33 protein-coding genes (2 of these 33 running past the window's edge) are annotated in these 57,671 nt (G+C 33.3%); 9 read left to right on the top strand and 24 right to left on the bottom strand.

Going from position 1 to position 57,671, the window contains the following annotated elements:
• Positions 1-2,518, top strand: the 3' portion of a protein-coding gene (locus NH26_RS20040; protein ID WP_044217807.1) for an alpha-L-rhamnosidase-related protein. Its footprint begins 143 nt before the window's first position; only the last 2,518 of its 2,661 coding nucleotides appear in the window; its start codon lies off the left edge, out of view; its stop codon occupies positions 2,516-2,518.
• A 135-nt stretch (positions 2,519-2,653) separates the two neighbouring features.
• Here the strand turns inward: NH26_RS20040 and NH26_RS20035 are convergent, their stop codons facing one another.
• The 7 genes from NH26_RS20035 to NH26_RS20005 all read right to left on the bottom strand — a co-directional run bounded on the left by NH26_RS20035 (position 2,654) and on the right by NH26_RS20005 (position 21,291).
• Positions 2,654-4,147, bottom strand: a complete 1,494-nt coding sequence (locus NH26_RS20035) for a hypothetical protein (RefSeq protein ID WP_139263206.1) — start codon at positions 4,145-4,147, stop codon at positions 2,654-2,656.
• 16 nt (positions 4,148-4,163) lie between these two features.
• On the bottom strand, positions 4,164-6,095 hold the full coding sequence (locus NH26_RS20030; RefSeq protein ID WP_044217803.1) for an ADP-ribosylglycohydrolase family protein: 1,932 nt from the start codon (positions 6,093-6,095) through the stop codon (positions 4,164-4,166).
• Positions 6,096-6,473: 378 nt separating this feature from the next.
• On the bottom strand, positions 6,474-8,786 hold the full coding sequence (locus NH26_RS20025; protein ID WP_139263205.1) for a beta propeller repeat protein: 2,313 nt from the start codon (positions 8,784-8,786) through the stop codon (positions 6,474-6,476).
• A gap of 560 nt (positions 8,787-9,346) precedes the next feature.
• Complete coding sequence (locus NH26_RS20020) at positions 9,347-11,665, bottom strand: WD40/YVTN/BNR-like repeat-containing protein (protein ID WP_052431750.1); 2,319 nt, start codon at positions 11,663-11,665, stop codon at positions 9,347-9,349.
• A 146-nt stretch (positions 11,666-11,811) separates the two neighbouring features.
• Positions 11,812-14,856, bottom strand: a complete 3,045-nt coding sequence (locus tag NH26_RS20015) for a leucine-rich repeat protein (protein WP_044217801.1) — start codon at positions 14,854-14,856, stop codon at positions 11,812-11,814.
• Positions 14,857-14,871: 15 nt separating this feature from the next.
• Positions 14,872-18,726 carry a leucine-rich repeat protein gene (locus NH26_RS20010; RefSeq protein WP_158021983.1) on the bottom strand — a complete coding sequence of 1,285 codons (3,855 nt, stop codon included), beginning with the start codon at positions 18,724-18,726 and terminating at the stop codon, positions 14,872-14,874.
• A 369-nt stretch (positions 18,727-19,095) separates the two neighbouring features.
• Positions 19,096-21,291, bottom strand: coding sequence for a T9SS type A sorting domain-containing protein (locus NH26_RS20005; protein WP_052431749.1), 2,196 nt, complete (start codon positions 21,289-21,291; stop codon positions 19,096-19,098).
• Positions 21,292-21,863: 572 nt separating this feature from the next.
• Between NH26_RS20005 and NH26_RS20000 the strand changes: the two genes are divergently transcribed.
• The gene (locus NH26_RS20000; RefSeq protein WP_044217795.1) at positions 21,864-24,050 is read left to right on the top strand and encodes a glycoside hydrolase family 3 C-terminal domain-containing protein; all 2,187 of its coding nucleotides are present in this window, start codon (positions 21,864-21,866) and stop codon (positions 24,048-24,050) included.
• A 775-nt stretch (positions 24,051-24,825) separates the two neighbouring features.
• On the opposite strand, the gene NH26_RS19990 is transcribed toward NH26_RS20000, so the two are convergent.
• Complete coding sequence (locus tag NH26_RS19990) at positions 24,826-25,029, bottom strand: hypothetical protein (RefSeq protein WP_044217788.1); 204 nt, start codon at positions 25,027-25,029, stop codon at positions 24,826-24,828.
• Between the two features lie 174 nt (positions 25,030-25,203).
• Between NH26_RS19990 and NH26_RS19985 the strand changes: the two genes are divergently transcribed.
• The 3 genes from NH26_RS19985 to NH26_RS19975 all read left to right on the top strand — a co-directional run bounded on the left by NH26_RS19985 (position 25,204) and on the right by NH26_RS19975 (position 26,912).
• The gene (locus tag NH26_RS19985; protein WP_044217785.1) at positions 25,204-25,653 is read left to right on the top strand and encodes a hypothetical protein; all 450 of its coding nucleotides are present in this window, start codon (positions 25,204-25,206) and stop codon (positions 25,651-25,653) included.
• A gap of 19 nt (positions 25,654-25,672) precedes the next feature.
• Positions 25,673-25,987, top strand: coding sequence for a fibronectin type III-like domain-contianing protein (locus tag NH26_RS25155; RefSeq protein WP_084812293.1), 315 nt, complete (start codon positions 25,673-25,675; stop codon positions 25,985-25,987).
• A 220-nt stretch (positions 25,988-26,207) separates the two neighbouring features.
• On the top strand, positions 26,208-26,912 hold the full coding sequence (locus NH26_RS19975) for a hypothetical protein (RefSeq protein ID WP_139263204.1): 705 nt from the start codon (positions 26,208-26,210) through the stop codon (positions 26,910-26,912).
• A gap of 95 nt (positions 26,913-27,007) precedes the next feature.
• Here NH26_RS19975 and NH26_RS19970 read toward each other — a convergent pair whose 3' ends face one another.
• Positions 27,008-28,549 (bottom strand): T9SS type A sorting domain-containing protein, encoded by a 1,542-nt coding sequence (locus NH26_RS19970; RefSeq protein WP_158021982.1) that lies wholly within the window; start codon positions 28,547-28,549, stop codon positions 27,008-27,010.
• A 271-nt stretch (positions 28,550-28,820) separates the two neighbouring features.
• Positions 28,821-31,616 carry a PQQ-binding-like beta-propeller repeat protein gene (locus NH26_RS19965; protein ID WP_044217779.1) on the bottom strand — a complete coding sequence of 932 codons (2,796 nt, stop codon included), beginning with the start codon at positions 31,614-31,616 and terminating at the stop codon, positions 28,821-28,823.
• A gap of 374 nt (positions 31,617-31,990) precedes the next feature.
• On the opposite strand from NH26_RS19965, the gene NH26_RS19960 reads away from it, so the two are divergent.
• Positions 31,991-32,449, top strand: a complete 459-nt coding sequence (locus NH26_RS19960; protein ID WP_044218134.1) for a TspO/MBR family protein — start codon at positions 31,991-31,993, stop codon at positions 32,447-32,449.
• A gap of 112 nt (positions 32,450-32,561) precedes the next feature.
• Here the strand turns inward: NH26_RS19960 and NH26_RS19955 are convergent, their stop codons facing one another.
• From NH26_RS19955 to NH26_RS19945, 3 genes are all read right to left on the bottom strand, one after another.
• A complete protein-coding gene (locus tag NH26_RS19955; protein WP_044217777.1) occupies positions 32,562-33,563 on the bottom strand; it encodes a S41 family peptidase in 1,002 nt (333 codons plus the stop codon).
• Positions 33,564-33,570: 7 nt separating this feature from the next.
• Complete coding sequence (locus tag NH26_RS19950) at positions 33,571-34,407, bottom strand: hypothetical protein (protein ID WP_044217774.1); 837 nt, start codon at positions 34,405-34,407, stop codon at positions 33,571-33,573.
• 331 nt (positions 34,408-34,738) lie between these two features.
• On the bottom strand, positions 34,739-37,735 hold the full coding sequence (locus NH26_RS19945; RefSeq protein WP_044217772.1) for a CHAT domain-containing protein: 2,997 nt from the start codon (positions 37,733-37,735) through the stop codon (positions 34,739-34,741).
• A 178-nt stretch (positions 37,736-37,913) separates the two neighbouring features.
• Here NH26_RS19945 and NH26_RS19940 point away from each other — a divergent pair, with 178 nt between their 5' ends.
• The gene (locus NH26_RS19940) at positions 37,914-38,312 is read left to right on the top strand and encodes a hypothetical protein (protein ID WP_044217768.1); all 399 of its coding nucleotides are present in this window, start codon (positions 37,914-37,916) and stop codon (positions 38,310-38,312) included.
• A 113-nt stretch (positions 38,313-38,425) separates the two neighbouring features.
• Here NH26_RS19940 and NH26_RS19935 read toward each other — a convergent pair whose 3' ends face one another.
• The 7 genes from NH26_RS19935 to NH26_RS19905 all read right to left on the bottom strand — a co-directional run bounded on the left by NH26_RS19935 (position 38,426) and on the right by NH26_RS19905 (position 46,305).
• Positions 38,426-38,659: a hypothetical protein gene (locus tag NH26_RS19935; protein ID WP_044217766.1), complete on the bottom strand. Its 234-nt coding sequence runs from the start codon at positions 38,657-38,659 to the stop codon at positions 38,426-38,428.
• A gap of 268 nt (positions 38,660-38,927) precedes the next feature.
• On the bottom strand, positions 38,928-39,569 hold the full coding sequence (locus NH26_RS19930) for a bifunctional 4-hydroxy-2-oxoglutarate aldolase/2-dehydro-3-deoxy-phosphogluconate aldolase (RefSeq protein WP_044217763.1): 642 nt from the start codon (positions 39,567-39,569) through the stop codon (positions 38,928-38,930).
• The gene (locus NH26_RS19925; RefSeq protein ID WP_044217761.1) at positions 39,547-40,551 is read right to left on the bottom strand and encodes a 2-dehydro-3-deoxygalactonokinase; all 1,005 of its coding nucleotides are present in this window, start codon (positions 40,549-40,551) and stop codon (positions 39,547-39,549) included. Before NH26_RS19925 ends, NH26_RS19930 begins: the two co-directional genes overlap by 23 nt.
• 1 nt (position 40,552) lies before the next feature.
• Positions 40,553-42,016 carry an aldehyde dehydrogenase family protein gene (locus NH26_RS19920; protein WP_044217760.1) on the bottom strand — a complete coding sequence of 488 codons (1,464 nt, stop codon included), beginning with the start codon at positions 42,014-42,016 and terminating at the stop codon, positions 40,553-40,555.
• Complete coding sequence (locus NH26_RS19915; protein ID WP_242427360.1) at positions 41,985-43,103, bottom strand: mandelate racemase/muconate lactonizing enzyme family protein; 1,119 nt, start codon at positions 43,101-43,103, stop codon at positions 41,985-41,987. The genes NH26_RS19920 and NH26_RS19915 overlap by 32 nt, the downstream gene beginning before the upstream one ends.
• A 48-nt stretch (positions 43,104-43,151) precedes the next feature.
• On the bottom strand, positions 43,152-44,204 hold the full coding sequence (locus NH26_RS19910; protein ID WP_044217755.1) for an L-rhamnose/proton symporter RhaT: 1,053 nt from the start codon (positions 44,202-44,204) through the stop codon (positions 43,152-43,154).
• 70 nt (positions 44,205-44,274) lie between these two features.
• Positions 44,275-46,305 (bottom strand): glycoside hydrolase family 127 protein, encoded by a 2,031-nt coding sequence (locus NH26_RS19905; RefSeq protein WP_044217753.1) that lies wholly within the window; start codon positions 46,303-46,305, stop codon positions 44,275-44,277.
• Between the two features lie 608 nt (positions 46,306-46,913).
• Between NH26_RS19905 and NH26_RS19900 the strand changes: the two genes are divergently transcribed.
• Positions 46,914-48,563, top strand: coding sequence for a sulfatase (locus NH26_RS19900; RefSeq protein ID WP_052431746.1), 1,650 nt, complete (start codon positions 46,914-46,916; stop codon positions 48,561-48,563).
• 12 nt (positions 48,564-48,575) lie between these two features.
• Positions 48,576-50,510 (top strand): FAD-dependent oxidoreductase, encoded by a 1,935-nt coding sequence (locus NH26_RS19895; protein WP_044217749.1) that lies wholly within the window; start codon positions 48,576-48,578, stop codon positions 50,508-50,510.
• Positions 50,511-50,634: 124 nt separating this feature from the next.
• On the opposite strand, the gene NH26_RS19890 is transcribed toward NH26_RS19895, so the two are convergent.
• The 4 genes in view from NH26_RS19890 to NH26_RS19875 are tightly spaced (at most 47 nt apart) and all read right to left on the bottom strand, a layout consistent with a single transcriptional unit that may run on beyond the window.
• Positions 50,635-51,243, bottom strand: a complete 609-nt coding sequence (locus NH26_RS19890; RefSeq protein WP_044217746.1) for a hypothetical protein — start codon at positions 51,241-51,243, stop codon at positions 50,635-50,637.
• Between the two features lie 47 nt (positions 51,244-51,290).
• A complete protein-coding gene (locus NH26_RS19885) occupies positions 51,291-53,369 on the bottom strand; it encodes a hypothetical protein (RefSeq protein WP_044217744.1) in 2,079 nt (692 codons plus the stop codon).
• Between the two features lie 10 nt (positions 53,370-53,379).
• Positions 53,380-55,200 (bottom strand): RagB/SusD family nutrient uptake outer membrane protein, encoded by a 1,821-nt coding sequence (locus NH26_RS19880; RefSeq protein ID WP_044217741.1) that lies wholly within the window; start codon positions 55,198-55,200, stop codon positions 53,380-53,382.
• Between the two features lie 12 nt (positions 55,201-55,212).
• A protein-coding gene (locus tag NH26_RS19875) for a SusC/RagA family TonB-linked outer membrane protein (RefSeq protein WP_052431745.1) crosses the window boundary here: on the bottom strand, positions 55,213-57,671 show its 3' portion. The gene runs 652 nt beyond the window's last position; only the last 2,459 of its 3,111 coding nucleotides appear in the window; the start codon falls outside the window, past its right edge — the gene reads right to left on this strand; the stop codon is at positions 55,213-55,215.

The following is a 57,671-nucleotide window of genomic DNA, read 5'->3' as shown; positions in this document are numbered from 1 at the left end:
CAACACGTTAAAAAGTAATTATATCAGTAAAAAAGACACGCTCTATTCTTCTTTACTTAAATTTAAAATTTCTATTAATGGAAAAGACAATGAGCTATCAAATGGACAATTCCATTACCTTTCAATTGATAGTGATACATCGTCAAACATCATAAAATTAGGACAAGCAGACCAACCACCCACAGGAAAAACTAAAAAGTACATTCCAACAAATTATGATTATACCTTTTATTTGGATGCAAGTCCAATGTTTCAATCCTTTAAAGAAAAAGGATATTATGAAACTGCTAATGGAAATAAAATCGCTGAAAAAGATTTCAAAGCTTTCTATTTGGCAGGCAATGTAGCTCCCCTTTCATGGAATTATTACAACCTAGAGTTTTACGATTTAAAATTTGAACCTACTGAAAGACAACATATTTATCAGTTAAGTTTAACGCTTAATCCGTATAAAAATGAAAGTAGCTACCATAGAACATCTTGGAGTTTAAAAGAAGATATTTCTAAATACCCAGCATACAATTCTGATCAACCAATTGTTGATGCGCTTTATAAAATGACCTTGGAAGAGGCCTCTCTTAATATTGAAAAAGATTCTACATTAAGAACTGGAGCAAAATGGGCAGGTGTATGGACAAGAGACATTAGTTACTCTATCTTTTTGGCTTTTGCCTATTTAGAACCGGAGGTAGCAAAAACCAGTTTACGTAAAAAAGTAAAGAGAGATAGGATTGTGCAAGATACGGGTTCGGGGGGTGCTTGGCCTGTTTCTACAGATCGTATTGTTTGGGCTATGGCTGCTTGGGAAGTTTATCTGGTTACGGGTGATAAGGAATGGTTGAACGAAATTTATCCTATTATTAAAAACACTATCGAAGATGATTATCTCACTGTTTTCAATCACAAAAATGGGTTATTCCAGGGAGAATCTTCTTTTCTTGATTGGCGTTCACAAAGTTACCCTAAATGGATGGACAATAAAGATATTTACATGTCGCAATGTCTAGGGACCAATGCACTCTATTTTAAAGCCTTAGTGATCATAGATCAAATAGAAAAAATCAAATCCATTAATAGTAATGATTATGCTGAAAAAGCTTTGAATTTGAAGCAGGCAATCCAAAAGGAATTGTGGATAAATGATAAAGGTTATTTTGGGCAGTTTACATATGGTGGAGACCACGGAATTACTTCTAAAAGGTTTGAAACGCTAGGTGAGTCCTTATGTATACTTTTTGATATTGCCAATGAAAATCAACGCTCTAGTATAACTAACAACGCACCTCTAACTGCTTTTGGAACTCCTTGTTTTTACCCTGAATCCAATGAGGTTCACCCCTATCATAACAACGGTATTTGGCCTTTTGTACAGTCCTATTGGAATATTGCAGTAGCTAAAGCGGGTAACGAACAGGTCCTTTCGCATGGATTGGGAAGTATTTACCGATCAGCGGCTCTCTTCTTAACCAATTATGAAAATATGGTGGCTTCTACTGGAGACTATCAAGGTACAGAAGTCAATTCTCATCGTATGTTATGGAGTATTGCAGGACAGCTTTCGATGGTCTACAGAGTCTTTTTTGGAATGCAATTTACGGCTGAAGGCTTGCAATTTAATCCTTCTATTCCGAAAGCATACAAAGGTAAAAAGAGTTTGAAAAACTTTCAGTATAGAGCTGGCATTTTTGATATTGCGGTAGTAGGTACAGGAAATAAAATAAAGTCTTTTTCTTTGGATGGGACAAAACAAAACTCTTCTATCATCCCTACGGATTTAAAAGGTAAACATCAAATTGTGATTGAGTTAGATAATGTTCCCTTTGATTCATCAGAAGTAGTTATTTCTGATGTTGTCTTTGCCCCTGATGAAGTGATCGCTTCCATCAAGAAGAAAAAAATATCATGGCAAAGGGTAGAAAATGCTACAGCCTATCATGTCTATAAAAATGGGCAGCTAATTGATACTACTTCTAAATTATACTATCAAATCAGTTCGGAAGAAACAGCTACTTATTTGATTACCGCCATTAATGAAATTGGAGATGAAGGTTTTAGTTGTGCTCCTATTGTTGTTAATGCCGCTGCTGAAATTTTTGAGTTTGAGCCCATAGAAAATACTCTATCAAGTATAAACTATACTGGTAAAGGGTATTTAAAGCTTACAAAAAATAAAAATACAAAGGTATCCCTTGCAATTAACGTCCAGGAAGAAGGAGAGTATTGGATAGATTTTCGATATGCAAACGGAAGTGGTAGATGGAACAGCCATAATAAATGCGGTATTCGAACCTTATATGTTGATCACCAAAATAAAGGGGTATTTATCTTCCCTCAAAGAGGTTGGCACGAATGGTCTGCTTGGGGTTATAGTAACAAAAGGCTTATTCCTTTGACTAAGGGTGAACATCAAATTGATATTATTTTAGAGGAATGGAATAATAATATGAATGTAGATATCAATGATTTTCTTTTAGACCATATGCGTTTGATTAAGGTAAAACCTATTTCATCGATATAAAAAAGGATAAGCAATTTAAAAGGTTGCCCTATATTTAAATGGGGCAACCTTTTATTATTTCCTTTTGAAAAAGGTCTACTATCACCTCTACTTATCATTTCTAATACACTTTCTAGGTAATAATTATTAGAGTTTCTACTCAATAATTGAAATCGAAAACTCAGGTAATACCAATTTCTTTTTCAATTTAGATTTCTTTTCATCTATCGTTTCCCATCCTACTACTTGTGTTTCTAACTCGGCATTATAAGATTTTTGAGTTAACCCTTTCATATTGCTTGGTAGATCATACGTCTGCTTTTCGTATGAATAATTTACAATGATGTAAGTGATTTTCCCTTTTTCATCAGCAAAAGCATAACCATTAACGCCTTTAAATTCTTCATCTTTATCATTGAGCAAAGTAGGAACTTCATCAAATAATAAAGGCATTTTTTTGACTTTATCTGTTGTTGCACGCGCAAATAAAGAAGTTGATATTCCACCAGAAGTTAAAGGATATCTATCCTTAGCGTAATCATTATTTTTTTCATCAATTTGAGCAAAAAGAGAACCGACAACATTATGTACATTGGTTACTTCCACATTTGCTTTCATAAATTCTAAATAATAAATGCTTAAGATAAGAGATTGTGCCCAGCTTCCTAAAACTATAGAGTGGTCGTCTCTCATATTAAATTCTGTCACCCATAAAGGTAGATCTTTCTTCAATTTCATTTTCTTGTAACTCTCTGTATCATGCTGAGTAGTTACCCACATATTGGCTTGTGCTTTGGGGTCTTTTAATAAAGATTTTTCCCAATCTTTATAGGATATTTCTCCACCAGGATATTTACGAGTTGCAGAAGAAGCATCCGTTTGTCCTTCCGTACCAGCTGTAATGTTGACTCTTTCTTGCGCTCCGTTTAAACTTGCAGGACTGTATTTATGATAAGTTACAGCATCTGCATTTGGGCAGGTAGATAAAACTCTGTTCGTCCAATCAATATGTCTTTTACGTCTTTCGATGTACGTACCAACAATAGAACATTTCACCCCTGGAAATTCCTTTTTTAAAGCATCGATCCAAATTCTACAAGTATCACCTAATACTTCTGGAGTAGGATAAACTGCCATAGGAAGTGGTAAATTAAAGTAAAGTTCATTACCCATTTCCACGTATTTGATATCTAATCCTAATGCTTGTGCTTTTTTTAAATTTCGGATAGAGTGTGCCAAATCTTTGCTTAAAAGATTTAGCATGAACACAGGTTCAGCATTGGTTTTCTTCACTAAGGTGGCAAAATCTTCTACAGTATATCTTTGCTTTGAGGTAGTAAGCTTTTGTTCTACCACCCATTTAATCATTTTGTCATCAGGAATACTACTGTCTAGCCAGCCTTTATCCCAATCCCAATAATTTCCAATTGTTCCACCAGGGTAACGAATTGTTTTGGTACTAAGATCCTCTAGAGAACGTACTAATTTTTTATCGTTTTGAGGTTTTTCAATACTGGTTAAATTGGCGTTTACACCAATCATGTCTTTATTGATAGTTTGCTTTTCTCCTAAAGTAAAGGTTTGTGCCCAAGTTACATGAGCACAAACCATACTTAGGATTACACTACATAGGATAGGTAATCGAGTCATGATTTTTAGTTTCTAATTAAACTGTTACTGTTGCTTTATTCATTATTTTTGAAGAGAAATTCAAATCTACCGCCCATTGTGTTTGATGTGGGTGACGTTCATTATGATCTTTCAATCCAATATCAAATACAAAGTCATCGTTGATAAAATCTAATCGGATGACAATTAAATTATCGCCTTCTTCTAAATTCAATTCTGTATAGAAAGTCGATGGCCATCTTCTCATCTGATGATCATTTTTAAAAATCTCCTCACCGTTTAACCAAACAGTCACAAAATTACTTTGTCCAAAACAAAGCCACTTTTTCAAATCAGAGGGAGAACTTACAACTGTTTGTAAGTAAACTGATCTTTCCCCTTTACCATAAAAGTATTTCGATAAGTCCATCGACATACTTTCTGGTGTTATTGTCTGTACTTCAAAAGGCTGTGCATCAAGCGTTTTTTCGTCTAATTGATGGAAAAAATCTTGAGATAAGTACTCTTGAGAGGCTTTTTGTAAATCGTGGTTCATGTATGTAGCAGAAGGCATACTTGGTAAACCATGATCAGGGTATTGCTCATTCATTGGAGCTAAAGACTGATCGTCTTGGATAAATGGTCCAAACATTCTCCACTGACCATAAAAAGGAACACCTTTATTAAAGGTAACTTCCTCCTCACCTTGCTTCACTTTGAGTGTATAATCAAAGGCCATTGCATTAGGAAGTGCTACTGTTGATATAAAGTCCAAAGCCAATACTACAGTTCCTGTTTTACCAGGTTCTACACCATTAATTGAAGCGGTTTGAGCTTCAAAATAGTCAGAAACTAAAGATATGGAATAGTTATTTGATGTAGTTTCAAAGTTTTCTACGACTACTTTAACCACCCCATTTCTTTGATCTTCTAAAGAAGGAAATATTGTTAATTCAGTATGTAATGCCAACTTGTTATGATTCTCCACCTCAAATTTTTCTACCGAAGAGAAATCAACAATTGCTTGTTCTCCTTGGAACATTTGAGCCACTTGACAGGTCTTTTCTGTTAAATCAGAAATACTTTCAGGACAATCAATACCCGTAATTTCTGGGCTAATTACTAGCACATTACCAATTCGTTTTTTCCATAATTCTGGAATCTCGTCTGCCCCACGAATAATACCAATCAAAGCACCTGCAGTAGCTACAATACAATCACTATCATGACCATAATGTAAAGCTTCGATTACATGATCGAAATCTCCTTGTGCTTCTACTAAAGCTAAAATTGTATAAGCAATATTCATCGGTGCAGAAGTAAAGTCTGCATCACCGTATACACTTTTAATTTTACCTGTTACTATATCTTTGTCAAATTTGGTGTGCCAATACATTACTTTATTGACAAGGTCATGCATAAGAGAGTCTGAAGCAATATACGCTAAGGCATCTCTTAAAATCTCATTCGTATCCGATTTTGTAAAGGCGATTGCTGCTGCTGCAGAAAAATAAGCTTCGGCATCATCAGAAAAACCATTATGATCTACTTGAGAGTCTAAACGAGCATAATAAGCCGCTTTTTCTGGATTTCCGGCACATAACATTCCCCATATTTCAGAACGTATAGGAGATCCCATACTCTCGTTCCAATAGTTGTTATTGTGCTTTCCTGTATCTGGATTATCTAACCCAATTTTGATATTTCTAGTGGCAATACCATATTCATTCCAAGGGAAATCAACATGATCATTCCAATGTTTTGTAAAGTCGGAGTGTCTTACTTTAGGACCTTTTTTAGCTACCATATCGAGCCAAAGAATTTGAAGGTCCAAATCATCATTTGGGAAATTCGTTTCAAAGAGTTTATCTGATAGTTCAATATCATTAAAACATTTATAACCTTCGATTGGTGCACCTAAAATTCCACCTGCACACTTTCCTAACCATCCACCTAGGATCTTATTGTAAAATTCTTTATTGTTTAACATATATCTATTTCAAAAAATTGATGACTAGTTTACTTTAGGAATCCATCAAAATAATAGCCCTGTTATCGTTATTTTTCATAATTAAAATTACACCGCTATTTACCCATTGCTACATCTCCAACTCTCAAAAAATGAATCTTAGACAAAACAATGTGACTTTGTAGAATACTTATTCAAATGTGGTAATTAATACATTTAGAATACTTTTGATTCTCAAAAACAAAGAAAGTCTTTATAAATAGCTGCAATGTTTTATGAAATCGAAGTTTTGTAAAAGAAAAAAAGCCACCTATGAGGTGGCTTTTTTATCGTCCATTATCGTATTTTAAATCTAATTTGAATTGAGTTTTCTGTCCAAAGAAATAATTCTATTATTTTTTAAGGTAATTTTCTATACCAAGCACCTGCTCCAGCAGTACTCACATAGAAGTAATTACCATCTGTTTTTCTAACCAATCTACTCGAGGTAAAACCTGGGTAGTGAATGTCATCTGTAATATCTTGCCAATCAATAGTGCCATTTGCAGCTATCGTTCCCATAAATATTCCAAATCCATTTTGTTGTCTGTGGTTGTAATAATTGATAATTATCTTGTTATCAAAACCTACAATTCCTCCTTTACTTGTAAATTTATAAGTGTCTTTGACATAAGGGTACCACGTTTTATTTTTATCTCCTCTCAAGGTTTTTGCCTGACCTGGAGTAAAAATTTCCTTCCACGTTTCTCCATCGTCTTCAGACAACATAATTAAGTAGTCTGAAGTATTAATTTCATCTCTTACAATTGGGCCTTCATAGAGTAAATAGGTTTTATCATTATTTGACCACATACTAATTTCTGCATCCCAATCACCACCATCTAATATCTTTTCCCAAGTCCATTTCCCATTGTCTTTCATTCCTTTATAAATTCCTAATTCTCCTCTTGAAGCAGTTAGATAAATTACATTAGGATTTTTTGGATGAACTTGAATGGTTTTAACACCTTCAATTGTCTTTAATTCGTCACCACTAATTAATTCACCTTTATAATTCTCAGGGTCATCAATTGCTTTTTTCAAATCATCAATAACATATAAACCGTGTTGTGAAGAGAAAGTATATACTCTTGAAGAATCGTGAGGATCTACCATGATTTCTCTGTAAATACCATCAGGCATTCCTAATGCAGCATCAGGGCCACCGGCTAATAAATGCCATTTATCAGAAGGCATATAGTCTTTCAATACTTTAAAATATATACGACCATCTTTAGCATGACCCCCATAACCATTAGTGGCTTGTGCTAATACTACTTGATGATCGCCCGCTTTGGCAATTTCTAAAGACTGTACATCAGAAAGTGCTAAACCAGGTTGTCTATGGTACATATTTGACCAAGAATAACCTCCATCCCAACTTTCCATTAAACCATTATCCGCCTGACCTTGGATCACATAATTATGAGCCACCGCAATATCATAAGTATAGGTACTTTCGGTTCCTCTCCCTGCATAGGTAGGTAATACTTTTCCGAAATGATATACTTTAAATTTATCATTGGGTTTACAGTATTTATTGTTCCACACATACTCCTCTTTATTTTTTGACGCTTGGAAAATAGTCTGATTAGATGTTGACCAAATAGCTCTTTCCCATGATTTAGGAGTATAGTGTACAAATCTAGGATTGGGGTCTGCGTGGTCCCAACCTACATCATAACCTTCTGTTCCATGCCAAATTAAATCATATTGATACGATTTTAATTCATTGTCTTCCCACACAAAAGTACCTTCATAAAGACCATCTCTGTCTCCTTCTAAAGAAAGCAATACTTTATGTTCTTTTGTAGTTGATCTAGTATCTACTTCAGGATACCAAAAACGTCTAGGTTCTAAATGCTTTCCTTCTCCAAGATTTATTTTTTCCCACTTAATTTTATCCACCAAACTATAGTAAGGCAATCCTTTTTTACCGTCTTTCGTGAAAATAGAATAAAGTACTTTTCCGTCTGGAGAAATACTGACACCTCTATGCCCTTGGTGTGCTTTGGGCATTGCTATTTCATCCCAAGTTTGTCCGTAATTTGTCGTTTTAAATATACCGCTGTAAGTAGACATATATATTTCACCTTTTCTTTTAGGGTGAAATACAAAGTCTATGATATTTCTATCTTTTAAATCAAAATTCTTTAATTCTACTGTTTCCCAGTTCTCCCCTGCATTTTTACTAATAAAATACTTTGGTGCTCCACCTTGAACAATATTGATAAACCCTAAAAAGTTATAATCATCTCTCCAACCATAACCAGCAATCATCACATTATTATCATGAGGATCAATTCTAGTTGCTGAAATCGTATTTCCTAAAGAATGTTCTACTAATTGATATGAAACCCCTCCATCATTAGAAGTATGTAATCCATTAAATGTACCGACCACCAGCTTTTTATTATTAGAAGGTGAAACAGCAATAGCATACACTCTATTATGGGCCAAATGCCCTGTCATATGCCATGATTCTCCATTATCAGTTGACTTATATACACCTTCCATATCAGAAGCGAGGTACAAAACATTCTCTTGTGAAGGATCACATACAACATCTTGTACCTGTCCTCCAGCACCGGGATTAATCGATTTCCATTGTCCAAAACTAGAAGTAAAACTTAGTGTACAGATGAAAATCAAAAATGATTTAAATAATTTCATGAGATTTTTTTTCATTCCGCTTTCATAAAAATAATACGCGAGTAAATTCAGTTACCATAAAAGCATTAAGTAAGTCAGTTTGCTTTTTGATGTCAGTTTAATTTGTCAGTCATTTATTTTTTCTTCTAAATAAATATCTGATAATGCTAAAGTAAAAACTCTCTTACTTCAAAACCTTTCGTTTTCATAATACGAAGACATTTATTCTATTTACATAGAAAAAGAAATGAATCAACAACACAACAAACAACTATATATCAATGAATTAAGAAATGTAAATCGAAAAAGTAAATGAATTTATAAAAATCATGATTTTGTAAATTGTCTTCTCTTTTTTGTGTTTTATACTACCAAATACCTACTAAAAAAGTACTGAGAAAGAAAAAATAATTTTCTCCTTTCTATAAGAATATACTTGTAGACTCTCTTATAGAATGTAGGAATGTTCCTCTCTCAAACTTTTGGTTTCAACAGGAAATCTAATCATGGGTTACAGTACAAAAAAAATGACAGAAGATTAAATTCATCTCTTCTGTCATTCTTCTACGAAAGTATTCTTATTAATTGATTAATTCATTCTCAATTTTTCTGTACCAAGCACCAGCACCTGGTGTGCTGATATAAAAGTACAATCCATCTTTTTTCTTTACAATTCTACTATTGGTAAGACCGATATAATGTAAATCATCAGAGATGTCCGTCCAATTTATTTTTCCTTTTGTATTGATTTTACCAAGGAAAATACCCCACCCATTTTGATGTTTATGATTATAATAATTGGCAATAATAATATCATCTACAGCTGCTAGACCTCCTTTACTCTGAAAAACATAATCATCTTTAATATAAGGATACCATTCATCATTCTTATTCCCTCTGATATCTATAGCTTGAGGCTTAGTTAAGATATTCTCCCAAGATTTACCTCCATCTTTTGACAGTGCTACAACATAATCACAACCGGAATTACATGGCTCCCCTTGATACACTAAAAATGTTTGACCATCTCTATCCCAAGCCACTACTTCAGCTTCCCAAGAACCTCCTTTGTAAACTCTAGACCACTTCCAATCATCACCTTTCTTTTCGCCCTTGTATACACCGGTTTGCCCACTTGTTCCAGTAAAGTAAACAATGTTCTCATTATTCAGATCCACTTGAATTGTTTTGGCAGTCAATGCTTTATTCGCGATTCCATTACTTATCTTTTGCGCTTTATAAGACGGATCTTTTATCGCTAATGTCAAGTCATCAATTAAATAAAGACCATGATTGGTACTAAATACATATAATCTTTCAGGATGATTAGGATCTACATTGATCTCTCTAAATACTCCATCAGGAAGGTCAAGTACTTGATGTTTTCCTCCTCCTAAAAAGACCCACTTGTCTTTAGGCGAATAATGTTCTAATATTTTGTAATACAGTTTACCATTCACTGCTCTCCCTCCATAGCCTCCAGTTGCTTGAACAACTACGGCGTCTTTACCATCTATTTTTGCTAAAACACATGCTTGAACATCCGATAAGTTAAGAGTGGTATCTTGTCTATGTTGTAGGTTCGACCAGCTTACTCCTCCATCCCAACTTTCCATCAAACCATTATCTCCTTGAGCTTGTAAAATATAGTTTTTATGTATTAAGAGATCATAGGTATACGTAGACTCGGTTCCTCTACTACTGTAAGTCGGGTATTTCTTGCCATTAAATTCTACTATATTATCAAGGTGTGGTTTAGAATATTTATTCCTCCACAGGTATTTATTTTCATTGGTATAAATACCCTCAAAAAAGTTCTCATTAGTGGTACTCCAGATCGCTCTATTCCATGTAATTGGAGTATAATGTGCAAATCTTGGGTTTGGGTCTGCCATATCCCAACCAAAATCATAGCCTTCAACTCCCTGCCATATTATAGAATGTTTATACGATACCAATTCATCTTTATCCCACTCTAAAGTGGTCTCAAAAAGACCGTCTCTATTTCCTTCTAAAGCAATTAATAAATGATGTTTTTTCGATGAAGAACGAGGGTCTACTTCAGGATACCACCAATTTCTCATTGGCAGTTTCTCTCCATTTCCATTATCTAATCGAATCCAATCTTTTTTAGTTAATGCCATAGCATAAGGATAGCCTTTTTTCTCATCATGGGCATAAGCGGCATACAGTATTTTACCATCAGGAGAAAGTGATACTCCCCTACACTGTATACTTTCTTCTGGAGCTACTAACTTTTGAAATGATTGTAGGTTGTCTTCTGATATATAAATTCCATCAGATGCTCCTATAATACAAATATCTTTATTGGTTGGATGAAAAGTAACAGTAAAAATATTTTTATCATTTACTTCATTGATATTTACTTTTTTACGTGCCCAGCTATCACCTTTGTCATTACTTATAAATAATTCGATAAAACCATTTTTTGTATCACCAAAGAAGTGGCAAAAATCGTAATCATCCCTCCAACCTACTGCAGCAACAATCTGGGAAGTGTTATTCGGATTGACCTTTATTTCACCAAATGACTTTCCTTTAGAGCTCTTAATAAAAGAGTAATTATCTCCACCATTTTTACTGGTTTGAAGTCCATTAAGAGTACCCACATATAGTAAGTTGGGGTCATTATAATTCACGGCAACACTGTAAACTCTATTGTTTACTAATTTTCCCGTCATATGCCAATGTTCTCCATTGTCTGAAGATTTATACACTCCCTCCATATCTGAAGGCACATATAACACTCCAACTGTTGTTGGGTCACAAACCACATCTTGTACTTGCCCTCCTGCCCCAGGGTTAATGGATACCCATTGACTATAGGCAGGAGATATTATAAACAATAAAAAAATTTGTAAGTAGTGACTAGTTTTCATTTTATTTCAATTTATTTCAATTGAAATCTACTATTTTCTATCTCAAAAAGTCTTTGATTTTATAAAACCTATGTTTGAATTAAAAAATATAATCTTTTTACTAACCAAATCAACGATCTAAACTTAGATCTATTAAAAGAACTCAATTATTGTTTTATTACTTTGTATGTAAACTTGTGTTGTCCATCATCAATTACTACTATATAGTTTCCTTTATTAACTTGTAAATCTATTACATTTTCGACCACACCTTCTTTAATAAGTTGACCCTGCGTATTAAATATATAGTATTTTGAATCTGAATTATAATTTTTGAATTTTAAGTAGTCATTAAACAAAGTTGGGTATATCACAGGCGTTAAATTCTCATCATCTAAATCAGTAATAATTCTACTATCATACTCTAAAATGGTAGTATAATAGGTATAAAAATTATTAACAATTGCACCATAAGAAAAATTATTTCCCAACCCATCTTTCCATATTTCATTTATATTATCAAATGGTAATCGAATACCATCAGTGAAATTATTTCTTGCAAATGCTGCATGATCAATAAATTCGATAGTTTGTGGAAGTTCAAATCTAGACTCAAGCTTATTTTCATAGAAAGCCCCTCTTTTTATATTAATCAATCCATCCTTGAAAATAACCTCTGAAAGATTATTACTTTCAAAGGCAAAAGCTCCAATAGTTTCCAAATTTTCTGATAAATATAAATGCTGTATGCCTTTATTAAAAAACACTCCATTTTGAGACTCATTACTAGCAATTTTCTTTATTTCTTGACCTCCTATTTCATTTGGTATGAGGATATTTTTTACATCGAAAGAATATGTGCATTCATTAATAACATTATCAACAATAACAACATCATCTTCAGTAAGCTCATGAACATAATAAGATTTTAGTTCAGAAACTCTAGACAATAATTTTCCAACTTCTACTATTTCAGGTGAACTTGAACTAAGTTCTCCTTGGTACCAAAACCGAAAATCCTTAGATGTATTCTCAGGAACTTTTAAAGCTAAACTATCATGAAAAGGGGTAGCTCCAAGATATTTTAAATTCGTTGGTAAGTTAACTTCTTCTAGTTCATTACTTAAAAATGCAAACCTACCAATAGTATCTAAGTTAGCAGGGAAATTTAGTACTTTTATATTATTATTAGTGAATGCAGCAATTCCTATTGATTTCAAACTAGCAGGTAGTTCTATGTTTTCTAGCTTATTAGAATAAAATACGTGATACTCTATTCTTTCTAGGGATTCAGGAAGTGTTATTTTCTTAATATTGGTATCATTAATGAATGAATTACAGACACCTTGTTTGCCAATTTTTAGAATTGTAATAGAATCTATCTCATTTGGAATAATAAGTTCACCAATATTATCTAGATTTTCTTTAATATTTAAAAGACGCCCAGTATTGTCTATAACAGTATTATTTTCATCTAATATTAAGATGTACATTGCTCGATAAAGACTATTTGGAGTCAAAGTAATAGGAATAGTCAAATTTTCTAATTCATCGCCATTTGATGTGCTCCAGTAAAGAAAATTTTCATCATTAATTTGTGGTAAAGTAATTTCATTTAAGTTATTAAAATGGAATGCACCTTCCCCTAATTCCCTTAAAGTCGATGGGATACTTACGAAGTCTAAATTATTAGAAGAAAATGCATAATTCTCAATTGTATGAACACTTTCAGAGAAATTAATTTCTTTAATTAAATTATTATGAAAAGCATATGAACCAATCTTTTTTAAGCTTAATGGGCAATTAATTTTTTTTATTTTATTCCCTTTAAATACCTCATTACCAATCGATTCTAAACTTTCAGGCATTTGAATAGATCTTATATTTTTATCTTTAAAATTATTTCTATATCTACCATTTTCAATCGCTTTAATAAACTGTCCGTCTAGTTTTTCTGGAATAATTATATCTAAATTTTTAAAATCATAAGTAACATTCCATAAAGTATCATTGATAACTTCAACATCATCATCCTTTAATGTATAGTAGTAATGTGCCCTAAAAGTTTTACTATTGGTTGTGCTTATTTCTGCTCCTGCAGCATATTCTCCCCAATCAATAAAATTTGGATCATTATTATGAGGTAAAACAATTGTATTTAAATTAAGATTATTGCTAAATGCATCAATATCAATTGATCTTAGGGTATTAGGTAGTACTAATTTTTCAATTTCATTTTTAGAGAAACAGCGAGATTCTATTTCTTCTAAGCCATCATTAAAAGATATTTCTCTGATGTTATTTTCAAAAAAAGCATAACTTCTGATCAACTTTACTGAAGAGGGTATTGTAAGACTAGTAATTTTATTATAAATAAATGATTCCATTTCAATTATTTCAATCTTATCTCCTAGCTTTATTTCATTAATCGAATTAGCTTCAAAAGCATTTCTACCTATGTAAGCAACATTACTCAAATCAAGTGTTCTAATTCGATTGTTCCTAAATTCATATTCCCCTATATAACTTATACTTTCACCTAATTGTACAGAACGAAGTCCTAATCTTTGAAAATCTGTTTTTGTTTTAATAGCCGTAATTGTAATGTCTCCTATTTTCCCAGGTATTAAAATATCAGGTGTTACCTCAGAATTAAATTTACAACCTATAATTGTATCCCCTTTTAATTCAAGATCCTCTGCTTTTAAAGTGTATAAATTTCTTGTTCTGTATTCTTTAAAGAAATCTGTTATTGGCTCCCCTTCTAAATATTGTACAAGATCATGACCTTCCCATGATATAAAGGTTTCATCTAAAGATTTATCTGGCAACTTCACATCAATATCAGGATTATTAAAAAATGATAAAATTCCTATAATATTAAGAGAACCAGGTAATTCTACTTTTTTTAAATTGTTATTTTGGAATTCTTGTCTCCCTATAATTTCCAATGTATTTGGAAAGGTGATTTCTTCAATTCCTTTATTCTCAAAATCATGAGGATGAACATCAGTAGCTATACCAATAATCGTTTGTCCATCCAATTCCTCCGGAATAATTATTTTCTTTAATGTGAAGTCATATGAACATCGAGTAATAATTCCATTTTGTACTGTTACTGTACTATTTGTAAGTGTGAAGGTATCTTGAGCTTTAGTAATTAAGGAACACATTACTAATAAACTTGATAAGATTAATCTATATATTTTCATTGTTCTAATCCTTAATTAGTTTTTTATTACTTTAAATGTTTTTGAGTGATGCTCAGTTATCACTTTTAAAATATACACTCCAGGTTGCCCTTCAATATTAAGTTGGTTCTCTGTACTAATTTTCTCATTTTGAAGTAGTTTTCCTTGAGTATTGTATATCTGTATTAGGCAATCCTTCTTAAGGTTTTTTATTTGAAGTTTTCCATTAGTAGGATTCGGGTAAACAATTAGTTGTTCAAGACTTTTATCATAAATACTTGTAGGTTTTTCCAAATTTACATCACCCACATAAACAGCAATGTAACTAGAAATAAAATCTGATACTTGTGCTCCATTAGATAGTTCGTTTCCTCGATCATCTGACCAAAATAAAAAATCAGGGTCATTAATAATGGGAAGATTAAAAGAATCGAAATTATTACCTAGAAAAGCTCCACCTGCAATAAATTCAATACTTTCTGGTAAAAAAATACTATCTAATTCATTATTAGCAAGTGATTCCTCACCTATTATTTTTAAAGTAGATGGTAATTGAATATCAATTAAACCAATACCTTTTAATGCTTTTTTCTCTAACTCTAACAGCCCCTCATCAAAGTAAATACTTCTAACTATTTCAGAGCCGAAAACAGAGTTTCCTAAAACTTTAATCTTAGTATTATAAAATTCATCTGAACAGTAAAGATGATAAATTCCATTTTGATCGTCATGATAAGAAGTTAAAGTGTCATTATTAATAGTCGCATAATCTTGAATCAAATCCTTTCTAAATAAAGCAGTATAAGTCTTATCAAAACGATATATGGTATCCTTTGCTGAATAGAATTTATGCTCATAAAATTCATCATCATACCCATTCCACTCTACAAAATTTTTGGATATTGGTTTAGTTAAAACTATATACTTAATTTTATTATTGTCGAATGCTTTATAACCGACCTTAATGGTATTTTGAGGCAACACAACATGTTCTAATTGATTATTACTAAAGCATCCAGGCTCGAACTCATTAATGGACTCATGAAAATCTACCTCATTAATTAAGTTATCATTAAAACAATTAAAGGGGATATTTTTGATGCTAATTGGAATCTTAACTTTTGTAAGATTATTTTTCTCAAATGCTCTTACTCCAAGAAAAGAGAGGTGCTCTGGTAAATCAATTTCATTTAACTTGTTTGATGAAAAAGCTGAATTCCCAATGGTGTGTATAGTTGATGGTAATTCTACACTTTCTAACCCTAAATATTTAAAAGCATTTTGACCTAACTCTAAAATACCTTCCTCTAAAGTAACACTTTTGACCCATTGGTTTACAAACGGTGAAGCCCAATTATCCGATTTTATTCCAAATATTTCTGTACCTCCAATTGATTTAGGAATATGAATATGAGGTTGATTTATTAGTTTTTTTGTACCTGTAATATAATTATCATTTATTTTAACATCATTAATTGTAACACTATATCTAAAAAAAGCAACTTGATCGTAATCAGTATTAGTATGAATTAGGCTATCGATTGGTATAGATAATTTTCTATTTATATCAATCCACTCCACAAATAATGAGTCTTCTATTAGGGGTAGTTTATACTCTTTAATTGGATTATCATAAAAAGCTTTTGAATTAATTCTTCTCAAATTTTCTGGTAATTGAATTTCAGTCAAATCATTACTCGAGAATGCATAAGAATCAATTGTAGTAATGTGAGGGATATTTAACGTTTTTAAATTATTATTCCGAAAACAAGCATATGGAATCTCTTTAATTGAACGTGGTATCGAGAGTTCTTCAATTTTATTGAAATCAAAAGCATTACTACTTAAACTTGTAATATTTTCCTCTAATGTTAAACTTTGAAGATGATTATGACTAAATGCATTATCCCCTATATGTTGAATTGAACTAGGAAGATTTATGGTTTTAAGTTTATTTGTTCGAAAAACATTTTTTTCAATTTTAGTGAGTTTATCAGTGAGGAACACTACTTCTCTAAGAAGGTTGTTACGAAAAGCACCTTGTTCTATTTTTTCTAAACTTTGAGGTAATACTACTTTTCTTAAGTAATTACCTTCAAAAGCATGTTCTTTAATTTCCTTTATTGTATTAGGAAGACTTATTCCATAAATATTATCCCCCGCAAATACATATGTACCTATACCAATAATTGTTTCTCCATGCAGTTTTTCAGGTATCTTAATACAAAGTTTTTTATTATACCAAGAATTCAAATTAACATACTTTATATAACCATCTTCAACAATAAAATTACTCTCAGGATATTCTTTATTGATTAGAGCAACATAACCTTTGGCTGAAGTACTTATTTCAGTATCAGGATCAAATAGTGTTTCCGTATAACTATCATACCAAATAATAAACTCAGGGTTAATATGTTTGGGTAATTTAAAAGTTTTAACTGGATTATTTAAGAAAACATGATCCATTATAGAATCCATTTCGGATGGTAAATTTATCTCCGAAAGGTTGTTACTATTAAATGCAAAAACATCTAATATTTTCAATTTTTCAGGAAACGTTACTTTCTCTAATCTATTGAATGAAAAACCACTACTTAATACTCTTTTAACAGATTCTGGTAAAATCAATTCTTCAAGTTGATTATGATAAAAACATTCTATACCTATCGTTTCTAATACTTCATTAAAATGAATTTTTGATATTTTATTATAACTAAAAACATCTCTTTCGAGTACTTTTATTTTCGATGGAATTCTAACCTCAGTGAGATCATTTGATGAAAAACAATATTTACCTAAGAATTCAATATTATCTGAATAATTAATATAAGTAAGGTGATTAACCCAAAAAGCTCTTACTCCTATACTTGTTACACTATTTGGTATATCAATTCCTAATAATTGGTTATTTGTAAAAGCATAACGACCAATGGATTCTAATGTTTGAGGCAGTTGAATAAAATTTAATCCTTTAAAGGCAAAGACTCCCTCTTCCAGTGAATATTTATCTGCAATCTTTATAACAGTTTGTCCATTTAAAGTCTCTGGAATGATAATGTGATTATAGATCTCTTCAAAATTTACAGAAGTAATTTCTCCATTCTCTATGACTACGTCGTCATCTAATAACGTATATGATTTAATTGAACGGTATTCTTCGTCTAGAGCATTTAATTGGTCTCCTCCTTGAAAAACTTGCCCAGTTGAATTCACCCAACCTGAAAAGTATGGATCAGTGTTATGAGGTAAAAGTAAAGTTTCTATTGGGTTATTACTAAAAACGCCTTTTTTTAAGTTTTTCAAAGATGCTGGCAAAACAACTTCTCTAATTTTATTACTTGCAAACAAGTACATATTTAAAGTATCTATTCCACTTTCTATGATCAAATTTTCAATTTGATTGTCTGCAAAAGCATAAGGTGCGATAGTATTAACTGTATTTTTTAACTCAAGTGATGTAATCTTGTTCTTCGAAAAAGCAGCATGTCCAATCACTTTGAGTTCGGGATGAATTTCAAAACTTACGATTTCATTATTAGAAAATGCTCCTTCTTGAACTTCCTCTACAGAACTAGGTAGAGATATTTCTATCAAGGAATTATTAGAAAATGCATAACTCCCAATAACCTTCAAAGTTGTGGGTAATGAGATTCCTCTAATACCTTTATTATTAAAAACACCTCTTTCAATTTCATTCGGTTCAATTCCTATCACAGTTTGACCATTAAGTACAGAAGGAATGATAATCTCTTTATTTTCAAAATTATAAGAACAAGACTGAATGTAGCCATTAGCTATGTAAACATCTTTGTCTTTTAAGGTATAAGATTGACTGAATGAGATGGTAGGTAAAATGATAAGTACCAATAATTGAATTAGTTGTTTCACTTTAAATAGTTTGTTTAGCATAGAAATTTTAACAAGTCAAACTTATTTTTAAAATATTTGAATTACAAGTTTTTAGGGTATTTATGTTAAAAAAGGAATACCTTATGAGTATTCCTTTTTATTTTGCTATTGATTCTTTTCACTTTGATGCCCTTGAACCTATTTCAAAGTAGATTTATATCGCATTATTTTTCTTCAAAACCACTTTTTAAAAAACTATTGTTGGGCATTACATCATTCGATATCATCAATTGGTGCATCGCCAAAGAAGAGATACATCCCTCCCATCTTAAGCAGCTACAGTTTGATAGATATTATAAGCATTGATCTTTTTACCGACCAAATCACCTATATAAAATTATTTGACCATTAATTAATCAATAATTTTTTTGTTTGATACACCCCATCAAAATTAAATTGAACTAAGTGCATACCTCTTTTAAATACATTAGAAGGGAGATAGATTTCCTGATTTGGTTGATCTACTTTATATACCAAATTACCGATAATATCAAATACTTTAATCTCAGTAGCTGCCTGAGAAGTATGAATATTGATTCCTTTACCTTGAGAAGGGTTAGGGTAAATCTTTATCGATGTTTTCTTTCCTCCTTGAATTGATGTAGGTGGTTCTGTCTTATCAAAAGATCTTTCGATAGCTCTACTGAAATTGTATACTCTTAAAGAGACACTACTAATATGACCTGATTGATCAGAGAATTCTACACTTACTTCATTGTTGGCCTCCAATAATTCATAAGGAACCGGAACCTCTAAGACACCAAAGAAACGATCTTTATCTTTTTGATCATCCCCTCTATAATTGTTAGGGTAATTCAATTCAGTACCATTGATTTTAATTTTAGGGAAAAGTGATTTTTCATGATCCCTACCAATACCAATTCTTAAAACAGCTTCCCCTTCTTCTTCTACTTCTACATTAGGAATAGAAAAATTTAATGGTGTTCCTGCTGATATTTCCTGATAATAAGTGGTAGCATAATATTTTGATTCTATTGATGTTTGATCAATAGAAACCTCATCTTGGAAAGTATATGCCAAAATAAGTGTTCCTTCACTTCCTACAGTTACCGTTTCAGGAGCTTCTGTCACCTTTCTATTGTCAATTTGAGGAATATCATTTATCGCATATAAATGTCTTATCTCTACAGAAGAAATAGGATGATTTTCTGTGCCTATTATATTAGGTTGAATCGTTTCGTCTTGTTGATTTAAGTTATTAATGATTAGATATAAAACATTACCATCTAAATAAGCATCCGTTTGAATATCAAGGTTATTAGATAAATGATCTACCCTAGTTCCTTGAACATCTTTCCAAAGATCATAGTACTTTATTACTTCACCATATACCCAATGTTTACCTGTTGAACCTTCTAATTCGTCGTTCTGACGTAGTAATCTATGAAGGTAAGGGTATCCCTGACTGTCTCTTCCCCACTCTGCTTTTAGTACCCAAAAAGGTATTATCTTATTAATGGCTTGTGGTCTATCTAAAAAGGACATTGTCTGAGATGACATAGAACGCATCAAATACCAATCTCTTTCTGGAGTCCATGGTTGATGGAAAAAGTCATGTGCTTGACCACCATATTCTGAAATCATCACAGGCTTCACTTCATCGAATTTATTCCATGAGGCGTGTTCCATCATATCCATTGTTGCTTCGAGGTTACTACCCTTTCTTAGCTTTTCTTGTCCTCCGCCTATAGAGCTGAAATCATAAATATGTATCGACCAGAAATCCATTTCCTCCCCACACATATCCATAAAAGTATTCCATCGGTCTTCCCAACGTTTAAAGTTTTGTTCTTCAAAATTCGGGAATGCTGTAGTATATCCTCCTATTTGAATTTTATCACCATTAACTTTTCTAATTTCTCTAGCAACAGTATTATGAAATTCAAATATTTTTTTAATATCTGTGCTACCATAATCTACCAAATGCCAAACAGGTTCGTTAATTACCTCAAAATATTTTGGTGCTTCTTCTTCGTTTTCATCCTTATAAAACTCCTTGATATAATGTGCTATATACTCACCAGTAGCAGTTCCTAAGGGTTCATCTTCAGTGTCTGTGGTAGAAAGCGCCCATCCTTTACTTGTTTTTTGACCGTCAGGCCAAAATGGATGTAATTGTGCTCCTAAAACCCAGCTCTTATTTCTATGACCAAATTTTTTATAATTTGAATATAGACTTCTATAACTGACCGCTTGTTCTGCCAAGTATGTTAAGTCTGCAAATCCAGGTCTATTCTTGTCCTCTTCTGCAACTCCTCTTAAGATCCAAGAAATATGTCCTGTATCTCTGCCTAGATATACATTTTTGTTATTCAATAAATCATTTCGAATATCTGATGGATCTGAAGTTGCATTGTCCCAATCTCCTTCTCTTAATCCGGCATGTATTGTCATGTATTTATCTCTATCCAGACTGTCGAATCCTTGTATTGAATGTTTTACATCAATGTTTACATCAATAATGTTTTGTGCAAATAAAGAAGCTGGAATTAAAAAAATAAGTAGTAAATAAATTCGTTTCATACTGTTATAAATCTTTGAAGTGAAGTTTAAGTTAAAGTCAGACACATTTGTTTATTTGTTTTGTGATCGTAAAATTAGGAAGTAAGAATGAATTATTATAGTATGTTCACTTGATTATTACTATACATTGATAAAAAACAAAAAGAAGATATTTAATCATACCTGATCATCATATATTTGAAATAATAAACTGTATATAAGATAGTTATAATACCAATGTCTAGTTTTATTTTCAATACAACAGCCTAAATCTCTTCTTTTTACAACTGAATTATCTCACGATTTGATTCATTTTTATTTTTTATTAAGCACAATTGTACACCTTGTTATGTTGTTTGGTTTTATATTTTAGTAGCAAAACCTTATGTCATTTAAATATTATCAACCAAACATTGTTCAGCACATATTTCTAAAATATACCATTAATAAAAAATCTACCCACTATTTCTTAAATCTGGAAAAAACTTTTTCAGGCATCATTTTAATTTAAATGAATAATGACTAATTAGAGGACAAATAAAATAGGGGTGTATTTATTACTCGATAAATGTAACTAATTAACAATTAATGAAATGAAAAAAATTACAAGTATTATTTTGGGGTTACTATTAACATCCAACTTACTAGCACAAGAAGAAGAATTTATATGGCTTGATCCATACAGAGATACCGATGAACGTATTGAAGCCCTTCTAAATGCCATGACACTTGAAGAAAAAGCTTCTCAATTGGTTGATGTAAGTGAGGCGATTCCTAGATTACATCTGTCTACGTACAATTGGTGGAATGAAGCTTTGCATGGAGTAGCAAGAAACGGTAGAGCCACTGTTTTTCCTCAAGCTATTGGTATGGCAGCCACATTTGATAAAGAACTATTAGAAGATATTGGTACTGCTATTGGGGCAGAAGCTCGAGCAAAATTTTTAATTGCTCAGCAGATGGATAACCGTAGTAGATATGCAGGATTGACTTTTTGGTCGCCTAACGTTAATATTTTTAGAGATCCACGTTGGGGGCGTGGCCAAGAAACTTATGGTGAAGATCCTTACTTATCAGGACAAATGGGCTTGCACTTTGTAAAAGGTTTACAAGGTAATCATGAAAAATATTTACAAGCTGCTGCTTGTGCAAAGCATTATGCTGTACATTCAGGCCCAGAAGAATTTCGTCATGTTTTTGATGCCTCTCCTTCTCTTAAAGATTTTAGAGAGACCTATTTACCTGCCTTCAAAACATTGGTGGTAGATGGTGATGTAGAAGCAGTTATGGGTGCTTATAATAGAGTTTTTGGTGAACCTGCCTGTGGATCTGAACTTTTACTGGATGATATTCTTAGAAAAGAATGGGGCTTTGATGGACATGTAGTATCTGATTGTGGAGCCATTCATGATTTTTATGCGCATCATAAAACCTCTAAAGATGGTGTAGCAGCTACGGCGGCAGCAATAAAAGCGGGTACTGATTTAAACTGCGGTGATGTTTATAAAGCTAATATCGTAGCAGCTGTAACTAAAGGACTTTTATCAGAAAAAGATATTGATATGAGGTTGACCAACATGTTGCGTACACGTATCAAATTAGGTTTATTAGATCCTGTTGAAATTAACCCTTATAACAATGTTAGTCCTGATACTGTAGGTTGTACCGCTCATAGAAGTATTGCTTATGAAGCTGCACTTAAATCTGCTGTTTTACTTAAAAATGATAATAATGCATTGCCTCTAAACAAAAACATCAGAACGTTATATGTGGTAGGTCCTAATGCTAACAACTCAGAGGTTTTGTTAGGTAATTATTTTGGAATGAGCGGTAACATGACCAACATTCTTGAAGGTATTGTGAGTAAAGTAAGTTTAGGTACAAGTATCAATTATAAACAAGGAATCTTACTTGATCGTCCAAATGTAAATCCTATAGATTGGTCTACAGGCGAGGCTGCTGCTGCCGATGCATGTATTGCTGTCATGGGAATTTCAGGATTATTAGAAGGTGAAGAAGGTGAAGCAATTGCATCTGCTGATAAAGGAGATAGAAACAATATCAAACTTCCTCAGAATCAGATTGATTATTTAAAGAAAATTAAATCTCAATCTAAAAATCCTTTGATCGTGATTATAACAGGAGGTAGTCCAATGAACTTATCAGATATTGTGGATGTTGCTGATGCAATTCTTTTTGCTTGGTACCCCGGACAAGAAGGTGGAGAAGCTGTTGCTGATATAGTATTTGGCAATGAATCACCTTCAGGTAAATTGCCTTTAACTTTCCCTAAATCATTAGATCAACTTCCGGCATATGATGATTATACTATGGAAGGAAGAACTTATCGATACATGAATGTTGATCCTTTGTTTCCATTCGGTTATGGTTTATCCTACACTCAATTTAAATACAGTGATATTCAATTCAACAAAGAAAAAATAAAAGCAAAAGAAGATCTTGTTGCCACTGTTATTATCACTAATAATGGTCAAGTTGAGGCCGAAGAAGTAGTTCAGTTATATCTATCAGATTATGAGGTGAAATTTGATGCACCCAACCATTCTTTAAAAGATTTTCAAAGAATTAGATTGGCTCCCGGAGCATCGAAAGAAATCACTTTTAAGATATCAAAAGACAAGCGAATTATTTTTGATGATAACGGAGAAGAAGTACTTCCGAAAGGAAAACTTACCGTTACTATTGGTGGGGCATCTCCAATGCCTAGAAGTAAAGAACTTGGCGCACAATTGAGTTCAAAAAGTGTGACTATTCAATAATTTAGAACGGTACAAAATCGTTGATAAAAAGGGGCAATCATTGAGGTTGTTCCTTTTTTTATATCTTTCATTTTTTCTACTTTTTATTGGATAAGATAAGGGAGGTTAGATGGTTTGCTTTGGAAGTTTTTTCATGGTTTTATTTTGGTTGTGAGTTCAAAACTTATTTGATGTGAAAGTTCTGAGTGACGCTATCGCTTAACATCAGAACACTGTGAGAAGGCTATGCAACAATAAACATAATCAATGTGAATATTATGTATAAAACTACAACGACACCTCCCTTAAAGCCTTTTTTATATCTTCTCAAAAAATCTCTCCTATTTACAACAAAAAAATAGATAACTAGATTTAATGTAAGCGCAGCTAAACATACATATTCTATTTTAAAAATAGGTACTCTAACACAATACTTTGAAATCAGTGATTGTATAGAAAGTAAGTTAAACCAAATTAATAATGACAAAGGCACAGTACCTAAGAATATTTTATTCGCTAATTTTGGTTGTGGTTGTCTTTGATACTTCTTAATAAATGAATAAATTCTAAACGATATATAATGCATATTATTTTAATAATAAAATGTGGATTTATATAATCTACATATAGTGATCTTTCTCCAATACTAAAAGATTGATGATAATAATTTGCTTTGGAAGTTTTTTCATGGTTTTATTTTGGTTGTGAGGTGAAAACTTAAACAATTAAATAGTTCATAATAACGCTAATATTTGAAATGGTAAATAGTCCGAGATACAGTAAAATATTTATTACCTTATTCATTAACCTCAAACCATGTCCCTACCAATATTACACCTACCATATGACCTACTGTTAACTCCTGTGAAGAGCTTTTAATCAATGGATATAAAAAAAATCTTTTTTCTTCAAAATTCATTGAAGAAAAATCAATATTAAACTTATCTACAATTAATATTAAAAGCTCTTCAGCATCTATACCTATTATATTTAACTTCATGTTAATAGAAGTATTTAGAGTTATCTTTTTATCCCTGTCATTTCTTCGAGAAGGGCTTTAAGTTCTTCGAAAATTTTATCTTTTTTTCTCATTTACCAATATGGGATTTTTTGAGTACTTTGTTAGTATTTCCAATACGTTTACTTTTTAAATAGCCGCAAATTTTGAAATAAAATGAAAAAAGAATTTATCTATCATGATACTGATTCAATCATAAAACCACTAATTTTTTTATTTATAATCCCTCCCCTATTTAGTATTTTTCTATCCATTTATCTAGATCAGATTTTATACAATGTTTTAGGTGGACTACTATTATTTTTTACCCTACTTCCTTTTGCAATAAAAAGAATTATTCATAATCAGGATAAAGAACACTTTAAACTAAATAGTGAAGGTTTATTCTATAAAGGAATTAAAAAATTTGAGGTCAAAGATATACGACACTTTGATTGGGATTATACTATTCCAATGAGAGGTAAATATCAGAAAAAATTTATCATTATCGAAACCGTTAGAGGATATAAATATAACATAGATGTTTCATGCACAGGTATTGATTTAAACGATTTTCAGATAAAAGCTAATCAATTTATCGAACAACTTAATAGTAGTGATAAATAAAATGAAATTCCACTAAAAAATTCACCACACTACAGATAATAATGGTCAAGTTGAGGCCGAAGAAGTAGTTCAGTTATATCTATCAGATTATGAGGTAAAATTTGATGCACCCAACCACTCTTTAAAAGATTTTCAAAGAATTAGATTGGCTCCCGGAGCATCGAAAGAAATCACTTTTAAGATATCAAAAGACAAGCGAAATATTTTTGATGATAACGGAGAAGAAGTACTTCCGAAAGGAAAACTTACCGTTACTATTGGTGGGGCATCTCCAATGCCTAGAAGTAAGGAACTTGGCGCGCAATTGAGTACAAAAAGTATTGATATCAATTAATAAAATATTGTAACACAATAATAATATATTCTGAAAAAGGTGGTCTCATCTAAAATAGGTAACCTTTTCTTATTTACTGAAAATAATAAATCATTTAGAATATGATAAATCCAATTATCAATTCCCATGGCATTATTTTAGTATACTATCAAAAGGTACCAAAAAAGCTGCATTATGATGCACTTATAAGGGTATATATATTATTTGATAAATAACTATGATGAAAAATTTACTAAAATCAAATGCAATCTTCTCATTCATGATTGGCCTGTTAATTATGGCTTGTGGTAAGGATGAAGCTACCAATATTAAAGATGCTAATGCTCTATTTAAAGAAGTAGACGGGAAAATAATTGTCGAAATAGAAACAACTCCAATTGAAGAAGAATGGACTGAAGCAACAAATACAAAAGGTTATACAGGTACTTCTTATTACCAAAATGTGGGTGAAGGACAAATGAACAACCCCGGTGTAGGAATTCTAGAGTATACAGTACAAATCAATACTCCTGGTACTTTCCGTTTTATTTGGCATAATAAAGTGAACGAAGGCGATAACCCTACTGAAGCTAACGATAGCTGGTTAAGACTTATTGATGCTGATGATTTTTTTGGGAAGAAAAACAATACTATTAAATACCCTAAAGGTGGTTTGATGGTACAATCTGATAAAACCACTAAAGGAAGTTCAAAAGATGGGTGGATGAAAGTCTACAGCTCGGGTACATTAGATTGGAACTGGGGAACTAGAACAAGTGATCATGAAGGGCTAAATATCTATGCTACTTTTAATGCAGCTGGAAATTATACGGTACAAATTTCTCCAAGATCAACAGGGCATGCTATCGATCGTTTTGTGATGTATAACGAAGAATTAGTATCAGAAGAAGATGCTCAAGATTTATCTTTGACTGAAACACGATAAATAGAAAAAGGCAGTTTCAAAATTACTTTTATGAAACTGCCTTCTTTTTTCTTTATAAAAAAGAAATAATTGTATTACAAAATATGAAACACACCTTAATTTTTCAATAATTTAATTATCGTTCCATTGATGTTTAAAAAGTAGATACCAATAGGTTGATCTACTAAGTTCACTACCCATCTTGAAGAATAAAATATAGGAGTTACTGCTACAACTCTACCATAAGAATCCGTTACTTGAATCTGATCTGTATCTCTGATATCACCGCGAATTTTAAATTTATCAGAAGATGGATTAGGATATACAAAATACACTGGGTCTGTTGCTGACGGTGGAGTTGTTGTCACATCTCCATTCATTTTACATTCACAATCACATCCATCATTATCAGGAGGTGTTTGATCACAATTTTCAAAGACATCCTCTTCTTTTACTACGTCTTTCTCTTGGTGTTTAAATCCGATAGATTCTGTATTGGAAATGGCAACATCATAATAACCTAAAGCATTATTGTTATTTCCATCTGCTGTATTCAAAATATTACAAACAGCAGGAGCAGCATAACTTTCACCATCAGGGTTATAATCTGATGCAATCCATTGTATCTCTTCGCAGGGCATGTATTTAAAATGCTTTGCTTTTACCTGTGCTGTACAACCATAAGAAGCTTTTACATTCTTCACTATTGATGTACTTGCATAATAACCAGGAGTAATACCCAATGAGTCTTGATATTTTGTAACATACCCTTTACCAATTCGTACAGCAAAACCTGTATTTTTAGCTTCTACACCATCAATTTCTACATGCCCATTTTTTACAGAATGAGGAGAGATCATTAAAGCTGCATTACCGTTTTCACAATAAATATTCTTTCCATAGACATCAAAATTTCCGCCTACTTGTAATTCATTCATTATATTTAGTCCTGTTTCTAAACGCAATGTCACACCACCTTCACCCCAGCAGTTTTTAAAAAAAGTATTTTTAAGTGCTTGCGATTGAATCAGACCATATCCATAATGTGCCTTTAAAATACTACAGTCTCTTACCACTCCATTTTCTGAACTAACATATTCCCCTTTATAAGTTGAATAACCCATAGTAATAGCAGAAAACTTAGTGTTATCATCGATCATATGCATATCAGCAATTAGGAAGTTCTTCACATTAATCAGTTGGAACATTCTAACATTAGGGTTTCTAGCCTTACTAATATCGACAGTATATTGACCATCTACCCCTCTAACACTAATGTTATTTGTTTCCTCATTGTTTTTACCAATGTTCATGATCACATAGTTTTTATCGTTTCCCGGATCTGTTGGATAGATTATAGCCTCGGTATCGATAGTAATATGAACATTAGATTTAAGAAGGATATTAGAGAAATAATAAGTCCCTGCTGGTATATTGATTCTTCCTCCGTTGGCCAAAACGGTCATATCATCAATGGCTTTTTGCAAAGCGGGACTATCGTCTTCATCATCCAAATTGTTGACATCGTAATCATCTACAAGATTTACGGTTTTAGTGACAAAGTTGATTCTATCGTTATAGAAATCACTTTCATTCTGTCCCATCAAAATTGTAAAGTTGAAGCAGAAGCTTAAAAATAGTAAAACGTATTTGTTCATTTCATTCCATTTGTTTAATAAAAAAATCATTTCATACAGGTTGAGGTCTAGCGACCATTTCTAGTGTACCAAATATGAAAAAATCGAAATGAGTGAGTGTGCCGTCGTGTAAAATTAGTGTATGTTAAGGTACTTTTAAATTTAACCCCTATTAGGCTATAAAGACTGTTTTTTGATGTATAACGATAGTATAACAGCAGTTTTTTAGTCTAAAAAAAGACGTGCTGTACGCTCACATACAACACGTCTTTAATAAAAGAAGACTAAACAATTATTTTAATTCTTCTTTTAACTGAATATCAATGAATCTAAAAAGACCACAAGGAACTGTCAGTTTAAGTTTTCCATTGGCTGCTTTTAATGTTTCGTTGGTCACAATATCTTTGATTTCTTCTACTTCAACTTGAAGAAGAATTTCAGCTAAACGATCATCCGGATTAATATACCCGTTATCTATAATAGTTAATCGAATATGTTTAGGAGAAGTTTGAACTGCTACCCAACCTACTTCACCACTTTTTATTTTAACAGGGAGTTTGTCTGATGCTTTTTCAATCGCATTTTGAACTTCTGTATAATATTCTTGTGGAGCATACTTTTGAGTTCCATCACTGCTGTAATAATACTTACCATCGGTGATAAACTCCGTCATATTACCTTTATATATAGGATGTAGTAAATCTTCTAAAGCACCTCTTTTTGCCTCTTTGTCAGCAAATTTCCCTTTTTGGGGAGGTGTAATCATCACTAATCCTTGATGATACCTTGGAACAAATTCTAATCTTCTTTCTTTTGATCCTGAAGCATAGGCAGAAAAGTCATATTCTTTCACAGGAGCTGCAGGCCAAGTACCATTCATTCTTGAGAATACCAAAGCATTTTCTGCTTCAAATTCTTTGTCATAAAAAGTCGTCCATTTACAATTGTTCCCTTGATCTAGATATACTTTATCTGGAGTAGTCATACTTAAATGTACAGGGTTAATACTTACAATCTGATCTCTTTTCGGAATATACAACACGCCTTTCTCTACCATTTCGTACAGAACACTCATGTATTCCTGATTTACAGGAAAGTTGTTGATATATTGTGCACCACTTGCCATACTATATACTAACATCCTTAAGAAATGATTCGGGACCATTTGATGTGAATGTTGTCTTAATCTAAAGTAACTTGCATTATCTCTTGCACCACGCGCACCCCAACTATTAGTAGCACCACTTGTCCAAATACCCATTTTACCAGCTACACTTAAGTCCATCATTTTATCTGTTGTTTCCTCCATTGAAGGCACAAATACATCAGCATATTCACCAGATAAAAGTCCGTTCCACATGTCTAAATAGATAATGGCTTGCCAAAAAGTATGTTTAGTTCGGATATATAAATTAGCATTTTTACCATTAGCATAATCGGCTAATGGATATAAAAAGTTCTTTAATGTATAATCAAAATCTGTAGTATAGTGTTCTAATTCAGGGAAAATCATGACTACTTTTTTACCTTTTCCAGCATCAATGATTTTCTTCTCTGTTTCTAGACTAATCATCATTGGGTCATTACCATGTCCGCCCCAATACGAAATACCAGAGTAGCCATCATATAGAGGCGTGACTAAATCTACCATTTGCTGCTGAGATAAAGTATACTTCTTTCTTCTATCAAATCTGTTAGCATAAGCCTCATTCCCAAATGTCGAACGGTCCCAATTTTCAACCTTAGGCATATGAATACTATTCAAGAAGTAAGGTGATTCGTTCTTTTTATTTAGTCTTTTAACCAATGCTTCATTTTGCTCGTTTATTTTTTCAGTCATAAAATAAACGTCCTGTCCTTTTCCATCCCATTTAGAAGCATTGAATTTTTGAAGATTCTTTCTAAAATCAGCTGTATTGTTCAACATTCTTTCTAATTTCCCTTTCGGGGATAATTGAATGTATTCCTCTCTCCAATTTTTAGATGCAGTATTGATAATATGGATACAACTACCTCCTGATTGTGCACTCGCTAGTAATAATTTTTCATTTGATTCATCTTTCCATAAATCATTATAAGAATACTTACTTATCAAAACTTCTGATGTATTTCCCTGCATATCAGTAGGAAGCAAAAAGATTCTTTCCCCAAAAATGGTCAAGAGTTTCTCCGTCTTTCCTTCTTTGATCAAAACAGTTTGAGGAACACGATACCCAAAGCCAGTTTTCCCTCTTTTGATTTGCTTACTGATTTTGAAAGTATAATTGGTTTCATCTTTTAGATCAAGTTTTTCTACTCTTGCCTCTTGAATCATTCCAGAAGATCCCATATATAACTCTTGTGTACCATCTTTATCGACATCAAAAATCTTTAGATCGCCAATAACACTTTTACCCGATACTTTTATACTCTTATAGGGCTTATATTCATCAACATTGAAAAGGTAAATAGCTCCAGAAGTTGCATTCTGGTTATTAGTTCCATGCATCACTAATACCTCTTTCCCTTCTATAGTTGCTTTACGTAAAAAGTTGGTTGTATGAGCCTTTCCTTTTGGATATCTCTTCCCATTTTTTTTACCCCATGCTTTAGTAATTGAGTATTCCTTAGAATTTAGAGTTTGCAATATGTTCCCTTTAGTATCTAAGAAATAAACATTCATATCCATACCGCCAGTAACAATATATTTGCCTTGTTTACCAGTCATAACGGTTACTCCAATTAATGGCGTTTCTCCCGACTTAAATTTCCAAAGTAATTTCCCTTTTGCATCTAAGCAGTATAAGAAACCATCCGCATTGGCGGCAAAAATTTCATCTTTACCATCGTTTGTAATGTCTTCACACCATATATCATGATTTGCGAATCCTGATAAGGTATTGTCCCAAAGTTTTTTCCCTTGATAATTGTAAAATAAGATACGGCCTTCAAAAGTATTGCCGACAATAAAGCTCTCATTTTTTACTATGGCATTTCTAACCAAAGTAATGGTGTAATCAGTATCAATACTTCTAATGTTTTTCTCTTTACCCATTATAGAGAACACATTTCCTAAAAGAAGTAAGCTTATTAGTAATAATTTTTTCATTGTAATCACATCATTTAGACTTCAATTGATATAAAAAGAATACAAAAAATCTTATCATTTCATTTCGTCAGTCAGATCATTAATTTATATGTCCAAGTTGGCATTTCCTTACTTTTTCTATGTATTCACACATTAGAATAATGTCTTTGTTAGTAAACACATTCTTTAATAACCACATAATCATATTTTTAATCAAAAATACGTACAACTGTTTTCTTTAAAGAAAAGAATCATTTTCAACAAAATAAATTTAAGTGTATATCTTTATAGCTTACTAAGCCTAGCTTTATTTTTACCTATGAAAAGATGATTTACAAAACAATTCAACATTATTTATGTTCTCTGTTTTAATCATAAAAACAAAAATATTTGATATGATACTAAGAGTCGTTTTATTTTTAATACTTAATTTTTCTGCTTTAGCTATTGGTGGCTTTTTTACCGGAGCTGGAGTACCATCTGAATGGTATATAGAATTAAACAAAGCACCTTGGACACCACCAGGATGGGTATTTGGTGCAGCATGGACTTCTATAATGATTTGCTATTCTATTTTTATGGCATTCCTGTGGGATAAAATTTCTAATAAAAGATGGCTTTTAACACTATATACATTTCAATGGATTCTTAATGTATCTTGGAACCCTGCTTTCTTTTATGCTCATCAGGTAGCTTTAGGATTACTACTAATTTCCTCTTTAACCTTATTAATTGCCTATTTCTTTTTCGGAAATATTGAAAAATTAAAGTGGAAAATTATTTTTGTATTACCTTATTTAGTATGGCTACTAATTGCCACCTCTTTAAATGGTTATATTTTGATTTATAATTAAAAAAAACACCCCAACTTAATGTAATAAGAAGGGATGATCAAGATAAACAGTTATTGGTGTTATGTTAAGTATGTGCCCAAAGAAGGGTATTAAAAAATGTCAGAAATATTTTCTATTTTTTTATTTCTTGTATGGCTCTTTCGATGATCTCATCTTTTGAACGATCATTCCAATCCATCTGAACAGAAACATCTACAGGTACTCCTTGTTCAAATGCTGGACTTTCTTGTAGATTTAATGTTTGAGAGATAGAAAATCTATAACTCCAACCATTTGGAAGTTGACCACCATTTGGTAAGCCCAAACCGCCACCTGTTGTATCACCCATAAGTATCATATTTGGTAGTGCTTTCGTTGCTAGTGAAGTAAAAGAACCTGCACTAAAAGTACCTCTATCTACCAATACAATTACTTTTTTATGATACAACTGACCTTTTGGCTCCACATATGTGGGTTTAATATCAGAAAATTCGTTGTGTGCAGTACCACTTTTCACTCTAGTGTAAAATACCAATGTTTTTTGATCAACAAAGTGACTTAAAATGGCAAAAGCATCGTTAACTACCCCTCCTCCATTTTCTCTTAAATCTAAAATAAGACCGTCGGTATCCTTGTATTTATTCATCATGAAATCAAGATTATCTTGAGAAACCGTACCCGTAAATTCTGAGAAACGGATGTATCCAATATTTTCATTATTTAAAAAATCATGATGAAAAGCACCCGTTGTGTAATAATTTCTTGGTAGGTAATTATCTTCGATTAATCGCCAATCAAAATTATCTTGAGCATCGTATTTCACTCCAAATCTTGATACATTAAAATCAGACATTAAATTGGTATGGTCATCTTTCAATTCTGAAAGCATTTTTCCCATTACCTCAAAAAACTTCTGATCGGTCATTGCTTCAGTAACCTGAGGTGAATATACTTGATGAATAGAATCCCAATCAATATTTTTCACTTCGAAATAAGCATATTTTTGATCGGCTTGATTCCATAAATACTCAAAGTTATCGTGTTTATTATCTGTTTCTAAATCATCATTAAAAATGATTTTATTACAAGAAAAAAATACTGGAATGATGAATATATATTTAATTAGATTTTTCATGTTTCAATTACTTTTTAGTCCCAAATAAGAATGTAGCTTTCAAAATGTTGTTGGTCATACCAAACTGACCATAATCTCCTCCAGATTTTAAACCTTCGTAGACATAAGAGAATTTGATGGCATTTTTATTTTGAAGAAAAATGGTATAATCCAATTCAGTACTCATTCTAAAACCAGAAAACATCTTTACTTCGTGTCCATCAAAAGCACTGGCATTATTCAAAACAGAAGAACTATTGGTATAAATATATCCGTTTCTAAAAGAATTGTTCATTAGGCCAATATTCAAACGTAAAGACAGTTCACGTCGTAAAGTTGTATTGCCTTTTACCTTAGAAAAATCGCGAGTAGCTTTCATAGAAGCCATTAAAGATGAAAAATTTTCCATACCTACTGCGTTATTCATCAGTGCAGCATTTTGTCTAATATTTGTAGTGGTTGCAAAGAGTCCACCTACCATATAATTCATCTTTTCATCCGAAATAGGATGTATTTGATACAATCTACTGTAGTGTAATTGGAACGAACTAATGTTACTTTCTACAGATTCCTTACTCACATTTTCTGTGGCACTACCTGTAGAAATGTTTACACCTAATTCGGTATCGCGTAATTTGTCACCTCTACGGTAACCCATCTCAAAATATTTAACAGTACCTCTATAAAATAGCGGAGAGGTGGCAAGGTCTCTAAACTTAATGTTATTAAAACCTGCTGAAAAATTAATATAAACAGGTCTCGATTTTTTTAATTCCTTGTTTGATACAGCATCGATGTTCTGTGCATTCAAACCTAAAGTGATTAAAAACAGGGTCACTGTAAAGTAAACTTGTCTTGTTTTCATTATTTATTTATTTGATTGAAGTTTGATATTTGTACTCTTAGAAAGTTAGATAGCTGGTGTGGTCAAAATATAAAGTTAAGAACGGTTAATATAGGCAAGTATAATGTTAATATTAAAGCTTATTTTTAACGTTTCTCTTTCGATATTGTCACCTTGTGATAAAGAAATAAATCTGATTATCAAATAGTTAAGAAACGTACAGATGATTGAATAAATCATCAAATGATATTCTTAAAAGAAAAATTAAAAAAAATGTTTTTTCATCAAAAAATCCCCCAATAATAAGATGTCTATTATTGGGGGATTGGTATATTCTTATTCTCAAAGAACTTTATTGTATATGCACAAAAGCAGCCCAATAATAAGGATGATCGTATTCTTTCTTCAATTCATTTTTGGCTTTGGTTACCGCCTCACTTATATCCGATAATTCTAAATAATAACGATAAAAATAAGTCATGAATTTTTGTGTGGCTGCATCATCCACAATCCATAAACTTATAATTTGATTTTCTATTCCTGCTAATTTTATTGCTCGTTGAAAACCAAATACCCCTTCACTTTTTGTACTTTGTCCGATACCCGATTGACAAGCTGAAATAATAGCTAATTTAGTTGCCCTTAAATCATAATTAGACAATTCACTTGCCATTAAAATACCGTTTTCTTTGTCCTTATAGGTTTCTCCTGTTTCCCAGAAATAATTGGCTCCAGAAAATACAATTCCTGCCCTATTCATAGGGTCGGGATCTGTGCAAATATTGGCTGTTCCTTTGTAAGATCCTTCTGCAATTTTTTCCTTAGGAATGTAAGGTGTGAAATAAGCATGAGAAGCTATGTGTAAAATATCTGTAGGTTGCTTACAATATGCCTTAAATTGATCTTCTGTGGCTTGATTGCCAATAAATTTTTGCACCTCAATATTTTCAGAACTTAACTCATTATCAATAAGGTTAGCTTCTTTTAATGTACCTGATAGATAAGTAAAAATTCCTCCCACTCTCTGTACAGGAATAGAATTAGCAGCCGAATTTTCAGCTTTCTTTCCTTTTAACTCTAAACCTCTTTCACCATTTTCTGAAGTAATAGGTGATAAAGCGTTTTCGTCAAAATTCATACCTCCAAAAATACTTGCTTTTCTAGGTGACAGCTTTGTTTTTTGAGTAATAAGAGATGTTTTACTTACGCGTTTTAACCTAAACTCTTCACCAAACCTTTTCTCTTTACCTTCTGAAATTAAAGCCTCTAATGATAGACCATGAAGGATTCCGGCTGGAGAATAATAAATGGTTTTTACATCAGTTAAATAAGGGCGAAGTGGATCTATAATTAAAGCCGATATTTGAGGCGAATTTCTATTATAAATGTAATCAATTAACCATTGTTCTTTTTGTCTGTCTTCAGGAGGAAGTAACTGAGCAATCTCCTCTTCATTACATAAAGGAATAAACACAGGTGTCTTCATATCACTTTTTAGCACTAATGCTGCGTATTTATTCGGAGAATAATTGATGTATTCTACTGCGATCTGATTAGGTTTTAATACTTGTTGCACCTGTTGAAAATCAACATCAACTGCCTTTAAAGTTGTAAATACTTCCTTTCGAGTTTTAATCGCTAATTCTTTGTGCAAGCCGTAACTGATATCCTTTAAACTGTCTATATCAACTCCATCTTCTTGAAAAATAATTTCTTTTCTTACTTTCATCCATTGTTCAAAAAGATTTTTTAAGTCTTTGTTTTTACTATCTGCAGCATATTTTCTAATCGCGATGATAGACGACAAACCTATCTCTTTTGAAAGAAGGGTATAATTGTAAGCTAATTTTTTTGCCTCTTTCCAACTTGATTTCTCTGCTAATAAATACAAGATATCACCACTCTCCTCTGACATTTTTATGACATGTTTTTTGTCCAATTTGGAAGGATTTAACATGCAATTTTGTATCAAATAGCTAAATAGATCATATTCTTCTAAAAGAGTATCGAAATTGATTTTATTTAATTGATCTTCTTCAATCAAACAACGTAAATAGTGGGTATAATAATAGAAGCGAAGTAACCTTACATACAATAAAGAAGAGACGTCATTATCACTAATTTCAGCAAATAGTTTGTATCCCTCTAAAGTCGTTTCATATGCTTTTAGGGCGTATTTTAAAGCCTTTTCTCCTTCATTTTTTCTTTGATATACCGTGGATAATGTAAAATATGTACCAGCACTTACCTCTTGGTTTAACTTTTTACTCAATTCCAGCACTTCTTTAGAAGTTTGTAATGCATCATCGTACTTTTCTAATGATAAAAGAACAGATACCTTTACATTTAAAACAGATAAGAACATTGGCGATTCCTCTGATGTATTCGCTAAATATTGATTGGCTGACAATAAAGCATCCTCATACTGTTCCAGTAAATTATAGGTGAATATTAAAGTGGAGTTATCTGTTAAAAAGCCAAGCTTTTGCTGTTTTAATTGTACTTCAAGCATGTTTTCGTAATCGCCTTGAAGCATATATAAGCTACTAAGATTAAGTAAAAAAGCATTGTAATGATAAGTGGTCGTTTCTTGCTTTTTTTCCATTTTTGCAATGGATTCTCTAAGTAACTTCGTCGCCAAATAATATTGATTAGTGGTGTACATTTTGCCTACTAACATCAAGACCGTATTGTAATCTAAAGTACCTGCAGCAAGGTGTTCTTGTATAATTCTAGCGAAATTATTGGAGTTATTTTTGGCGTTCCTCCAAAACATTTGAACATCATTGTAGAAGTCTTCAAAATTTTCTTTATCCTCAGCGTTGGCATTTACATAGAGGTAATCTAACCTCTCTAAATATGGCGTTCGATAAAAAAACTGATCTGCAATTTTTTGAAGTGGATTTCGGTTAGCGTTAGCTTGTGTTTGAATAAGGTGATAGCATTGGATCATTTTAAATATTTCTTCCAACTCCTTAAAACTTTCTTTTTTATCCATTTTTAAATGGAAAAGAAACTCTTGAACTTCTTCCAAGTATTGAATAAAAAATTGATCGGTGTCTTTCTCTTCCTTAAATCGGATAAACATCGAAAGTTCTTCAGCAATGATACTTTTCTGAAAATAATTTTTGTTAGAGATATCAGATAAAAGTTCTTTGGACCAAGATGCTTTCCAATGTTTTTGATTGGATTGATTGTATTCTACTCTAAGATTTTCAACTTTTTCTCTTTCTACCATCATTTCAGGAAGATGAGCTCTTAAGACCTTGCTCTTAGATACATCCTCTTGAGCAAAAATGTTTGTGAATTGAAAGAGTATACACAATAATAGAGATAGTTTGGTTTTCATTTATCTGTTAGGCTATTAAAAAATCTTTGTTACAAAATTAATAGTATCACTCAAATTGTCATAAAAAGTTTCTATTAATTAGAAATTAAAAAGTCATGATATATAAATATATTTAATTTGTATCTCTAAAATTAAATTTTGATATTTAATTCTTATTATTTTAAACTAACTCTGTAGTATGAAACTAGTTATCGCCTGCCCCGAATGTAAGAAGAAAAATGTTCTGCCTTACAACAGCAAACTTCGAATGGATCTCTTCAAAAAGCTTGGAGAAAATCTGAAATTAGACTGTAATTACTGTCATGAAAAAAGTGAATATCATATAGATTCTATTTCAGCAGAAAATTCTACTTTTGGTGAAATCTTAAAGTCAAAAATCATTGTCCATTCAATTATTAGTATTACTATGATTTGTATAGGATTATTTTTCGGTGGCATTGTTGCTGCTTTAGTAGGTGGTATTTTGGGCAGTATCATCTCTATCCTATTTTCAAAGTCTAATGATTCTAAAAAGAATATTGAATTTAATAAACATAAAATACGAGGGAGAGTTTCCGGTATCGGATTTGGAAGATAATTTGACCTCAAATAAAAAAAGGTTATCTCAAACTTAACGAGATAACCTTTTCACCTAACAATTGAATTGGTTTTAGGAACTCTTACTTCTATTTTCCTTCTTTTTATATGTTTTTAATTGTGATGACAAGAGTTACATCTTTTCACACGGTGTGAGATACATTTTCTTTTATATGCTCTTACACGTACTCTTTTCTTTCTTACTCTTTTTTGCCTTTTCCTAGCAATATCTCCTCGAATTGGTGTTTGTATTTTCACTTTTGCATCATTAGATACCTGTACATTAGGAACATCTGCAAAAGCAACTGAAGAAATAAAAAATAAAAGTAATGCAATAAACTTTTTCATATGTGATTCTGTTTTATACTTTAAGTTTTGATTATCATTCAGTAAATGGCATTAACATCTATTTGTACTGACTTTATCGTGAAAATTTTCACAAAAAGTTATTTTATATTGATTTTCAACAACTTACAGATCAAAAAAAAAAAATGATTTGTTATTACACCAAATAAAGACAAGAAACATATTACCCTGAATCTTAAGAAAAAAAGAGGTGGCCTGATAATTAAATCAGACCACCTCGTATTATTGTTCAAAAGTTATCACTTCTTGATTAATGAACTAAAGTCACTTCATAAGCTTCTTTTAAAGCTAACAAATGTGCTCGCATCTCTTCTTCTTTTCCTTCTGCCATCAAATGTTTAGGAAAAAGTGAACCTCCCATACCTACACCATGTGCTCCTGCTTCAAAAAATGAAGCAATATTATCTTTACTTACACCTCCAGTTGGTAATAATTTTATCTCATTTAAAGGTGCTTTTACATCTTTAATGTATCCAACTTTAAACTGTGTAAATGGAAATATTTTTACAGCACTCGCTCCTGCTTTCCATGCTTTATATATCTCTGTAGGAGTCATGGCACCAGGAAATACCGGAATATTTGATTGTTTACAATATTGTATCACTTCTTCATCAAGAATTGGAGTTACAATAAATTGAGAACCTGCATCTAATGCTTTTTTCAAATCACCCATATCGCACACAGTGCCTGCACCTACATTGAGTTGGGGGTGGGTATTTCTAACATGTCGAATTAATGCTTCTACATTTGGTGTATTCATTGTAATTTCTATGGTAGTGAAACCACAAGATTCATACAATGGAAGAAGACGATCAATTGTTTTTAAATCTACTCCTCTTAAAATACCGACAATGGGCATTTGATCAAATTTATCCGTTGAAAAGCAATTCATTTTCTAAATATTTTTGTAAGATTGATTGTTGACCTTGTATCATTGAGTGCTCTAAAACCGTTCCATCCAAACATCTAAAGTTTTTTACTTCCAATGTTTTTAATGCCAATTGATACAAATTGAAAAGAATACCTGAAGCTGCCATCACTACAGGAATTGTAGTGTCTTTAAGGTGAGTCAACTCCGTTCCAATTAATAAACCACTTAAATAGTAATAATTGGCAGTGAACATTTCCTGATCCTTCTGTTTATCAATCAACTGCTTTTGCTCAAGAGGAGATTTTGATACCCATTTTGCTCGTAGTGGAAATAATGAGCCTAAAAATTTTCCATTACTCCCATCTTTAACGCCATCAATAAAAGCGTCTTCTTGAAGACTTTCCATTTTAGCGCTTTTCAGAAAGTCTTTAATGATGGTCTGATTCGAAATCAAATCAAACATCTCTCCAGTCATATATGTAGTAAAATCTACATATCTACCTTCTTTATAAACTAAGTGTTTACTATGTGTACCCGGTAAGAGAAGATGTGCATTTTTGTCTAAGTATTTTGTCAAACCTATGGCTTGCACCTCTTCACCCCTCATTACATCATTTGTAGTTTTTACTCCAGAAATTAAGATTAGCTCTATATCATTTCTTAATTGGAGTCTTTCTACATTGAGCGTGTTTACATCATCATTGATGGGCATTGGAGCATATTCCATCTCCTTTAAACCCATAGTGGATGTTACCATTCCACAAGCAATGATATAAAGTGGTTGATTTACATCAGTGATATAAATAAGCTGTGACAACAGGTACTCCGAGAAAAAGCCTTCTCTATCTTCATTTCCACTGGATAGAAACTCCTGATACAACTTCTTCACACCTTGATCCGTCTTGTGCTCTTTGATCACTTCTAAACTATCAAAGGCTATCAAACGAATACGGAAATTGGAGGTCCCCCAATCACAGCTTACAAAATATTTAGGATGCTTCATGCTATACCTTTCTTGAGATACGTTTCAACACCAAATAATCATCTAATGCAAACTTTGAACAGTCCATACTTATACCACTGTTTTTCACGCCTAAGTGAGGCAAGTTGATATCGTATTTCACGCCATTCTGTTGCACCTCGCCAAACTCTAAGCCCATCGCTACTGTCTCCAATAACTCCTCGTCTTCTGTAAATACATATGACGCTAAACCTGCGGTAGAATCATTCGATAATGCCAAGACTTCATCCAATAAATTGAACTTCATCACCACACAAACAGGACCGAATACTTCGTGCTGTAAGATATCCGCCTGACGGTTATCCATCTCTATCACTGTTGGGGCGAAGTAGTTGCCTTCTCCTTCGATCTTATGACCTCCGGCTAAGATTTTACCACCTTCTCTCACACACTCGTCTACAAAATGTTGTACCGATTTAATTTGTGCTTGATTCGCCAATGGACCCATATTGATGCCCTCTTCTTGGAAGAAACCTAACTTCGTTGCTTTCGCACTTTCTGTTAATTTGGTAGTGAACTCGTCATACACTCCTTCCTGAATAAAGAATCGGTTCGGTGCTACACAAACTTGACCTGCATTGCCGCCAAATTTAATCGCATTCGTTATACCCAATGCATCTTCCATATTGCCATCATTGAACAAGATAAATGGGGCGTTACCACCACATTCCATTGAGTATCTTTTGATCGATGTCTTGACAGATTGTTCAATTAATTTCTGTGCTGTAAAAGTTGAGCCAATCATCGTGATCAAACGTGGAATAGTACTCTCACACAATGGAACTCCTACATTATTACGGTTACCACAAAGTACGGTGATCACCCCTTTAGGGAAACCTACTTCATGTGCTAATTCTGCTATAATCAATGAAGATATAGTCGATGACTCTGAGGCTTTGATCACGATAGAACAACCTGTAACTAAGGCTGGACCTAACTTAAAACCAAGGTTTAGCAATGGGAAGTTCCATGCTAAAAATGCCGTCACAACACCCAACGGTTGATACACCATTCTATGGGTATGTGTACCTGCTCTATCCTCAATGCTAAAGTTCTCTTTGATACGCATTTCGTGCGCATAAAACTCTAATGAATCGGTGATACTTTGTAAGTCTTCACCTGAGGCATCCCAAGTTTTACCCATCTCATGACATACCGCTTCTCTTAAACGGTCGCCATTTTCTAACATCTTTTCTCTTAATTGAAGTACCTTTTCCAAACGCTCTTCTAAAGGCGTCTTAGACCATACTTGGAAACCTGCTTCTGCTGCATCCAAGGCACGTAATGTATCTTCTTTGGAAGCCTGTGCGATCTCACATATCGGTTGATTATCATGTGGACACAAAGCCATGAAAGTTGCACGGTCAGAACCGTCTACAAACTCTCCATCAATATAAAGTTTTTTGCTTCCGAATTTAAGCAAACTCTGTTCTACTGTCGATTGCATATTTCTCTAGGAATTCTTCGTTTACATCTACCCCTAAACCTGGTGTTTGAGGCACTTTTATTTCTCCATTGACCACCTCAATACTTGGGACGGTCACATCATCTCTCAATGGGTTTTCGGTACGATCCAATTCTATCATTGGTGCATCCATGTACATTCGGCCTGGGTTTTTATCCAAGTTGCCTACAAAATGTACGGCGGCACTTATCGCGATCCAAGTACCCCATGAGTGAGGAACAATATCTTTATGGTAAGCAGATGCCAAAGCGGCGATGCGCTTCACTTCTGTCAAACCTCCTGTTGCTGCTATATCGGGCTGTGCGATGTCTACACATTCGTTCTCAAACAAGCGTTTGAAACCGTGTTTGTGGTACTCACATTCGCCTCCTGCAATAGGAATAGTGGTATTTTCTCTTAGCTTTTGATACCCCTTGTAATCTTCCGGATGAACCGGTTCTTCGAACCAACCTATGTTCAGGTGCTCGATCTTTTTACATAGTTCCAAAGCCTCACGGTAGTTGTAAGCATGGTTAGAATCAATCATTAATTTGACATCATCGCCTAGTGCTTCTTTCAATAAATGAACGTAGTGAAGGTCTTTTTCTAAGCCTAATCCTACTTTCATTTTTGCTGCTCTAAAACCATTGGCTTTATAGTATTCTGCTTCTCTTTTCAGATCTTCATCCAAGGTAGGTGAGTCTGTAAAATAAAAGCCTGTAGCGTAAGGATGAATCACTGGGTTTTTCACGCCTCCAAGCAATACAGATACCGGTTGGTTGAGCACTTTACCTTTCAAATCCCAAATCGCTAAATCAATGGCAGAAATCGCTGCATTAAAAATACCGCTACGACCAAAATCCAACGAACGCAAGTACATCACCTGCCAAATCTTCTCATTTTCTAATACGTTCTCACCGATCACAAAAGGCTTGAAAAATTCAATCCCTTGTTTGATCATATCGGCTGGACCGTAACCTTCACCCCAACCATAAGTTCCGTCTTCTAAAGTAATCTTTACTAGACAGATCTTGCGTGAGGCGTAGTGCCACTGAGAAAAGAAAAACGGTGTTTCCAGATCTTGTGACAATACATAAGGTTGTATATCTTTTATTTTCATTGTTCTATTATTTGCTAATTAAGCGTTAGCGTAACCTAGGATACAGATTGCAAAAATCAGTACTCCCAATCCTCCTAAAAGAATCTTGAAAGGACCTGATGCATTCTTCCATTCACCTGAGCGATATCCCCAAACATTACTTACAATTAAGGAAATACCTAACATCATTGGCCAGCCTACGACAGGACCTAAGTCACCCATAGCTGCTGCTCCTTGACCGTATACCCCTAATGCTGCAAACCAGAATAAACCTGCTGCTATCGACCAGAAATAGGCTTTTTTACCACCTGAAACGACAAATGATCCGAATGAATTATTTTTCACCATTTTGAAAATAGCGAAACCTGCATTCATCAAATAAGCCCCCATTAATACCACTACCCAAGCTACTAAACTTGCATCGGTGGGGTTCACTCCATATTTTGTTGTTGCTAATTCAGCTACTGGTAAAGCGTTGGTAAATCCTACATTTAATAATGCTGATAACACACCACTTGTTACTGCTATTGCTACACCTGTTTGAATTGATTTTTTTGGAGTTGTTGCTGTTTTAGGAGCGGCAACTAACACATCTCCGTCTTCTTCTACTTCTTCCTCTACTACTGCATTTTGTACTTTGTCTCTTTTTACTCCTGCTACTGCGGTAATACCTACACCCACTAACAAGAAAGCCACACCTACTAATACTATATTAAAGTTGGCAGGCAGTTGTTCCATTTGGAACATAGGAATTAAAGAACCAACTGAAGCAGCCAAGCCCATCACAATACCGTAAGTAATACTAACGCCTGTGTATTCTACAGAAACGCCAAAAAGAATCCCTCCAATGCCCCATAAAAAGCCAAAAAGCATGGCCATGAAAAGAACATTTGTAGAGGTTTCTCCAATGATAGTAAAGGTCTCTGGTACCGCAATCAACGACCAGAGCATGGGGAAAGCAATCATAGCAACCGTCGCATGGACGATCCACCAATTTTCCCATTTAACGGGAGCGATATGTTTCATTCCTAATCCAAATGTACCTTGAAAAAAACTGGCACATAAGATAAGGACAATAGCTAAAGTATTCATTTCAATTCAAATTTGTGTTTAGTAGATAATAAACAGGCATTGAAATAACTTTCAATGCCTGTTTTGCTATTTATAGATTATTCCAAATTACTGGTAAAAATACTGTCATTTCTGACTGTCCTCTATTTGACCAAGTGAAATAAGGGACCATTTTAATAGTTGTTTCAGTAAAATCTGGTTTAGTTACAGTAGAATACATTCCTGCTTCCATTTTATGATCATTTCTAATCAATACAGGAGCTTCAATAGTTGATACACCACCTAATAAATCTTTATCATAAGTTACTTTTAATGGAGCACCGCCTTTTACATATACATCTAAGATTTTTGCACCTTCTGGTAAATCTGGTGTTTCTACACAGTATACAATTGGACCTCTTCTTACAGCTACTTGGTTACGAGCTTCTTCCACTAACGGGTTAGCTTCTACCAATTTCACATCCATTGGCATGTCTACTGTAATGATATCTCCTTTTTTCCACTGTCTATTTACTACTGCAAACTTACCAGCTTCTACTTTTGCGTCTACTGCTTCACCGTTTACTTTTACAGTTGTTCCGTAAGCCCAATCTGGAATACGAAGCATCATATCAAACTCTTTCTTCTTCGCTTTTTCTACAGTGATATTTACTGTTCCTTCCCAAGGGTAGTTAGTTACTTGATTTAAAATTAAATCTGAACCGTCTTCTAATTTTGTGGCTAATCTATTACCACCATACATGTTAACTGCAATACCATTATCTGATAAACTGTAGGCCCAGTTAGCAGATTTTGCTACTGTTCTTACAATGTTTGGAGGGCAACAGAAACACTCTAAATAAGGTTCTCTATGAGGTGTTTCAGTGTTGTGCTGAGAATAATCTCTTGCTCCTTCTACCATTCTTAAAGGATTAGAATAGAAGTAATCTTTACCTTCCAATGAAATACCTGATAAACCAGAGTTGAATAATACCAATTCCATAATATCAGCATACTTAGACTCACCGTGTAGACCTAACATTCTGTAAGAGAACATTGAGTTACAAACGTTCGCACAAGTTTCATTATAAGCTGTCATGTTTGGCATCATGTAAGCATCAATAAAACCTTCTTCAATTTTATCTCTGTTTGTAGAGGCACCGTAGTGTGCTTGACCAACTGCACCTGTAACATACATTTTCTTGTCTGTTACATTTTCCCATAAACGATCTAAAGCATCAACCAATTCTTTCTCACCTGTTTCAGCAGCAACATCCGCAGCTCCTGCGTAGTAGTAAAGTGCTAATACAGCGTGACCTACCGCTTCGCTAGATTTTCTCAATGGCACTCTTTCTTGCACCATATCACCAATTGGGTAACCCTTAGTTTCAGGAGTTTCCTCTACTTTATATTTACCTCTATTATTGATGAAAATCTCTGCTAATTTTAAGTATTTTTCATCACCAACAGTTCTGTACATTTCAACCAATCCCATGATTTGAGTTTGGTTAAAACCGAAACGACCGTATCTTTTCTCACCTGTACTGAATACAGAATAAAGATGATCCGCATGTTTGATTGCTATGTTCAAGAAATTATCTTGTCCAGTAATTCTATGGTGAATACAAGCCGAAGTTAATAAGTGACCTGTATTGTACATTTCATGGTACTTACGGTTTTCGTAACGATCTACCTTATCATTCAATTGAATTTGAGTTTGAAGGTAACCGTCTTCTTCTTGTGCTTGAGCAACAATATCGATATAGCCATCAATTTCTTCTAATAATGACTTATCTCCATTTTGAGCGTAAACATACATAGCTGCTTCCATCCATTTATAGAAATCGCCATCATGCCAACGCATTCCTTTATGCTCACCTTCTTTTAAACCGGCTGCAATCTTAAAGTTATTTAATGCATGTCCAACATCACCTGTTAAGACTTCACCCATGTAAGGAACCATTGCATGCTCTGCAGTATGAAATTTATCTGCCCAAAATCCATCAGTCCATTTACAGTCGCCGATGTTAATTGATTTCAGCTCCACATGTTCAGTGTGCTTTTGACCTAATATTCCTTTGTCTTGTGCGAAAGATGACTGAGTCACCATTGCAGCACATATAAGTGTGAGTAATTTTTTCATTTCTTATTAAAAAGTTAATTGTTCTTATTGAAAGAAAATGTCTTGACGATTTATTTATATGTATCTTAATATGTCTGTTAATTTAACTTGATATAAATCGCTTCGTGCTAGAATTATTTTCATTACAAACTTATCAATACCACACTTTTATTGAGTTGTTCTAAATTAATTTAATGTTGTAATGGGTACATTGCCCAAAATACCCAGTATTTACCCCTTATTTAACCTTTCTTTTTTCACTGATAAAATATGCCCTATCACCCCCCTAAACAGGCTTTTTTATGCGTTAAACGTACATTATATAAGGGTTATACTATGTTGCTACACGTTTAAACTAAAAGTGACATTGGGTATTATGCACTGAAAACAAATTACTTATGTTTTTCTTGAAAAGATTTACGTGTACACATAAAAAAGACAGTAATGAGACTCATAATTACATTACTTTTTAAAATTTCAGAGCAAATATCTTTTGTAACCTTATTATCCCGGTCAATTAATTTCTGAATAATTAGTTTTTACTGATGCATACATACTTTTGATTATCAACAAATTGTTGTAACGAACTTGTAGCGATATTGACCCATACAAATTAAACTATTATTATAATGAAATTGAGATTGAATTATTTACTTCTTCTAATGATCAGTAGTTTACTGATGATTGGATGTACGAACAAACACATCACTAAGAAAAAGCCGAACATCTTATTCATCTCTATAGATGATTTAAGACCTGAAATGAGCTCTTACGACAATAGTATTGCCGTAACGCCTACATTAGATAAACTATCTAAACAAGGCACTCAATTCAACCGTGCTTATTGTCAGCAGGCAATTTGTAGTCCTTCAAGAGCCAGTTTAATGACCGGTGCTCGCCCAGAAACAATTAATGTAATTGAAAACTACACGTATTTTAGAGATGAAAATCCTGACATTATTACGTTACCGCAACATTTTAAGGAAAATGGATATACCACAATTAATGTAGGTAAAGTATACCATGGTAAATACAATGACCCAGAGAAATCTTGGTCGATGAAACCAGATAAGAAACTTATTAAAAATACCTTGAAAGGTTTAATTGGTGGATACGTGAACCCTAAGAATCAAAAGATTTTTAAAGCGAACAAAGCTGCCATGATTAAAAAATATGGTGCGGAAGCGAAGTATGGATTAGGATTAGGACCTGCTTTTGAATGTGAAGATGTTGCAGACAACCGCTATTTAGATGGTTATAATACAGATCTTGCAATTGCCAATCTTAAAAAGATGATTACTGAATCTCCTGATCAACCATTTTTTATGGGATTAGGTTACATTTCACCTCACTTAAATTTTGTAGCACCTAAAAAATATTGGGATTTATACGATCCTGAGGATATTAAACTAGCAGAAAATAATACTGCTCCTGAAAACGGTGCTTCTATGGGCTTGCATGCATCTTTCGAATTAAGAGTTCGTTCAAATATTCCTAATAAAGGAGATATTCCTGATACTTTAGCTCACAAGTTAAAGCACTCTTATCTAGCGACCTCAAGTTATGTTGATGCTCAAATTGGTAAAGTACTTTCGTTTTTAAAAGAAGAAGGTGTACTAGACAATACTATTGTTATGGTATGGTCTGATCATGGCTTCCATTTAGGTGAAATGGGTGTATGGGGTAAAGCTACTAACTATGAAATTGCAACACGAGTACCTCTAATTGTTTGGAGTCCATTCCAAAATGAAAATAACAGAGGCCAAGCTTCAGATGCACTGGTTGAACTAGTAGATATGTATCCTACATTGTGTGAATTAGCTGATATACCCCAACCTAATCATTTAGAAGGTCAATCGTTTAAAGCACTGTTAGATCAACCTAAATTAAAATGGAAAGAGGCTGTATTTAGTCAATTCCCTACCCCTGCGTTGAGAGAATGGGCAGCAAATCCTTTATCAAAAGGAATGCGTGAAACTTATTTTGGACCATTGATCGAAGAAGTGGAAGAAGGTATCAAAGATCAAATGAAAGAAGAATGGGATAGAGCCTTGTTTGAGAATGATATTATGGGCTACTCTATGAGAACGAAAGATTATAGAATCATTATCTGGAAGGATAGAAAAAATAAAGATAAAGCGCCACTATTTGTTGAATTGTATGATCATATTAATGATCCAAAGGAAACTAAAAATATTGCTGAACAAAAGCCTGAATTGGTTGCTGAATTAACAGCACAATTTGAAAAAGGTTGGAAAGGTAATTTGCCTGTACAATAAATAGTAAGCACAATGAAAAGAAGAGAATTTTTTAAAAACGGTGTCTTTGGCACCGTTGGCTTTTCTGTACTTGGAAGTTCGGAATCAAAGGCAAAAGATAAAAAAAAGGAGAAGACTGTTTTTAGTGATCGAAGTAACGATAATTGGACAGACTTAAATGGTAATAAAAAACACACCCCAGACAGATGTCAATACCTTAACTTTGATGTAGTAGTTATTGGTGGTGGTTTAGCGGGTATCTGTGCAGCCGTTTCTTCTGCTAGAGAAGGAGTAAAAACAGTTCTGGTACAAGATAGAGGGGTTTTAGGTGGTAATGCATCCAGTGAAATCCGCGTTATAGTGAATGGAGTAAATCATTTAGCTCCTAACAATACACCTGAAAGAGAGACCGGTATTATAGAAGAAATATTACTTCATAATCGTTTCTTAAACCCACAAGAATCTTGGTCTTTTTGGGATCATGTGTTATATGATTTTGTAGAAAGAGAACCCAATTTAGAGGTTATATTAAATACTCAAGCCATTCATGCAGTGATGGATGGTTCTTCGATCAAAACCGCTATTTGTTGGCAAAATAGTACCGAAAGTGAATTACATATTTCGGCTGCTCAATTTATTGATTGTTCTGGTGATGGGCTTTTAGCTGCTAAAGCTGGAGCTGAATACCGCACAGGTAGGGAAGCTTCTCATGAATTTAACGAGAAGTTTGCACCTAAAGAAGCTGATGGATGGCAAATGGGTGCTTCTATTCTTATTGGCGGTAAAGATATGGGGAAACCGATGAAGTATACGGCTCCCTCTTTTGCTAAAGAGTTTACATTAGAACATTCTCATCCAAAAAGAAAAGTAAGATCTTATGTAGAAGGGTATTGGTGGTGCGAAATAGGTTCTCAATTTGATATCATTAAAGATCAAGAGGAAATTCGTAAGAAATTAATGGGATATGCTCATGGAATATGGGATTACATTAAAAACTCTGGTAACTACCCCGATGCTGAAAACTTTGCCTTAGAATGGATTGGTTCTGTTCCTGGGAAAAGAGAATCGAGACGATTTATAGGAGATTACATACTTAGCGAAAAGGATCTAACGGAACATAAACACTTTGAAGATGCTGTTGCTTATGGAGGTTGGTCATTAGACGAACATAATCCAGGAGGAATTGAAAATATGAAAGAACCGCCTAGTTATTTTCATCAAAGGTTCAAAAAAGTATATGAAATCCCTTTTAGAAGCTTGTATTCTAAAAACATTGATAATTTACTGTTTAGTGGTAGAAATATAAGCCAAACTCATATTTCATTATCTTCTACAAGAGTGATGGCCACTTGTGCTTTAATGGGACAAGCTACAGGTACAGCTGCTGCTTTGTGTGTTAAAAATAAAACCACTCCTAGAGGAATATATCAAAAACATATTGTGGAATTACAAGATCGTTTATTGATGAATGACGCTTATATTCCTAACCGTCCTAATCGTCAAAAAAATGATTTAATGAAGGATGCGGCATCCATTGTGGCCTCTTCTACTAAATCTGGTAATCCAGAATTACTGACTGATGGTTGGTCGAGAGACTTACCTGATTCCATCCATCATTGGGAATCTAAGGACCTGCCAGCCTATGTACAATGTGAATGGCAAGAACCTCAAGAAATTTCTTCATTAACGATAAAATGTGATACGAATGTGAAGAAAAATATCATGATGAGAAACGTCTATCATAAAGAAATTTATTCAGATATTGTTCCTCCTGAATTAACTAAATCTCTATCATTACAAGCCAGAATTGATGGTAAATGGGTAGATATTAGTAATGTGGACAACAATCAAGCAAGAAGAATTCAACTTAATTTTGATCGTATTAAAACCACCGCTTTAAGAGTACACGTAAAATCTACTTATGGTGCGGATACTGCAAAATTATTTGAACTAGTTGCTTTAAAATAACATTGACAAAACCTGAGTTTGATGAAAGTATTTTTGTCGAACTCAGGTTAAAAATATCAACATAAAAAAGGCGATCTCATTTTGAATGAGATCGCCTTTTTTGGTTGGTGTTACCTTTCAGATATTAATTAAAAACTTCTTCATCAGAAGCTAAAATAGTATCTTCAATTAAGTAAGTAAATTGAGTATCTGAAACCAATGTATCTGGATCTCCATACTCCACTCCGATCACAACTCCGTTAGAGTTATATAAGTATCTTTCAAAAGGGAAAAATATTACAGAATCAGAGTAAGATTGAATCTTTAATGTACCTTCTGATTTCTCTGGATTAGCTTCATCGTTGTAAGCCAACTTAATTTCGTAATCCATTCTATCTACGTTAGGCATAACTAAACTATCTGTTTTGTTTTCTCCAACAACTGTATAATACATTTTGCCTTCGTAATCTGAGATAGAATATTTAATATCTACGTTGTTCGACTCAGTGTTTAACGCATAATCCTCTAAATCGTATTTCTTTAATGTTAGGTCAGTAACATATGAAATTTGTAAAGGTTTCTCTTTGTAAACCGAAAAGCCTACGATATTTAGTGATGGATTAAATTGTGTAGAACTTTTAATCGCGAATACTGGCGTTTTTTGAATTGGCGAACCCAACTCTGGGTATATATCTTGACAAGATGTTTGCATTATAGCTAATACAGCCATCCAAAATAAGTGTCTTAATTTCATAATCAATCATTTATGATGGGAGGGCTTTTACCACCCTCCCAATAGTATTATGGTCTTAATTCAATTGATCTAACAACAATGTTGTCTACATAGAATTCTAATCTACCAGTAGCAGGAACAGGGTTATCTAATACTAGAGAAACTTGTCTTCTACCACCGTCTTTATCAAAAGTAATGTGTTGAGTAATAGTTACCCATTTCCCTTTTTCTACATTTGATAAATCTGGAGTTAAGTATTGTTTATCATCACCTCCATTCGATAAATCTTGGAAGTTAGTTTGTAAACCACTTGTGAAATCTACTCCAACAGGAATGAAGATATCAAACGTTACTTCATAATCGCCCGCAGGGTTTTTCATACCATTATTATTTGGTCCACCGTTATGCTCATTATGAATACTGAATAACTTAGATACTCCTTGAGCAGCTCGGTCTTCAACAATTAATGACATCGAAGCACTTCCAGCTGATGCTTTATCTGTAGTACGTTTCCATAATCTACCGTTTGGTACTGAGTTATCTACCCACCATCCTCTAGCGAATGCATCTTGTTGATTATTACCTTCTAATTCGAAGCTAATCATTTCAGGGTTTTCGAATTCGTTAGTAGATGGATTATTCATAATCACCATCTCTGTATCGAATGCTTCTAACTTGTTACCAGTAGCAGATTGAATATCTGCAGAACCATCGTATGCAACTGTGATCATATCAGAGTTATACGTCTGCTCACCAACAGTTAAGATTAGTTGAGCACTATTACCTGGATCAACTTCTACAGATGAGATGGTAGATGTCACATCATATCCATTGATGTTTTTGATCTTCACTGTGAATGCATTGGCTGCATTTGCTCCTATAGTAGCTACAGGAATAGAAGTTTCAAAAGTAATTTTCTTCATCTCATTTTCAATCAAATCAGATGTTTTAAGTAAAGCTTCATCCACTCTGATCATCAAAGGAATTTTCACTTCTTCTCTATCTTCGTCGAAACCATCACCTGCAGTACGGATAGCTGCAAAAGTACCTGCTTCGAAGTAACTCTTAATTTCTGGATAAACAACATCCGAAGTTTCATCTGTATAAACAGGTTGCTCCGCATTGTTTAATGTAAACTCTCTAGCATTCGTTAAACCTTTTACGGTCTTATCAACGTAAGTTAAAGTTTCATTGATTTTCAAATCTACTTTCATCCATTGATCCGTATTATCAGGAATGTTATCCCCTGTTGAGTAAGAGAAGATTAACATACCATCTTTGTATACTTCGTATTGAGGCTCAATTACTGGAGCAGTAACATTCAAGTTTAATGGAATTGGCTTACTTGTATTCTGTGTAAGTCCTTGAGTCGATCCTTGACGAATTGATGATAAAGAACCTGCTCTACCCCATCCTGTTTTCATAGGAACGATTTCAAATACTCTGTTTTTACTAGTTTCTCCTAACCATGCTAGGTTCCACTCTCTATCTGTAGGACGACCTACAGATGTTGTATCCACAAAAGTAAGTTTGTCTTCACCAGCTACCAATTGAACTGTTGCCCAATCAGAATCATCGCCACCATCTACAATTTGATCTGCAGTAACTACACAAACTGTATCAGTATCGTTTTTCAATACATAAAACGCTGGAGCTAAATCAGCATATACATCCACGTTAAAAGTAGTATCGATTACCCAAATACCTGGGTCTGTTTCATGCGGTACCGCTTCTAACTGACGAGAAAGACCGTTATGTTTTACTTTTCTATCGTAAGTATTATAAAGTCTTACTTTATGAATACCAGCTTCTTGAAACAAAACATGTACAGTAATATCATCTGTTTTCTTTCCTTTACCTTGATCTATGTAAGGCACATAATCTTCAGTAGATGTATTGAAATCTCCTGATAAGAAATCTAAACTATCTTCAATTTCCCATTGGTGGAATAACAACCCTTGAGAAACATCCATAAAAGAAATATAATTGTCAATATTTATTTCTAAAGTATCTTGATGATCTTCACTAATTGCCCAAGCAATTGCTCTCACTTTTGCTTCATCAGGTAACTCCCTGTCTTTCTGACAAGAAGAAACTACCAATAGTAAAGCAAAAAGCTTAATTATATTATTTAGTAACTTTTTCATGTTCGTAAGCTTAATTATTTACTTCCGGGTTTGTTGATGTCTCTGATGTTGGAATTGGATAAAAATCATGTAGACTAGGTACATAATTTAATAACGCTAACTCCCCATCAACAATTTTATAATTTGGACGTGCCGTGAATTCTTTTTCAGGGAATGGATGTGTATCTCCACCTTCGATGATTTCTGTATTCCAAAGAATCTTCTTAGAATAAGTTCTTGCACCTTTATAGTGGATTACCCAATAATTTTGGCTAGAAATACGCTCGTAATTTTCTCTGATTACATTCCATCTTCTCAAATCAATCCAGCGTTTCATATGACCTTCAACTGAAAGTTCTAATGGCTTCTCATTGTACATTAAATGTTCCATTAAAGAAGTAGTTGTATAAGCTACTCCATCATAAGTACGTCCTGTACCTTGGTCAGTACCTAAAAGTACTACACCCCATCTTTCTCTAATTTGATTAATTAAATTGATAGCATCTTGTAGTCTACCTTGCTGAATTCTACATTCTGCTAAGTTTAAGATAGCTTCAGAATATCTGTTTACAACCATGTTTTTTGGAGATCTTTGAAGACCTAATGGTAAACTTCTTTCTGTATCTACAATATCATAATTAGAGAATTGCTTGAAGAAGGCAAATTCTGGCGCTCTTGAACCACCATTTCTAAATGGATCTGCTTCTGCCACAGATTCTACTTTATAATATGGAGTTAAATCATCTTGAGGTACTGCCATCATAGCAGTTGCTCTTAAAGAAACAAGTCTATCGTAAGTTTGACCGTCTAACTCTACTTGGTTTCTTGGATCTGACATATCCACAGGATCTTTATGCATGTAAGCATAAGCAATCCAACCTACTGGAATAGTCTGACGTTGTCCTCCGTAGAATTGAGGAGAGAAAATGGCAGCAAATCTATTTTGACCATTTGTTTCATCCCAGTCACCTAAATCAGGACGTACTTCGTTAGAATAACCGATCTCAAGAATTGATTCTTTATTAAAATCACCAGAGTTGGTGAAGATTTTACTCATATCATCTTCTAAAGCATAGCCATATCCACCATTCATTACATCTTCGTAATAAAATGCTGCTGAATCATAGTTGATTCCATTCACGAAATCAAACATATAAGAGTTTCCTAATAACATAGAAGCTGTACCTCTTGAAATTCTACCCTCAGAAACATATCCAGTACTATTATTATAGATGTTTGGAAGGTTTTCGTAAGCAAAACGGAAGTCATCTCTTACAAAATTAATTACCGAGTCTGCAGGAGATACTTTCTTATACATATCGTTTGCATCTGTCCAAGTATCTCTAACGATAATCGCTCCTTTATTGAACGCTTGGTGCAAATAAAAATGGTATAAACCTCTAAAGAAACGTGCTTGAGCCATTTGAAGAACCCATTTCGGATCATCTTGGAAATCTTCCATCGCTTCTGATTGAAGACCATGAATTACTTGATTAGCTCTAAAAATACCTGAATACAAAGCATCCCACTTTTTATTTACTTCGTTGGTGGTTTCTGTATATGTATGTTGGTAAAAAGCAAGGTATCTACTTGTTGGAGTAGGACGATCCATTCCTGGGTAACCCATATCTGCACGACAAGCTTCTTCTCCTAAGTTCCAAATATAGTGGTTCATCATAGAACCGTATACCGCTGTTAAGCCTGCTTCCGAATCTTCTAAATTTTGATAGAAGTCAGCTTTTGTAGTTTCGTTAGGGTTGATCTCCGTCAAGTACCCCTTACATCCCATTACTGTAAAAGAGATAACGAAGCCTAACACACATTTATATATAAAATTATTTACTTTTTTCATTGCTTTAATTGGTTAGAAGTTAAATCTAAATCCTGTAGAGTATAAAGCTGCGATTGGATAGTTACCTTTGTCCAAACCTCTAGAAGATACACCATTACCACCCACTTCTGGATCATAACCTGTGTAGTTTGTGAAGGTTAATGGATTTTGTGCTCTTACATAAATTCTGATACTATTAATACCAGCTCTCTTCAATTTTGATTTAGGAACAGTATAACCTAAAGTCACATTTTTCAATCTTAAATAAGAACCATCTTCTAACCAAAGATCTGTATCACCTCTAAAATTGGTAGTACCTTGTTTAAGATCACCTCTGTAAGCAGGGATTGGAGAGTAAGGGTTATCTGGAGACCAAGTATGAATTTGATCAAGGTGTCTACCTTCAGAATAAGCCATTAATTTACTACCGTTCATGATTTCGTGACCAAATGCACCGAACCAGTTCATCATGAAGTCCCAGTTTTTATATCTTAAGCTAATCACTAAACCAGCTTCGTATTTAGGTAGACCACTACCTGCATATTGTTTATCTGCTTCAGTAATTTGACCATCACCATTAGTATCTCTCAACATTAAGTCTCCCATTCTAGCTGCTGGGTTCACTCTTTGATATTCTGCTAATTTCTCTTCTGTATTGATGATACCATCACTTTTGTATAAGAAGAAAGCACCTGCTTCATATCCTCTAGCATAAGTTGTTACTCTAGATTGGTTAGGTGCACCATAAATAAGACCTTGATCGGCTGTGTAGACAAAGTCTTCTGTTCTCATGTTTGTAATCTCATTGTTGTTACTAGCAAAAGTACCTGTAACATTCCAGTTCAATTTTTTAACACGACCTTTATAACCTAATGCTAATTCAAAACCTTGGTTCACCATGTTACCCACATTTAGTGTTACCAATTTATCGTTGTTATTTCCTGCCGACGAACCTGCTGATGCTGGTGTAGCAATTGGGAATAACATGTCTTGTTTAGTAGTGTGGTAAACGTCAGCGTTAAATGTCAAACGGTTATCCCAGAATGCTAAATCTAAACCAATGTTGTTCTGAATTGATGTTTCCCATTGAATATCTGGGTTAGCAAATGCTGATTGAGCTGCACCTGAATAGATATTACCGTTAAAGCTATAATCAAAACCTCTTCTAATTGTTGGTAAATCAGAATAAGGTCTGAAACTTTGACCACCTACATTACCATGTGATGCTCTCAATTTCATTGCGTTCATTGTAGGCTTTAAACCTTCGAAAAATGCTTCATCTGAGATATTCCAACCTACTGATGCAGAAGGGAAGAACTTGAACTTATTATTCTCTGCAAATTTAGAGTTACCGTTGTAGTTACCACTAAGTGATACTAAGTATTTACCTTTATAATCGTATTGTAAACGACCAATAGTACCGATAATTCTATAGACATAATTAAAACCAGGTGTTACTGTAGTTTCTAATGTTGCTGATCCAAAACCAGGCTTATCATTATCTACAATACCTCTTCTCTGAACTGTATGGCTAATACCATTATACTCTTCTAAAGAGGCACCTAATAATGCAGATACATTATGATCACCGAAAGAATGTTTAGCATAGAATCTACCATCCCAGCTAAATCCTGCAGTTCTTTCTACTTGCTCAGAATAGTAAGAGTTGTTCGGGTTAGAGAATTCACGTCCTGTGTTCTCGTTTACTACTCTAAAGTAAGGATTTAAACGAGTTCTAAAACGGTTCATGATATTACCACCTGCGTTAGTAGTAAATGATAACCATTTTGTGAAATCGTATTTAATACTGATGTTACCAGACAAACGGTCTCTTGTTTCGTTATCATCAAAATACAATGACTGATACAAGAAGTTGGCTTGAACTGCTTCCTGATCTGAAGCACTTTCGTAGATATTCTTATCTGGATCTAGTGGAGCCATATAAGGTTTATATCTAATAGTTTGGTTTAGTAAGTTACCACTTGGTCTTTGTCTTTCTTCTGTTGATAATGCCAATGAAGTAGTAATTGTCCATTTATCAGATTTGTAGCTAGAACCACCTCTAAAGTTTAATCTTTCGAAGTTTGAATTTACTACATTACCTTTTTGACCAAAATATCCACCAGTGATATTATAAGTGAATCCTGCGTCTGAACCACCCGTTAAGTTGATGTTATATTGTTGTGTAGGTGCTAAATCTTCAAAAACAATATCATCTAAGTTGTTATCATTCTTGAAGTTATTTTTACTACGTGATACCAACATGTTGATTTCGTCATCAGAAATACCTGGATTTAAGGCTCTTTGATGAATAATATCGAAATAAGCTTGTTGAGATGAGTTCATTACAGGAGTATTAGTAATGATCTTTCTCAAACCGTAGTTACCATCTACTGATACCTTTAATTTACCCTTATTACCTGTTTTAGTAGTAATCAAAATTACACCATTTGCACCTCTAGTACCATAAACTGCACAAGAAGCCAAATCCT

Source organism: Flammeovirga pacifica, assembly GCF_000807855.2.
Lineage (GTDB): Bacteria > Bacteroidota > Bacteroidia > Cytophagales > Flammeovirgaceae > Flammeovirga > Flammeovirga pacifica.
This window is presented reverse-complemented; position numbering and strand designations above follow the sequence as displayed.

What these genes read in the sequence shown, in the direction of transcription:
- NH26_RS20035 (WP_139263206.1), bottom strand. Translation starts at nt 4,147, where the DNA reads ATGACTCGATTACCTATCCTATGTAGTGTAATCCTAAGTATGGTTTGT.
- NH26_RS20030 (WP_044217803.1), bottom strand. Translation starts at nt 6,095, where the DNA reads ATGTTAAACAATAAAGAATTTTACAATAAGATCCTAGGTGGATGGTTA.
- NH26_RS20025 (WP_139263205.1), bottom strand. Translation starts at nt 8,786, where the DNA reads ATGAAATTATTTAAATCATTTTTGATTTTCATCTGTACACTAAGTTTT.
- NH26_RS20020 (WP_052431750.1), bottom strand. Translation starts at nt 11,665, where the DNA reads ATGAAAACTAGTCACTACTTACAAATTTTTTTATTGTTTATAATATCT.
- NH26_RS20015 (WP_044217801.1), bottom strand. Translation starts at nt 14,856, where the DNA reads ATGAAAATATATAGATTAATCTTATCAAGTTTATTAGTAATGTGTTCC.
- NH26_RS20005 (WP_052431749.1), bottom strand. Translation starts at nt 21,291, where the DNA reads ATGAAACGAATTTATTTACTACTTATTTTTTTAATTCCAGCTTCTTTA.
- NH26_RS20000 (WP_044217795.1), top strand. Translation starts at nt 21,864, where the DNA reads ATGAAAAAAATTACAAGTATTATTTTGGGGTTACTATTAACATCCAAC.
- NH26_RS19990 (WP_044217788.1), bottom strand. Translation starts at nt 25,029, where the DNA reads ATGAAGTTAAATATAATAGGTATAGATGCTGAAGAGCTTTTAATATTA.
- NH26_RS19985 (WP_044217785.1), top strand. Translation starts at nt 25,204, where the DNA reads ATGAAAAAAGAATTTATCTATCATGATACTGATTCAATCATAAAACCA.
- NH26_RS19975 (WP_139263204.1), top strand. Translation starts at nt 26,208, where the DNA reads ATGAAAAATTTACTAAAATCAAATGCAATCTTCTCATTCATGATTGGC.
- NH26_RS19970 (WP_158021982.1), bottom strand. Translation starts at nt 28,549, where the DNA reads ATGAACAAATACGTTTTACTATTTTTAAGCTTCTGCTTCAACTTTACA.
- NH26_RS19965 (WP_044217779.1), bottom strand. Translation starts at nt 31,616, where the DNA reads ATGAAAAAATTATTACTAATAAGCTTACTTCTTTTAGGAAATGTGTTC.
- NH26_RS19960 (WP_044218134.1), top strand. Translation starts at nt 31,991, where the DNA reads ATGATACTAAGAGTCGTTTTATTTTTAATACTTAATTTTTCTGCTTTA.
- NH26_RS19955 (WP_044217777.1), bottom strand. Translation starts at nt 33,563, where the DNA reads ATGAAAAATCTAATTAAATATATATTCATCATTCCAGTATTTTTTTCT.
- NH26_RS19950 (WP_044217774.1), bottom strand. Translation starts at nt 34,407, where the DNA reads ATGAAAACAAGACAAGTTTACTTTACAGTGACCCTGTTTTTAATCACT.
- NH26_RS19945 (WP_044217772.1), bottom strand. Translation starts at nt 37,735, where the DNA reads ATGAAAACCAAACTATCTCTATTATTGTGTATACTCTTTCAATTCACA.
- NH26_RS19940 (WP_044217768.1), top strand. Translation starts at nt 37,914, where the DNA reads ATGAAACTAGTTATCGCCTGCCCCGAATGTAAGAAGAAAAATGTTCTG.
- NH26_RS19935 (WP_044217766.1), bottom strand. Translation starts at nt 38,659, where the DNA reads ATGAAAAAGTTTATTGCATTACTTTTATTTTTTATTTCTTCAGTTGCT.
- NH26_RS19930 (WP_044217763.1), bottom strand. Translation starts at nt 39,569, where the DNA reads ATGAATTGCTTTTCAACGGATAAATTTGATCAAATGCCCATTGTCGGT.
- NH26_RS19925 (WP_044217761.1), bottom strand. Translation starts at nt 40,551, where the DNA reads ATGAAGCATCCTAAATATTTTGTAAGCTGTGATTGGGGGACCTCCAAT.
- NH26_RS19920 (WP_044217760.1), bottom strand. Translation starts at nt 42,016, where the DNA reads ATGCAATCGACAGTAGAACAGAGTTTGCTTAAATTCGGAAGCAAAAAA.
- NH26_RS19910 (WP_044217755.1), bottom strand. Translation starts at nt 44,204, where the DNA reads ATGAATACTTTAGCTATTGTCCTTATCTTATGTGCCAGTTTTTTTCAA.
- NH26_RS19905 (WP_044217753.1), bottom strand. Translation starts at nt 46,305, where the DNA reads ATGAAAAAATTACTCACACTTATATGTGCTGCAATGGTGACTCAGTCA.
- NH26_RS19900 (WP_052431746.1), top strand. Translation starts at nt 46,914, where the DNA reads ATGAAATTGAGATTGAATTATTTACTTCTTCTAATGATCAGTAGTTTA.
- NH26_RS19895 (WP_044217749.1), top strand. Translation starts at nt 48,576, where the DNA reads ATGAAAAGAAGAGAATTTTTTAAAAACGGTGTCTTTGGCACCGTTGGC.
- NH26_RS19890 (WP_044217746.1), bottom strand. Translation starts at nt 51,243, where the DNA reads ATGAAATTAAGACACTTATTTTGGATGGCTGTATTAGCTATAATGCAA.
- NH26_RS19885 (WP_044217744.1), bottom strand. Translation starts at nt 53,369, where the DNA reads ATGAAAAAGTTACTAAATAATATAATTAAGCTTTTTGCTTTACTATTG.
- NH26_RS19880 (WP_044217741.1), bottom strand. Translation starts at nt 55,200, where the DNA reads ATGAAAAAAGTAAATAATTTTATATATAAATGTGTGTTAGGCTTCGTT.